Consider the following 56,917-nt stretch of genomic DNA (forward strand, 5'->3'; position numbering starts at 1 on the left):
GGTGCTCCTCCTGCCGGCCCTGTCCTGGCTGCTGTCCCGCACGCTCCCGTCCGAGGGCGCGCGCCTGAGAGCCGTACGCCTGGCCACCTTGGCGTACGTCGCGGTGGCCGCGCTGGTCTCCGGCCTGGCCGTGGCCGGGGTCGCGGTCGTGGGGCCGTCCACGGCGTCGGTGCTGTCCGCCGGCGCGGTCTCGGGTCTCGCCATCGTGGCGATCGGCCTGGGCCGGCTCAGACCCGGCCTCACGCAGGAGAAACTTTGAGGACGAGGTAATGGGTCAGCCGTTATGCCGTCGCCCCCTCCGCCACCACACGGGGGCACGCGGATATCCACCGTCGTCGAGGTCGGCCAGCCGCTCGAACACGTTGTACGACGCCTGATGCCCGCACACGACGACCGACACCAGCATGGCCAGCGTGTAGAGCGGGAGCATGGGCAGCCCGACGCAGCAGGCCCACTGGGTGGCGTGCCGTCCTTCGTGCCGGATGAGCCGGTCGTCCAGCCAGTCATGCCTGGTCAGGACGACGTTCCCCACCGTGAACGCGCCCGCGACGGGGAAGCGGTAACGGTAGCCGAAGGCGAGGATGAGCCCGTCCGGGCCGGGTTGGCGGGCCGCGCCGCCGATGATCGAGATCAGCAGGCCGAGCGGGGTGGCGAGGTTCAGATAGTTCACCGCCCGCCGGAACCGATAGCGCCTGTTCATGCGTCTCAGTCTTGACCAATCTTGACAAGTCGGAATAATGATCTGCGTCCTGAAATCTCCCACAAGAGCAGGATTATGAGATTTTCCATCCTGGGCGCGCTGCTCGGCACCGTTGCACTGGCAGGAGCCGGCGGAGTCGCGATCACCCAGACATCAGCCACCGATCCCCTACGTTCCACCGATTCTCCCTCCGGCGCGCAGGTGGCGTTACCCGTCGCCGCGACCCCGACGGCAACGCCCACGGCGACACCCACGGTCGGGGATTACACCGCCACGACGAAGGTGGTCAAGAAGAAGGGCGTCTCGTACTTGAATGTGTCCGTCAAGTACGACGGAGCCGCCCGCTTCACCGTGAAGCAGAAGGTGTGCAGGAGCAAGTCCTGCAAGAGCGCCACCGCCCAGGTCCCCGTCACCACCGGGGCCGGGCAGACCACGAAGAAGTTGGGCAAGGGCACGTACAAGGCGAGGGGCAAGCCGGCCGTCCAGGTCAAGCCGCTGCCCTGGCCGACCCGCACCGTGACGGTCTCGCCGACCGCCACGGCAGCGCCGGGCGCGACGGCGACCGTGACGTCCACGGTGACCGAGCAGGCGACGGTGACCGCCACGGTCACCCAGCCCGGTCCCACCGTGACCGTGCCCGGCCCGACGGTGACCGTGCCGGGGCCGACGGAGACGGTGACGTTCACCTGTCAGCCCGCTCCGCCGACGGACACCCTCCCGCCCCCCGAACCGCCGACCGCCACGCCGTCGACCTCGGTCTCGGACTCTCCAGAGCCTCCGGAGGCCCAGGACCAGGCCGCCCCACCGGCGTCCGACACCCCGACCCCGACGCCGACCCCTACGCCGGACGTCCCGACCGACAACCCCACGAACGGCCCGACCGACGTACCGACCGACGTCCCCACGGACGTGCCGACGGACATCCCGGCGTGCGCGCCGCCGACGGATCTCCCCTCCGAGACCCCGACCGCGACCTCGACGGACACCGGCTCGCCCACCGACACCGCCACACCGCCGGAGACCGCCGCCACCCCCACCCAGTAACCGACCAGCACCACGCTTCACCCCGGGCCAGGCGCCAACGCCTGGCCCGGTCCCATGCCCGGTCCCGCCCGTGACCAGCCGGCCGCGCCCCTGCTGGCGCACATGCCCCCGACCCGGCACGGCCGCCGCCCTCGCGACGGAGGCGTGACCGCACTGTCAGAGGTTCTTGTACTGGCCGTCGTGGTAAAGCAGCGGCGACCCGTCCGCCGGGGTGCCGAGCGCCGTCACCCGGCCGAGCACGATCGAGTGGTCCCCGCCGTCGTACACCGCCGTCGTGGCGACCTCCACCGTGGCCAGGGCGCCCGTGAAGAGGGCCACCCCCGAGTCCCCGCGATGGTGCTCCCACCGGGACAGTTGCCCGTTCAGCGGACGGCCGCGATGGGCGAAGAAGCGGGATGCGTCCTCCATCGAGGCGTGGAGCACCGACACCCCCCACACCCCGGCCTCGATCACGGCGTCGTGGAAGCGGGCCACCTTCTCGGCGCAGAACAGCACGAGCAGGGGGTCGAGGGACACGGAGGTGAAGGAGTTGACGGTCATCGCGTGGTCCACGCCGTCGAGCCGGGTCGTGACGATCGCGACTCCCGTGGCGAAGCGGCCGACGACCTTACGGTAGTTTCCCGGGTCCACATGCCGCTCTATGGAATGCACGACGTTACTTTATGCCTCTACGTCGGATTCTTTGGAGGTGGGTATCCCCTCAACAACCACGATCCCCCACCCGATGAGGGCGAGAACATGAACGCCACCACAAGAGCCAGCAATCCGCCATACAGGTAGACATACCCCGCAGCGCCCTGAGAGATCACCAGATCCCCTGCGCTGAGCTGGAGCGTGAACGGCATCGTGACCAGCAGCCAGCCGAGCCCGGTCGCGAACGCCGCGAGCTTCGTCCGCATGAGCCTGCCCGCTCCCAGCGGGACCAGGAACAGCGCCAGCACCCAGCCGATCGCCGCCCACGGCACCGCGCCCTGCTGGTCCTGCGCGTGCGTGAACCCGCCCACGACCCCGAGCACGACACCCAGCACGAACAGCATGCCGTACGCCGCCCCGCCCAGCGCCGACTCCGTCTGGCTGCGATGCTCCATGGGCAACGAGGTTAGTGGATGCCCGCGAAGAGATCGTTCTCGCGGTTGTGCGGCTCGCCGAGCCCTCCGGCGTCGACGGGCGGCCCGGGCACCGGCTGTCCGGGCACGCCCATGGACAGGACGAAGTGCTCCACGCCGAGCACCTCCTGCCCGATGTTGTTGGACAGGGCGTACCAGGGACCGGCCACGGTGATCTGGGTGGCGTGGGCGCGCATGGCCTCCCGCTTGTTGCCGACCCAGGGGCGGGCGTCGATCTCGGTGGTGATGTCCTCGTCGGGGCTGCCGAAGGGGACGTCGTCCACGTCCTCGACGAGGAAGCCGCTGCCGGAGTCGCGCATCGCCTCGGCCGTGCGCCGCATGACGGACCTGGGCACGGCCGTGTGGTAGAACTTCGCGATCTGCCACGGCTCGTCCTGGCGCGGGGCGGGACGGCCGCCGGGGACGTAGTCGGGCTTGGCGGCCAGCTCGAAGGCGCGGCGGGCCACCCGGTGGGCCTGGATGTGGTCGGGATGGCCGTAGAAGCCGTTGGCGTCGTACGTCACCAGCACCTGCGGGCGCACCTCGCGGATGACCTTGACCAGCTCGCCGGCCGCCTCGTCGAGGTCGGCCTGCCAGAAGGCGTTCGGCCGGTCGTTGGAGGCGACGCCCATCATGCCGGAGTCGCGCCAGCGGCCCGGCGTGCCGAGGAAGCGGTGGTCCTCGACGCCGAGCGCCTGGCAGGCGGCCGCCAGCTCGCCGATCCGGTACGGCCCGAGCAGGTCGTCACGGTCGGCCGCCAGGTGGGCGAGGTCGGCGGGGATGACCTCCCCCTCCTCCCCGAGGGTGCAGGTCACCAGGGTGACGTGGGCGCCTTCCGCGACGTATTTGGCCATGGTCGCGCCGGTGCCGATCGACTCGTCATCCGGATGGGCGTGCACGAGCAGGAGGCGGCGATCAGTCATAGTCATGAGCGTAACAATGGCTGGATACTGGCAGGATTGAGCCCATGAGTGAGAGCTTCCCGCGACTGTCGGCAAGGACCCGCAGGTTCACCCTGGGAGTGCCCAGGGGGTTCACGATCTCCCCCGACGGCGGACGAGTGGTCTTCCTGCGCACGCGATCCGGCACCGACCCGGTCACCTGCCTGTGGGAGCTCGACACCGAAACCCACGTCGAACGCCTGGTGGTCGATCCCCGTACCCTCCACGCCGACGACGAGGACCTGCCGCCGGAGGAGCGCGCGCGGCGCGAGCGCAGCCGTGAGGCCGCGGGCGGCGTGGTGGCCTACGGCGCGGACGCGGCGCTGACCAGGGCGGCCTTCGCCCTGTCCGGCGGGCTCTACGTCGTCGAGCTGGCGAGCGGCGAGACCCGCAGGCTGGAGACGCCGGGCGCGGTCATCGACCCCCGGCTGTCCCCCGACGGGCGGCAGGTCGCCTACGTCACCGGCGGCGCGCTGTACGTCCAGGACCTCGCCTCGGGGCGCGGCGAGGTGCTCGCCACGCCGGAGTCGCCGACCGTCACCTACGGCCTGGCCGAGTTCATCGCCGCCGAGGAGATGGACCGGATGCGCGGCTACTGGTGGTCGCCGTCGGGCGACGCGCTGCTGGTCGAGCGGGCCGACGAGGAGCCGGTCGACACCTGGTACATCGCCGACCCGGCCAACCCCTCCCGCCCGGCCACCGCCCAGCGTTACCCGGCGGCCGGCACGCCCAACGCCCGCACCGAGCTGTTCGTGCTCGGGCTCGACGGGTCGCGGGTGGCGGTGCCGTACGAGGAGGAGTATCTGACGACGGCCGCCTGGGACGACCACGCGCTGTCGATCGTGACGATGACGCGCGACCAGAAGACGCTGCGGCTGTTCTCCGTCGACCCGGCGACCGGCCTGTCCACGCTGGTCCGCGAGGACACCGACCCGGCCTGGGTCGACATCGTGACCGGCGTGCCCGCCCACCTCGACGACGGCTCGCTGGTCTGGGTGGCCACGTCCGAGGGCGGGCACCGGCTGTTCGTCGGCGACCGCGCGGTCACGCCGCCCACCCTCCAGGTCCGGTCGGTGCTCGACGTCGACCACGACAGCGTGCTGTTCAGCGCGAGCGGCGGCGACCCGACCGACGTCCACCTGTGGACCTGGGACGGCCACTCGCTGCTGCCGGTCTCGACCCGGTCCGGGGTGTTCTCGGGGCGGATGTCCGGCGGCGTCGGCGTGTTGTCGGAGCAGAGCCTCGACGCCGAGGGCGTCTCGACCACGGTGGTGCGGCGCGACGGCATGGCGGTCCCGATCCCGTCGTACGCCGAGCGTCCCGGCCTCGACCTGCGGGTGTCGCTGGGGCGTTCGGGCCGCCGGGAGCTGGCCACGGCCGTGGTGCTGCCGTCCTGGTACGAGCAGGGCTCGGGCAGGCTGCCGGTCCTGATGGACCCGTACGGCGGCCCGCACGCCCAGCGGGTGCTCAACCGGCGCGGCGCGTTCCTGGAGAGCCAGTGGTTCGCCGAGCAGGGCTTCGCCGTGATCGTGGCCGACGGACGCGGCACGCCGGGCCGCGGTCCCGCGTTCGAGCGGGCGGTGCTGGGCGACCTGGCGACCCCGGCACTTGACGACCAGATCGACGCTCTTCAGGGCGTGGCCGAGCAGTACCCCGACGACCTCGACCTGTCGAGGGTGGCCATCCGCGGCTGGTCGTTCGGCGGCTTCCTGGCCGCGCTCGCCGTGCTGCGTCGTCCGGACGTCTTCCACGCGGCGGTGGCCGGCGCGCCGGTGACCGACTGGCGGCTCTACGACACCTGCTACACCGAGCGCTACCTGGGCCACCCGGACGAGCAGCCCGAGGTCTACGACAACTCCTCGCTGTTCGCCGACGCGCCCAAGCTCGAACGCCCCCTGCTGCTGGTCCACGGCCTGGCCGACGACAACGTGGTGGCCGCCCACACGCTGCGCCTGTCCTCGGCCCTGCTGGCGGCCGGCCGTCAGCACAGCGTGCTGCCGCTCTCGGGCGTGACGCACATGACGCCGCAGGAGGTCGTCGCCGAGAACCTGCTCCTGCTCCAGGTCGACTTCCTGAAGAAGGCGCTGGGCTAGGCGGTCCGCAGGGCGTCGAGCAGCCTCGACGCCCCCAGGCCGGCCAGCACGACCATCCCCATGACCAGCATGAACACCCACACGGGGGCGCCGAGGTAGGCGAGCAGGCCCTGCGCGACGGCCAGGATGAGCACGCCGAGCACGGTGCCCGCGACGCCGGCGCGCTCGCCGTACGGGCTGGTGCCTCCGAGGAGGACGGCGGCGAGCGCGAACACGGTGCTGTAGAGCCCCTGGCTGCCCGGGGTCGCCGCGCCGAGGCGCAGGAGCAGCGCGATGCCGCCCGCGGCGGCGAGCATGCTCGACCCGGCGAGCCCGAGCACCGCGCCGGGCCAGCCGGCGCCCAGGTCCTTGCGCACCTCCTGCCGGGTCCACAGCAGGCCGCCGGCGATCGAGACGACCGCGAACACGGCGAACCCGAGCGGGCCGGGATAGAGCGCGGCGGTCTCCAGGGGGATCGTCCCGTCGCCGAGCAGCGCGACGACCAGGGCCTCGCACACGACGGCGGCCCCGAGCGTGACGGCCCAGGCCGGGGCCGACAGCGCCATCGTGAACACGCTCATGGCGACCCCCGCGAGCCCGGCGAGCACGAGCGCGAGCAACATCGCCAGCGGCAGCGGCACCCCGGCGGTCGCCGTGAACGCCACGAAGGCGGCGCTCGCGGCGGCGACCGCGCCCACGGCGAGGTTGGGCGTGCCGGTGCGCAGCGACAGGCCGAACCCCATGACGATCAGCCCGAGCTGCCCGGTCTGGGAGAGGATGTCGAGAAGGTGGTCACCGCGCGTGGTGATCAGGACCAGCGCCACGCCCAGCAGGGCGAGGAGTCCGAGCGCGCCTTCCCAGGCGCGCTGCCAGGTGCTCACTCCGACGATGCTGACAGCGCCGGACGATCATCGCAACCCCCCGGGCGTCGCCTGTGGGGCCGCGGGGGCGCCGTGCCAGCTCGCCCACAGGGCCGCGTACGAGCCGCCCTCGGCGACCAGCTCGTCGTGCGGGCCCAGCTCGATGATCCGGCCGTCCTCCACGACGGCCACCCGGTCGGCGTCGTGGGCGGTGTACAACCGGTGGGCGATGGCGATCACCGTACGGCCCTCCAGGACGGCCGCCAGCGAACGTTCCAGATTGCGCGCCGCCCGCGGGTCGATCAGCGAGGTGGCCTCGTCGAGCACCAGCGTGTGCGGGTCGGCCAGGACCAGCCGCGCCAGGGCGAGCTGCTGGGCCTGCGCGGGTGGCACGGCCGTGCCACCTGACCCGACCTCGGTCTCCAGCCCGTCGGGCAGGCCGTCCACCCAGTCGAGCGCGTCGACCGCGGCCAGCGCAGCGCGCACCGCCGCGTCGTCCGCGCCGGGGCGGGCGATCAGCAGGTTGTCGCGCAGGGTGCCCTTGAAGACGTGGTGCTCCTGGGTGACCAGCGCGACGTGCCCGCGCAGGTCGTCGAGCGGCAGGTCGACCAGCGGCACGCCGCCCACGCTGACCTCGCCGGTACGCGGCCCGTGGATGCCGGCCAGCAGCCGTCCGAGCGTGGACTTCCCCGCCCCGGACGGGCCGACCATGGCCAGCCGCTCGCCCTGTTCGACGGTCAGCGACACGCCGTGCAGCACGTCGCGGCCCTCGCGGTAGGCGTACCGGACGTCGTCGGCCTTCAGCAGCTCGCCGGCCGGGCGGGCGGCGGAGGGCTCGCGGTCGTCGGGCACGTTGGCCACGCCGAGCAGCCGGGCCATGGCCGCGCCGCCCACCTGGAGCTCGTCGATCCACATGAGGAACCGGTCGAGCGGGTCGATGAGCTGCTGGGCGTAGACGACGGCGGCGGTGACCTGCTGGACCGTCACCCAGCCGTTGGTGTAGAACAGGCCGCCGACCAGGAGCGTCGAGACCACCGGGATCACGTAGCCCAGCTCGACGGCGGGGAACCAGATCGTCCGCAGGCCGAGGGTGTACCGCTCGGCGGCGTAGGAGCGGCCGATGTCGCCGTCGGTGCGCCGGCGCCGGCGTTCCTCCAGGCGCAGCGCCTCCACGGCCCTGGCGCCCTCGACGGTCTCGGCCAGCCCTTCGGTCATGTCGGCGTACGCGGCGTTCTCGCGCAGGTAGCCGTCGCGCGCCCGCTTCAGGTACCAGCGGGTCGCGAACCAGATCAGCGGGCCCGCGACGAGCATCGGCAGCATGAGCTGCGGGCTGACCAGCACGAGCGCGCCCATGGTGATCACGAAGGTGACCAGCGCGATGAGCGTCTCGGGCACGGCGTGCCGGACGGTCCTGGACAGGGAGTCGACGTCGCGGGACGTACGGGTGATCAGGTCGCCCGCGCCGGCCCGTTCGACCGTGGACAGCGGCAGGCCGAGCACCCGGTCGACGAACTCCTCGCGCAGCTCGGCCAGCACCTTCTCGCCCAGCCTGGCCGAGGCCAGCACGGCGAAGCGGACCAGCAGGCCCTGGAGGAAGAGGAACGCGCCGATGACGACGGCCACGAGCAGCCCGTTGACCTCGCCGCCGTCCTGGACGGTCTGGACCAGGCTGCCGAGCTGCCACGGCACGACGAGCCCGGCGACGGCGGCCAGGCCGTGCAGGGCCAGCGCGACGGTGAGCTGCCGCGGGTACTTCAGCGTCAGCCTGCGCGCGTAGGCGCGTACCTGTTTCCGGTCGGCGACCGGCAGGATCTCGCGGGCCATGGGTCAGCCCTCCCCTCGGGTCACGGTCGCGGCGTATTCGGGAGAGGCGTCCAGCAGGTGCCGGTGCGTCCCCTCGGCCAGCACCCGGCCGTCGGCCACGTAGATCACGTGGTCGGCGCGGTCGAGCACCAGCGGGCTGGTCGTGCAGATCATGGTGGTGCGGCCCGCGCGCGCCTTGGCCAGCCGCTCGGCGATGCGGGCCTCGCTGTGGGCGTCGACGGCGCTGGTGGGCTCGACCAGGATGAGCACCTCGGGATCGGCGACCAGGGCGCGCGCCAGGCGCAGCCGCTGCTGCTGGCCGCCGGAGAACTCGCGCCCGGCCTCGGACACCAGGGCGTCGAGGCCATCGGGCAGCGCCTCGACGATGTCCTCGGCGCAGGCGGCGTACAGGGCCTGGCGCACGTCCTCGTCGGAGGCGGCGTCGCGGACGTCGAGCTCGTCCCTGAGCCTGCCGGTGAACAGGCGGGCGTCGTTGCCGGCGACCAGGATGCGCGAGCGGATCTCGGCCATGGGCAGCGTGGCCAGCTCGACGGCGCCGAAGGTGACGTCGCCGGGCGTGTACCGGCCGAGCCGGTCGGCGATGGCGGCGGCCTCGTCGGGGGCGTCGGCCGCGACGGCGGTGAGCATGCCCGGCTGGAGGGTGACGCCGCTGTAGGAGTCGCGCAGCACGCCACCGCCGCTGGTCTCGGTGCCGCCGGCGACCTCGGGCTCGATCGCCAGGATGCGGATGACGCGGCGGGCCGCGACGTGGCCCTTGGTGAGCTTGTCAGCGGCCTCGGTCAAGGTGCGCAGCGGGCCGATCAGGAACGCGGCGTAGCCGTAGAGCGCGACCAGGTCGCCGGTGCTGATCTCGCCGCCGACCGCGAACGTGGCGCCGATGCCGGTGACGACCGCGATGAGCAGGCCGGGCAGCAGGATCTGGGCGCCTTCGAGCAGCGACTCGACCCGGGCCACGCCCACCCCGGCGTGGCGCACGCGCTGGGACTCCTCGCCGTAGCGGCCGGCGAACACCTGCTCGCCGCCGATGCCGCGGAGCACCCGCAGGCCGGCCACGATGTCGGCGGCCCGGGTGGACAGGTCGCCGGTCAGCTCGCGCTGCTGCTTCTGCCGCCGGTGCAGGGGCTTGAGCAGCGGCGAGACGGCGACCGCCATGAGCGGCACGCCGAACAGCACCAGCAGCCCGAGCGGGACCGAGGTCGTCAGCAGGATCACGGTGACCGCGACGATGGCCACGACGGAGCCGGTACCGCGCAGCAGGATGTCCATGGAGCTGCCGATGTGGGCGATGTCGGAGTTGCCGACGCTGACGACCTCGCCGGTCGAGACCTTCTTGGGCAGCGTCGCCCCGAGCCTGGCGGCCTGCCGCGCGGTCACCTGGACGGTGCGGTAGGCCGCCGACAACCAGTTGAACACCGCCATCCGGTGCCGCATGATCCCGGTGAAGGACTGCAGCAGCCCCAGCGCGAGCAGGATCGACACCCAGGTCAGCAGCGCCCCCGTGTCCTTGGCCGTGACCGCGTCGATGCCCTTGCCGAGCACCGCGGGCACGAGCGCCTGCACCAGCCACCACAGCGTGGCGAAGCCGATGCCCGCCAGCAGGGAGCGCGCCTGGCGACGCGCGTTCCACCACAGGTAGCGGAGCGGGCTGCGGATGTCGGGCAGGCCGGGATCGGCCTCAGGAAGGGAGCGCATAGCCTGACAAGGTTGACAAGCCATCGCCCGGCCCGGCAAACGGTTTTTCGCCAGGCCGACGATCGGACACGTCCTTGCGCCGGGCCGATGACCGGGCACGTGCCTGCGCCGGGCTAACGATCGGGCACGTGCCTGAAGGTGCGCACGGTGTAGAGCAACGTGACCAGGGCGGTCAGCGCGAGCAGCAGGTACCCGACCGTGTACGACCCGGACGCGCCGTAGACGGCCCCCATCACCAGCGGCGGGAAGTACCCGCCGAGCCCGCCGGCCGCGCCCACGAGCCCCGTCACCGTCCCCACCTTCGACGCCTCGACGAGCTTGGCCACGAGGGCGAAGACGCCGCCCGTGCCGAGCCCGAGGAAGAAGGCGATGAGCACGAAGCACGCCCCGGCGGGCACCTCGGCGGGCGGCCTGAACGACAGCGCGACCGCCATCACGACGGTCCCGGCCAGCGAGATGAGCAGCACCTTGACCGGCCCGATCCGGTCGGACAGCGTGCCGCCGAGGGGCCGGGCGGCGACGGCGGCGATCGAGAACCCGGCCGTCCGCAGCCCGGCGCCGGTCTGGGCGAAGTGGTAGACGTTCTGGAGCAGGGTCGGCAGGTAGGTCGAGAACGCCACGAAGCCGCCGAAGGTGACGGCGTACAGGAAGGCGCACTGCCAGGTGGCCCTGATCTTCGTGGCCTCGCGCATCCGGGGCAGGGCCGGGGCGGTGGCGGGCGACCACGCGGGCGAGTCGCGGCTGCCGCCGATCATGATGACGCCCATCAGGGCGAGCACCGCGGCCATGAGCAGGTGCGCCGGGAACCGGCCGAAGCCCTCCACCAGGCGCGGGGTGAAGAACGCCGACAGCGCGGTCCCGCCCATGCCGGCGCCGAACACGCCGGTGGCGAACCCTCTGCGTGCGGGTTCGTACCAGGCGTTGACGAACGGGATGCCGATGGCGAACGACGTGCCGGGGATGCCCAGGAGGAACCCCCAGAACAGCAGCCACCCGTACGAACTGGACAGGCCCACGAACAGGACGGGCACGATCGACACGAAGCAGACGACCGCGAACATGCGCCGCCCGCCGAGCCGGTCGGCCAGCACGCCCACGGGGATGCGGCCGAGCGAGCCGACCAGCACCGGGATCGCGACCAGCAGCGAGGTCTGTGTCGGGGACAGGCGCAGTTGCCTGCTGTAGCTGCCGGACAGGGGACCGATGAGGTTCCAGGCCCAGAACGTCACGGCGAAGGCCGCCGTGGCCAGCACCAGGTTCCGCACCTGACCTTTACGGAGCACAGACATACACCCTGTGTAACAGAGGGTCACCTTCTGTGATGAAGTGGGGGTATGAGCGCCGAGGATCTCCTGCTGAAGACCGGCCGGTTCCTCCGCAGATCGGCTACCAGCGGCGACCTGCGGACCCTCTACCTGAAAGGCGGCACGGAAGGCGACACCTTCTACCGCGACCGCTGGAGCCACGACAAGGTGGTCCGCTCGACGCACGGCGTGAACTGCACGGGTTCGTGCTCGTGGAAGGTGTTCGTCAAGGACGGCATCATCACCTGGGAGACGCAGGAGACCGACTACCCCGGCGTGGGGCCCGACCGGCCGGAGTACGAGCCGCGCGGCTGCCCGCGCGGGGCGGCCTTCTCCTGGTACACCTACTCGCCGACCCGGATCCGCTACCCGTACGCGCGGGGCGTGCTGGTCCAGCTCTACCTGGAGGCGAGGGAGCGGCTGGGCGACCCGGTGGCCGCCTGGGCCGAGATCACCACCGATCCGGGGAAGCGGGCGAGCTACCAGGGCGCGCGCGGCCGGGGCGGGCTCGTCCGGGTGACCTGGGACCTGGCCGCCGAGATGGTCGCGGCGGCGCACGTGCACACCATCCAGGCGTACGGGCCGGACCGGGTGGCGGGGTTCTCCCCCATCCCGGCGATGTCGATGGTCTCGCACGCCGTCGGGTCCCGGTTCGTGTCGCTGATCGGCGGCACGATGCTCTCCTTCTACGACTGGTACGCCGACCTGCCCGTGGCCTCGCCGCAGGTGTTCGGCGACCAGACCGACGTCCCGGAGTCGGCCGACTGGTGGGACGCCGCGTACCTGATGATGTGGGGCTCCAACGTCCCGGTCACCCGCACGCCGGACGCCCACTGGATGGCCGAGGCACGCTACCGGGGCCAGAAGGTCGTGGTGGTCTCCCCCGACTACAGCGACGCGGCCAAGTTCGCCGACGAGTTCCTGAGCGTGCGTCCCGGCACGGACGGCGCCCTGGCCATGGCCATGGGGCACGTGCTGCTGAAGGAGTTCTTCGTCGACCGCCAGGTGCCCTACTTCACCGACTACGTCAAGCGCTTCACCGACCTGCCCTTCCTCGTCACCCTGCGCGAGCACGAGGACGCGTACATGCCGGACAAGTTCCTCACGGCCAAGGACCTGGGCTCGGCGGAGGAGGCGGCCGAGTGGAAGACCGTGCTCATGGCCGGGTCCGGCGAGCCGGTGGTCCCGAACGGCTCGGTCGGCTTCCGCTGGACCGACTCCGGCGAGGGCCGCTGGAACCTCGACCTGGACACCGACCCGAAGCTCACCCTGTACGGCGGCGAGTCGGCCCAGCTCCTGCTGCCGCGCTTCGACGGCGAGGGCGCCCTGCGCAGGGGCGTGCCGGTCGCCCGGGTCGCCGGCCGGCTGGTGACGACGGTGTTCGACCTGCTCCTGGCCCAGTACGGCGTCCCCAGGCCCGGCCTGCCCGGCCTCTGGCCCGGCGGGTACGACGACGCGGCCCAGCCGTGCACGCCCGGCTGGCAGGAGCCGGTCACCGGCGTCCCGGCCGAGCGGGTGGTCAAGATCACCCGCGAGTTCGCCGGGACGGCCGAGACCACGCGCGGCCGCTGCATGATCATCATGGGCGCGGGCGCCACCCAGTGGTTCCACGGCGACACCATCTACCGGGCGTTCCTGTCGCTGCTGCTGCTGACCGGCTGCCAGGGGCGCAACGGCGGCGGCTGGGCCCACTACGTCGGCCAGGAGAAGTGCCGCCCGCAGAGCGGCTGGGCCGTGCTGGCCGGCGCGCTCGACTGGTCGCGCCCGCCCCGGCAGGCGCCCGGCACGCCGTACTGGTACCTGCACACCGACCAGTGGCGTTACGACCGGTTCGACGCGGGCGCGCTGACCTCGCCGCTCGGGCCCGGCGCGTTCCGCGGCAGGCACACGGCCGACCTGGTGGCCGAGGCCGTGCGCAACGGCTGGATGCCCATGTCGCCCGCTTTCGACCGCAACCCGCTGGAGCTGGGCGAGCACGAGGACCCCGTGGCGTACACGCTGGAGGAGCTGCGGCAGGGCAGGCTCCGGCACGCCGCCGAGGACCCCGACGACCCGGCCAACTGGCCGCGCGTGCTGACCCTGTGGCGGTCGAACCTGATCGGCTCGTCGGCCAAGGGCAACGAGTACTTCCTGCACCACCTGCTGGGCGCCACGTCCAATCTGGAGCACCCCGACGAGCAGGCGCCGAGGGGCAAGCTGGACCTGCTGCTCACGCTCGACTTCCGGATGACCTCCTCGACGGTCTACTCCGACATCGTGCTGCCCGCCGCCACCTGGTACGAGAAGTACGACCTGTCCTCCACGGACATGCACCCGTTCGTGCACGCCTTCAACCCGGCCATCTCGCCCCCCTGGGAGACCAGGACGGACTTCGCGGCCTTCCACACCATCGCCAGGGCCTTCAGCGCGCTGGCCAAGGAGCGGCTGGGGGTGCGCAAGGACGTCGTGGTGGTCCCGTACCAGCACGACACGCCGGGCGAGACCGGGCAGCCCGGCGGGCGCGCGTCCGGCTCGCCGGAGCCGACGCTGAAGGTGGTCGAGCGCGACTACGGCGCGGTCGCGGAGAAGCTGGCCGCGCTCGGCCCGCTCACCGAGAAGCTGGGCCTCCAGGTCAAGGGCGTGACCTTCATGCCGGACGAGGAGGTCGCCTGGCTCGGCCAGCGCTGCGGCCTGGTGCCGCGGGGCGTGGCCAAGGGCCGGCCGGAGCTCGACACCGACGCCAAGGCGTGCGAGACGATCCTCGCGCTGTCGGGCGTGAGTAACGGCAGGCTGGCCGCCCAGGGCTTCCGCCAGCTCGCCCGGCGCACCGGCGGCGACTTCGACGACCTCGTGGACGAGGGCCACCGCATCGTCTTCGCCGACACCCAGGCCCGGCCCACGCACGTCGCGGCCAGCCCGGAGTGGTCCGGCAAGGAGGCGCACGACCGCCGCTACTCGCCGTTCACGATCAACGTCGAGAACGGCAAGCCCTGGCACACGCTCACCGGCCGCATGCACTTCTTCCTCGACCACGACTGGATGCACGAGTACGGCGAGGCCCTGCCGATCTACCGCCCGCCGCTGGACATGGCCGAGCTCTTCGGCGAGAGCGCCACCCTGCGCTACCTGACCCCGCACTCCAAATGGTCGATCCACTCCGAATACCAGGACAACCTGCTCATGTTGTCGCTGTCGCGCGGCGGCCCGACCATCTGGATGTCCACCGAGGACGCGGCCCGGCTCGGCATCGCCGACAACGACTGGATCGAGGCGGTCAACCGCAACGGCGTCGTCGTGGCCAGGGCCATCGTGTCCCACCGGATGCCGAAGGGCACGGTCTACATGTTCCACGCCCAGGACCGCCTGATCGACGTGCCGAAGTCGGAGGAGACCGGCCGCCGCGGCGGCATCCACAACGCGCTGACCAGGGTCCTGATCAAGCCCACGCACATGATCGGCGGCTACGCCCAGCTCTCGTACGCCTTCAACTACTTCGGCCCCACGGGCAACCAGCGGGACGAGGTCACCACCATTCGCCGCAGGTCGCAGGAGGTGCGCTACTGATGAAGATCATGGCTCAGATCGCCATGGTGATGAACCTGGACAAGTGCATCGGCTGTCATACCTGTTCCGTCACCTGCAAACAGACCTGGACCAACCGTCCCGGCGTCGAGTACGTCTGGTTCAACAACGTCGAGACCCGCCCAGGCCAGGGCTACCCCCGCCGGTACGAGGACCAGGAACGCTGGCGGGGCGGCTGGAAGCTCGACCGCAGGGGCCGGCTGACGCCCCGCGCCGGAGGCCGGTTCCGCAAGCTGGCGAACATCTTCGCCAACCCGCTCATGCCCTCCATCCAGGACTACTACGAGCCCTGGACCTACGACTACGAGAACCTGACCCGCGCCCCGCTCTCCGACGACGTCCCGGTCGCGCCGCCGAGGTCGTTGATCAGCAACGAGCCCATGAAGATCCGCTGGAGCGCGAACTGGGACGACAACCTGGGCGGCGACCCGTCCCCCGACCCGGTGCTGGGGAAGGTGTCGGAGCAGGTCAAGCTGGAGTTCGAGCAGGCGTACATGTTCTACCTGCCGCGTATCTGCGAGCACTGCCTGAACCCGTCGTGCGTGGCCTCCTGCCCGTCGGGGGCGATGTACAAGCGGGCCGAGGACGGGATCGTCCTGGTGGACCAGGACAGCTGCCGGGGCTGGCGGATGTGCGTGACGGGGTGCCCGTACAAGAAGGTGTACTTCAACCACCGGACCGGCAAGGCCGAGAAGTGCACGTTCTGCTACCCGCGGGTGGAGGTGGGGCTGCCGACGGTGTGCTCGGAGACGTGCGTGGGCCGCCTGCGCTACCTCGGGGTGCTGCTCTACGACGCCGACCGGGTGAGCGAGGCCGCCTCGGTGGCGGACGAGCGCGATCTGTACGAGGCCCAGCTCGGCGTCTTCGTCGACCCCGACGACCCGGCCGTGGCCACCGCGGGGCTGCCCGCCGACTGGATCGAGGCGGCCCGCAGATCCCCCGTCTACGACCTGATCATGAAATATCGCATCGCGCTCCCCCTGCACCCGGAGTACCGGACGCTGCCGATGGTCTGGTACGTCCCGCCGCTCTCCCCCGTCGTGGACGCCCTGGCGAACACCGGCCACGACGGCGAGGACGCCGGCAACATGTTCGCCGCCATCGAGTCGTTGCGCATCCCCGTGGAGTACCTGGCCGAGCTGTTCACGGCGGGCGATCCCGTACCGGTGACGGCCGCGCTGCGCCGCCTGGCCGCGATGCGCTCGTACATGCGGGGGGTCAACCTGGGCCAGGAGCCGGTCCTGCCGGACACCGGCCTGACCGAGGACGACATCAAGGCCATGTACCGCCTGCTGGCCCTGGCCAAGTACGAAGAGCGGTACGTCATCCCGACCGCGTACGGCAACGTGCCCGGCGTGGTCGAGGAGGCCGGATGCAGCCTCGACTACTACGGCGGCCCCGGCATGCAGGCCCCCTTCGGGGAGGCGTCGGGCAAGCCGCTGCCGGTCTCCGTCGAGTCCTTCCACGGGCTCAAGGAGCGCCAGACCAGCGACGAGATCACCCACGACCGGGTGAACCTCCTCAACTGGGACGGCAGGGGCATCCCAGCAGGGCTCTTCCCGCCGAAAAAGGGAAAATCATGAACAAGGCCGTGATCTGGCAGGCCGCCGCGCACCTGCTCGCCTATCCCGACGAACGTTTCCACCGCCGCCTCCCGCTGATCAGGCAGGCCGCCGAGCCGCACTTCGCGGCGTTCCTGACCCGGATCGCGGACATGGACGCGGGCGACCTGGCCGCGCACTACGTCGAGACGTTCGACCTGCACCGGCGCTGCTGCCTCTACCTGACCTACTACACCGACGGCGACACCCGCCGCCGCGGCGCGTCGCTGGCCGCGCTCAAGCAGCGTTACCGCGTGGCCGGCTGGGAGGTGATGGAGGACGAGCTGCCCGACTACCTGCCGGTCGTGCTGGAGTTCGCGGCGCTCGACCCGTCCGGCGTGGCGCTGCTGCGGGAGCATCGGATCGGGCTCGATCTGCTGCTGTCCGCCCTGACCGGGCTCGGCTCGCCGTACGCGGAGGTGATCGGGGTGGTGTGCGCGGCCCTGCCGCCGCTCACGGCCGCCGAACGCGCCGCCGCGCAGCGCCTGGCCGCCGGGGGGCCGCCGGCCGAGACCGTGGGGGGCTACCGGTGAGCTGGGGCGAGAGCATGCTGTGGGTGGTCGCGCCGTACGTCACCCTGGCGATCTTCATCGGCGGGCTGATCTGGCGGTACAAGTACGACAAGTTCGGCTGGACCACCCGGTCGTCACAGCTCTACGAGAGCCCGCTGCTCCGCGTGGCCAGCCCGGTGTTCCACTACGGCCTGATCTTCGTGATCATCGGGCACGTCACCGGCCTGCTCGTCCCGCTCTCCTGGACCGACGCGATCGGCGTGTCCAACGAGGCGTACCACGCCAACGCCCTGATCTGGGGCGGTCTGGCCGGGCTGGCCACGCTGGTGGCGCTGGTCCTGCTGGTCTACCGCCGCCGTACGAACGGGCCCGTCTTCCTGGCCACGACCAAGAACGACAAGACCATGTACGTGGTGCTCGCCGCGGCGATCATCGCGGGCGTGGTGACGACGGTGGCGGGGTTCGTCCCGAGCGAGGTGAGCTACCGGACGACGGTCGCCCCCTGGTTCCGCGGCATCTTCGTCCTCAACCCGGACGCCGCCGCGATGGGGCACGCGAGCATCCTTTACAAGGTGCACACCGTGATCGGGATGGCGTTGTTCGTGCTTTTCCCGTTCAGCCGCCTCGTGCACGCCCTTTCGGCCCCGATAACCTATTTGTTCCGCCCTTACATCGTGTATCGGGCCCGGTCCCGATAGCGCGCCGCGACGCCCGGAACGGGGGCCGGTGCGCCAGAATCGTTGGCTGTGGAGCACGGGTACACCAACAGCACGGTCGGCGACGGCGCTCTGGTCGTCAAGTGTTACCAGGGCCCGGAGGCCGCCTTCAGGCTGAGCACGGAGAGCAGATACCTGCGCCGCCTGCGCGGCCGGCTGCCGGTCCCGCGCGTCCACCAGATCACCGCCACGAGCCTGACCACCCGCTTCGTGGCCGGCGCCCACGGCCAGGACCTGCTGGACGAGGGCCGCGCCGCCGAGGTGCTGGCCGAGTGCGGCCGGGTCCTGGCCCGCATCCACCGCCTGGGCATCGTGCACGGCGACTACGGGCCCCAGAACCTGCTGTTCGACCCCGCCACGTTCGAGACCACCGCGATCCTCGACTGGGAGTGGGCCCACCCCGGCCGGCCGGTGGAGGACCTCGCGTGGTGCGAGTGGATCGTCCGCAGCCACCACCCCGAGCACGCGTCCCTGCTGCCGCACTTCTTCGACGCCTACGGCGGCGCGGTGCCGTCGTGGGCCGAGCGGCAGGCGTCGATGGTGGCGCGCTGCCGCGACCTGCTGGAGTTCTGCGGGCGGTGGGAGCCGGGCGGGGGCGGCGAGAAGCTGTGGCGGGAACGCCTCGACCGCACGGCCGCCTGGAGCGCCTGACGCGTCCCCCAGGGCCCGGGTCACCCCAGCAGCTCGCCGATCTCCATCCGGGCCGCCTCCTTGTGGTGACAGAGAAGTCTCGCGCGACATGCGCCCTGCTTCGGGGCAGGATCTCACCATGGTGTCGGTATTGCAGAATGTCGCGATCGACTGCGCGGATCCGTACGAGCTGGCCAGGTTCTGGAGCGAGGTGACCGGCTGTCCCGTTCACCCGGAGGACCGTCCGGGTGACGAGGAGACGCGGGTGATGCTGCGGGAGGGCCCGATCCTGCACTTCAACAAGGTGCCGGAGCCGAAGGCGGTCAAGAACCGGCTGCACCTGTGCCTGCACCCCGACTCCACGCGTGACGCGGAGGTGGAGCGCCTGCTGCACCGGGGAGCCACCCTGATCGCCGACCTCCGCGAGCCGGACGGCACGGGCTGGGCGGTGCTCGCCGACCCGGAGGGCAACGAGTTCTGCGTCCTGCGCAGCACCGCGGACCGCGCCGCCGCCGCCCACCCGTAGGCGATCCTCCCGGCGGGCGCGGTCGCGCCCGCCGGGAGGAGACGTGCCGTCAGCCCTTGACGCAGATGAGCTGCCGCAGGTGCGCCACGACCTCCACCAGGTCCCGCTGCGCCGCCATCACCGACTCCAGGTCCTTGTAGGCCCCCGGGATCTCGTCGATCACCCCGGGATCCTTACGGCACTCGACCCCGGACGTCTGCTCCTCCAGGTCCTTGACCGTGAACGTCTTCTTGGCCTTGGTCCTGCTCATCTTCCGCCCGGCCCCGTGCGAGGCCGAGTTGAACGCCCGCGGGTTCCCCAGCCCCTTCACGATGTACGTGCCGGTCGCCATCGACCCGGGGATGATCCCCAGATCCCCGCTCCCCGCCCGGATCGCCCCCTTACGGGTGACGAGCACGTCCACCCCGTCGTACCGCTCCTCGGCCACGTAGTTGTGATGGCAGGAGATGGGCTGCTCGAAGGCGATGCCGGGGAGGTGGCGGCGCAGGACGTCGCAGACCAGGCCCATCATCAGCGCCCGGTTGCGGCGCGCGTAGTCCTGGGCCCAGTACAGGTCGCGGCGGTAGGCGTCCATCTCCGAGGTGTGGCCGAGGAACACCGCCAGGTCCCGGTCCACCAGGCCCTGGTTGTGGGAGAGGCCGCGGGCCACCCCGATGTGGTGCTCGGCCAGTTCCTTGCCGATGTTGCGCGAACCCGAGTGCAGGACCACCCACACCCAGCCCTCGTCGTCGGCGCACACCTCCAGGAAGTGGTTGCCGCCGCCGAGCGTGCCCATCTGCGCCTCGGCCCGTTCGCGGCGGGCGCGTACGGCGGGAGCCAGGTCGTCGAACTCGCGCCAGAACTCCGCCCACCCGGCCGTCCGCATCCCGTGCACCTTGCCGGGGTCGACGGGCCGCTTGTGGTGATGGAAGCCGACGGGGACCGCCTGCTCCAGCTTCCCCCGCAGGTAGGCCAGGTTGTCGGGAAGCTGCGACGCCCTGTACGACGTCTTCACCGCGGTCATCCCGCACCCGATGTCCACCCCGACGGCCGCCGGCGACACCGCGTCCTTCATCGCGATGACCGACCCGACCGTCGCCCCCTTGCCGTGGTGCACGTCGGGCATGACGGCGACGCCATGGACCCAGGGCAGGTTGGCCACGTTCCGCAACTGCTGCATCGCCTGCGGTTCGACCGTCTCCGGCTCCGCCCACATCCGCAGCGGATGCCTGGTCCCGCTCACCTCTGTGTACGCCATGTCGTATCGCCTCCTCCCGGCTGCCTTCACGAACACGATCTATCTGGCCAGACACGACATACCCACTGCAACCGAATTAGTACGACCCCCCCCCCCGAAGATCTCGGCGAGCCCGGGCCGGGTCCGCTCTCCATTGGCTAGGGTGACCCTGGTGTGCCGACATACACCCTGTATGCGCGCACCCGGGAGATATACCGTTGAGAACGGCCCGACCCCTCCGACTGCTTGTGGCGGCGGCTTCGTGCGGCAGGCCGAAGACGTGTCCATGAGCGGTCCCGTCGCCGAGAAAACGGGGCGCACATGATCGCCGTAGCCGACCAGCCGGACGAGCACCCGCTGGTCCACCAAGCGCTGGTCTACTCCAGTGACGCCGGATTCCTGGCCGTGGCCGTCCCCTTCTGCCGCGACGGGCTGGCCGCGCGGGAGAAGGTGCTCGCGGTGACCACCGCCGCCAACATCGCCCTGCTCACGCGGGCCCTCGGCGACGACGCGGGCGAGGTCGAGTTCGTCGAGGCCGGCGGCTGGTACGACGCCCCGGGCCGCACCCTGGCCGCATACGGCCGCTATCTCGACGCGTACCGGAGTGCCCATCCCCGCGTCAGGGTCATCGGCGAGCCCGTCTGGCACGGCCGCACGCCGCTGGAGGAGGCCGAGTGGACCCGGTACGAGTCCGTGGTCAACGCCGCCTTCGCCGCCCGGCCCGCCTGGATGCTCTGCGCCTTCGACGAGCGCGCGGTGCCGGACCGGGTCGTCGCCGGCGCCCGCCGTACCCATCCGGGGCTGCTGGCCGGCGACGGCCCCCGTGCCAGCGCCGACTACGTCGAGCCCGAGTCCTACACCGGCGCCGCCGACCACGACCCGCTTCCGCCCCCGCCGCCCGGGGCCGCCGCGCTGCGGTTCGACGGCGACCTGCACCGCGTGCGCCGGCACGTACGGACGACCGCCGAACGGCTCGGCCTGTCCCGCGCCCTGACCGATCGCCTGCTGCTGACCGTCAACGAGGTCGCCGCCAACGCCGTCGAGCACGGCGGTGGACATGGCGACCTCGCGATCTGGGCCGACGGGCGCGCCGTCGTGTGCGACGTGAGCGACCCGGGGAAGCTGACGGCCGTCCTGCCCGGCTACCTGCCGCCCGGTCCGACCGCCCTGCGCGGGCACGGCCTGTGGGTGGTGCGCCAGCTCTGCGACCTGCTGGAGGTGCGTTCCGACCTCGCCGGGACCAGGTTCCGCCTGCACCTGATCCGCGACTGACGGCTACCGGCCCGGGAGCGCGTCCGGTGTGAGCGCGCGGGCCTTCCTCAGCGCTTGGGGCCGACGTCCGTCCAGCCGGCCTCCAGGACGGCCTCGGAGCTCGACACCGTGCCCGGCTCCAGGGCCGCCTGCGGGCCGCGCGGCTCGACCACGACGCTCTCGGTGCCCAGTGCCCGCCCGGTGGCCTCGTCGAAGATCAGGCGGCTCTCCCGCACGCCGGTCCGCTCGTCGCTCTGCCGGAGGGCCGCGGCCGTGCCGGTACGGCCCTCGGCGTCGGTGACGTTCTCGATCACCTTCACCGAGTCGAGCCCGGCCAGCATGCGGAAGGCGGCGCCGCGCACCTGCGGCGTCACCGGCATGTCGACGATCAGCCCGACGCTCACCGTGAACAGCCAGTCGTCGGAGTCCATCTTCACGCTGGACGACTCGGTCGAGTGCCCGTCATAGGAGTCGAGCAGCCACTTCTTCAGCTTCTCCGGCTCGTCCGGCAGGCCGCGCAGGTCCTTCATCGTGACGTTGCGGCCGAGCCAGAACACCTTGTCGCCGTCCACCAGGGGGCTGTGCGAGGTCGTGGCCTTCCCGGAGGCGGTCGGCAGGCTCAGCGGGGCCACCTTCTTCATCGGCACGACCACGTCGATCTCGCCGGGCGAGCCCGCCCGCTCCCAGGCCAGCCGGTCGGCCTCGCCGGCGGGCTCCGCGCCGAGCCGCTGCTCGCGGCTCCACTGCTCGCCGCCGGTCGCGCGCGGCGTCCACTCCTCGTTGCGCTGCCGGTCCACGACCAGGTATCCGCCCTCGCGCGCGGGGTAGACGTGCCTGCTCACCGACGAGGAGTACCACCACTCGCCGGTACGGTCGGGCTGCCGGTCGGCCTTCTCCGCGGCGGCCAGCAGCACCGCCCTGGCCGACAGCGTGACCTTCCGCGGCGTCGCCGACGCGCTCTGCCCGGCCTGCGGAGCCTGCTTGCCGGGCTGCGGCGCCGCGTTCCCCGCCACCACGACGGCCACCGCGGCCACCGCGGCCACCGCCGCCGCGAGGCCCGCGAGCCCCCACACCGGGCGTACGGCCGCGCGCCGGCGCCGGGTCCGACGGGGGACCGACATGGCGTGCGCGAGCTCGGCGGCCCTGGTGCGCTCGTCCACCGGCCGGTCGCCGAGGTGCGCGGGCCGGGCGGCCCGGAGTTCGTCCATCGGGTTCATGACCACTCCTCGCTGAGGTTGCGCACATAGGGACGGGACGGTTCGGACGACTCCATGGCCCGCGCGAGCCGTTTGCGGGCCCGGTGCAGCCGTACGCGGAAGGCCGCCGAGGAGCAGCCGACGACCCGGGCGCCCTGCTTGGGCGACAGCCCGTGCCAGGCGACCAGCATGAGCACCTCCCGGTCGTCCTCGTGCAGCTCGGCCAGCGCCCGCAGCACGCCCATGCGCTCGGTGACCTGCTCGGCCACGTCCGGGCGGCCGTCCTCGGTCCACGAGCTCAGCTCGGCGGCCAGCGCGTCCCTGCGTGCCTGCGAGCGGGCGTCGTCGCGCAGGAGGTTGCGCGCCACGCCGAGCAGCCACGGCAGCGGCGGCTCGGGCACGTCGTCCAGCCGTCGCCAGGCGATGGCGAACGTCTCGCTCACCACCTCGTCGGCCACCTGCCGGCCGGCACGACTGACCACGTAGGCCCACACCCGTTGTCGGCATTCGTCGTACATGCCGGTGAAACGGTGGGAATCATCCGTCACCGCGCAGCCCCTTCGTCCCTGGTGCGTTCTTCTGACACCGGGAAGTGGTGCGAGCACTCCTGTTGTTACAGCTCGTCCAGAATTCTTTGGACACAAGCCGTCTGTACGCAAAAGCCCCGTCCCGGTTCGGTTCTTCCCGGGACGGGGCCTGCTCGACGACCTGGTCTACTTGGCGTTGGCCTTGAGGTAGTCGCTGTTCATCTGGGCGATCGTGTCCAGCGGGATGCCCTTGGGGCACACCGCCGTGCACTCGCCGGTGTTCGTGCAGCCGCCGAAGCCCTCGGTGTCCATCTGGTCCACCATGGCCTTGGCGCGGATCAGGCGCTCGGGCTGGCCCTGGGGCAGCAGGCTGAGGTGGGTGATCTTGGCGGCGGTGAACAGGGAGGCCGAGCCGTTCGGGCAGGCGGCCACGCAGGCGCCGCAGCCGATGCAGGTCGCGGCGTCGAACGCGGCGTCGGCGTCCTCCTTGCGCACCGGGACGCTGTGCGCGTCCGGGGCCGAGCCGGCCGGGACCGAGACGAAGCCGCCCGCCTGGATGATGCGGTCGAACGCGCTGCGGTCCACGACCAGGTCCTTCACCACCGGGAACGGCGCGGCGCGCCACGGCTCGATGGTGATCTCGGCGCCGTCCTCGAAGTGGCGCATGTGGAGCTGGCACGTCGTCGTGGCGCGCTGCTCGCCGTGCGCCACGCCGTTGATGACCATGCCGCACATGCCGCAGATGCCCTCGCGGCAGTCGTGGTCGAAGGCGACCGGGTCGTCGCCCTCCAGGATCAGCCGCTCGTTCAGGACGTCCAGCATCTCCAGGAACGACATGTCCGGGGACACGTCCTCCACCCGGTACGTCACCATGCGTCCGGCGTCGGAAGGGCCGCTCTGACGCCAGACCTTGAGGGTCAGGTTCACTTGTAGCTCCGCTGGGTCATCTTGACGTACTCGTACTCGAGCGGTTCCTTGTGCAGCACCGTCTCGCCGGAGGGCGTGCGCTCCCAGGCCGAGACGTGCGCGAAGCGCTCGTCGTCGCGCAGGGCCTCGCCGTCGGGGTCCTGCGACTCGGCGCGGAAGTGGCCGCCGCAGGACTCGGTGCGGACGAGGGCGTCCAGGCACATGAGCTCGGCCAGGTCGAAGAAGTCGGCGACGCGGCCGGCCTTCTCCAGAACCTGGTTCAGCTCCTCGGCGGTGCCGGACACCTTGACGTTCTTCCAGAACTCCTCGCGCAGCTCGGGGATGCGCTCCAGGGCCTTGCGCAGCGACTCCTCGGTGCGCTCCATGCCGCAGTAGTCCCACATGAGCTTGCCCAGCTCGCGGTGGAAGGAGTCGGGGGTGCGGGTGCCGTTCGCCGACATCAGGCGGTCGATCCTGGTACGGACCTTGATCTCCGCCTCGGCCACGGCCTCCTCGTCCACCTCGCCGTACGGGCCGTTGGCCAGGTAGTCGCCGATCGTGGTCGGGAGCACGAAGTACCCGTCGGCCAGGCCCTGCATCAGCGCCGAGGCGCCGAGCCGGTTCGCGCCGTGGTCGGAGAAGTTGGCCTCGCCGATCACGAACAGGCCGGGGATCGTGGACTGCAGGTCGTAGTCCACCCACAGGCCGCCCATCGTGTAGTGGACGGCGGGGTAGATGCGCATCGGCACGTCGTACGGGTTCTCGCCGGTGATGCGCTCGTACATCTCGAAGAGGTTGCCGTACTTCTTCTCCACCGCGTCGCGGCCGAGCCGGTTGATGGCGTCGCGGAAGTCGAGGTAGACGCCGAGCCCGCCGGGGCCGACGCCACGGCCCTCGTCGCAGACGTTCTTGGCGGCGCGGGAGGCGATGTCACGCGGGACGAGGTTGCCGAAGGCGGGGTAGATGCGCTCCAGGTAGTAGTCGCGCTCCTCCTCCGGGATGTCGCCGGGGGCCCGGTCGTCGTCCTTGCGCAGCGGCACCCACACGCGGCCGTCGTTGCGCAGCGACTCCGACATCAGCGTCAGCTTCGACTGGTACTCGCCGGAGACCGGGATGCAGGTCGGGTGGATCTGCGTGTAGCACGGGTTCGCGAAGTACGCGCCGCGCTCGTGCGCCCGCCAGATGGCCGTCGTGTTGCAGCCCTTGGCATTGGTGGACAGGAAGAACACGTTGCCGTAACCGCCGGTGGCCAGCACCACGGCGTCGGCCAGGTGCCGCTCGATCTCGCCGGTCACCATGTCGCGCACGATGACGCCGCGCGCCCGGCCGTCGGAGACGATCAGGTCGAGCATCTCGTGGCGGGTGTGCATCTCCACGGTCCCGGCCGCGATCTGCCGCTCCAGCGCCTGGTACGCGCCCAGCAGGAGCTGCTGGCCCGTCTGGCCGCGGGCGTAGAACGTACGGGAGACCTGGGCGCCACCGAACGAGCGGGTGTCCAGCAGGCCGCCGTACTCGCGGGCGAACGGCACGCCCTGGGCCACGGCCTGGTCGATGATGTTCACCGAGACCTGGGCCAGGCGGTAGACGTTCGACTCGCGGGCGCGGAAGTCGCCGCCCTTGACCGTGTCGTAGAAGAGCCGGTAGATCGAGTCGCCGTCGCCGCGGTAGTTCTTGGCGGCGTTGATGCCGCCTTGGGCGGCGATGGAGTGGGCGCGCCGGGGCGTGTCCTGGTAGCAGAACGACTTGACGTTGTAGCCCAGCTCGCCCAGGGTCGCCGCGGCCGAGCCGCCCGCCAGTCCGGTGCCGACGACGATCACGTTGAGCTTGCGCTTGTTGGCCGGGTTGACCAGCTTGGCGCTGAACTTCCGCTTCTCCCACCGCTCCTCGATGGGACCGGCGGGAGCCTTGGCGTCCCGGATCTCCGAGCCTTCGGTGTACTTCACTTCACAACTCCGAACGTGATGGCGAGGGGCGGGGCCAGGAAGCCGACCACCAGGACCGCCGAGACGAGGGCGGCCGTCAGGCGCAGGCCGCGGTAGCGGTTGCGGTTGGCCCAGCCCAGCGTCTGGAAGGCGCTCCAGATGCCGTGCCGCAGGTGCAGGCCGACCATGACGACGGCCACGAGGTAGATGAGGGTCACCCACCAGCGGGAGGGGTCGAAGCCGGCGACCATGCGGTCGGCGGGCGCGGAGTCGAAGCCCTTGGGGTTCACGACGCCGAAGGTGAGGTCGAGCAGGTGCCAGATCACGAACAGCAGGATCGTCAGGCCGCCGAACCGCATGATGTGCGTGGCGTAGCCGTTGGCCTGCGACTTCTTGGCCACGTACTTGACCGGCCGGGCCTTGGCCGCCTTGCGCGACAGCGAGATCGCGGCCCACATGTGCAGCACGACCGAGACGACGAGCCCGATCTCCAGGATCGTCAGCACCGTCCGGTACGGCGCGATGGGCTCAAGGAGCGTGCGCAACGCGTCGGCGTACTCGTTGAACGAGTCCTTGCCGAGGAAGATCTTGAGGTTGCCGAGCATGTGCAGGACGAGGAAGGACACCATCACGGCGCCCGTGACGGCCATGACGACTTTCTTGCCGTTCGACGAGCTCAGGAACCGGCTCGGCTTCTTGGACGTCGGTGCGGGCGAGGCACCCTTGGGGGCGTTAACAGGCGCGGTGGCGGCGCCGCGCTCTATCGTGGCAGTCACGTTTGAACGCTAGGTATCCAGCAATGATCCGTCCAAGTCATGATGGGTCTGGTTTCCATAGCTTCCGGCTATGATGCTTGGTTTATACGGTCGTCATAAGGAAAAATGCTCGGCCGGTGCGAGGAAAATCACATGCAGTTGCAGCAGCTCGCCTACTTCGTCGCGGTCGCGGAGACCAGGCACTTCACCCAGGCGGCCGAACGCATGCGGGTCGCCCAGCCCTCGCTCAGCAAGCAGATCAAGGCTCTGGAGAGCGACCTCGGCGCCCCGCTCTTCTCCCGCGCGCGCGGCAACGTCACGCTGACGGCCGCGGGCGAGGCCCTGCTGCCCCTGGCCCGCCGGATGCTGGCCGACGCCGACACCGCCCGGCAGGAGGTGGCCGAGCTGGCCGGGCTGCGCCGGGGCCGGGTGCGGCTGGGCGCCACGCCGTCATTGTGCGCGGGCCTGCTGGCCGACGCGCTGGCGCGCTTCCACCAGGCGTACCCGGGGGTGGAGCTGCTGGTGGAGGAGGGCGGCTCGCGTGACCTGGTCAGGGCGCTGGCCAGGGGGCAGCTCGACCTGTCGCTGATCATCATGCCGCTGCAGAGCGACGACCCCTCGCTGGTGACCGAGGACATCCTGCGGGAGAACCTGGTCGTGGTCGCGCCCTCCCACGAGCGGGCGCGGGGGCCGTACCTGCGGATAGAGGACCTGCGCGGCCGGCAGATGGTGATGTTCAGGCGCGGCTACGACCTGCGCGAGGCCACCCTCACCGCCTGCCGCCAGGCCGGGTTCGACCCCAGGTTCTCGGTGCAGGGCGGCGAGATGGACGCGGTGCTGCGGTTCGTGGAGGCCGGGCTCGGCGTGGCCGTGGTGCCGTCGATGGTGCTCGACGGGCGGCCGGGGCTGTCCGGCACCCCGCTGGCGCCGCCCGGCCTGAGCCGTACGATCGCCCTGGCCCACCGCAAGGACGTCGAACCGACCAGGGCCGCGCAGGCGTTCCGGGAGACCCTGCTCGCCTTCGTGGTCGAGGCCGGCCAGGAAGGCACGCTTCCGCAAGGGGTCGAACTCATCGCAGAATGAGCAGCAACAGCCCGACTCCCCCGGGAAGGCGTGTGTGACGGCAAACCTCGACGAGCCGCTGACACTGCTCCTCATCGAAGACGACGACGGCGACGCCTTCCTGGTCGAAGAGCTGCTCAACCAGGCCGATGCGCCACCGACGATCTTCCGGGCGCGCACCCTCCAGGAGGCCAGGGCCAAGCTCGATCCGACGATCCAGTGCGTGCTCGTCGACCTCACGCTGCCCGACGCCAGCAGGCTCGAAGCGCTGGAGGAGGTGCTCGCGCTGGCCCCGCACGCGGCCGTGCTGGTCCTCACCGGTCTCAGGGACGTGCACGTCGGCGTGACCGCCGTCCAGGCGGGCGCCCAGGACTACCTGGTCAAGCAGGACGTCGACGCCCGCCTGCTGGCCAGGGCGATCAGGTACGCCATGGAGCGCAGGCGGGCCGACCTGGCCCAGCTCAAGCTGTTCGAGGCCGAGCTGACCGCCAAGGAGAACGCCCGCCTGGAGAGCGGCCTGCTGCCCGTGCCCCTGCTGCGCACCGACGCGATCACCCACCAGATCCGCTACCTGCCGGGCGACCAGGGAACGCTGCTGGCCGGCGACTTCCTCGACATGGTCCAGACCCCCGACGGCGCGGTGCACGTCGTGGTGGGCGACGTCTGCGGCCACGGGCCCGACGAGGCCGCGCTCGGCGTGGCGCTGCGCATCGCCTGGCGCACGCTGGTGCTGGCCGGCCAGACCGACGACACGCTGTTGCGCACGATGGACGCCCTCCTGCGCGCCGAACGCAAGGCGCCCGAGATCTTCACCACGCTGTGCATGGCGACGCTCACGCCCGACCTGCGCAACGCCCGGATGCGCGTGGTCGGGCACCCGCCGCCGGTGCTGGTCCGCCAGGGCGTGCCCACGGTGGTGGGCGACACGCCCTCGGGGCCGCCGCTCGGCATCTTCCCCGACGCCGAGTGGGCGGTCATCGACGTGCCGCTGGGCGAGGAGTGGTCGATGATGCTCTACACCGACGGCCTGATCGAGGCGGCCGTCGGCGAGCGGAGGGGGATGCTCGGCGTCGAGGGCCTGGTCGGGCTGGTGCGCGAGCACGGCGTGATCGACCTCGACCGGCTGATCAGGCACGTGGGGAAGCTGAGCGACGACCTCGCGGTCGTCCTGGTGTCGAGGAGATCGGGATGAGCCTCCATCCGCTGCCTCCCCCGAAGCCGCCGACCGGGCTCGGCAGGCTGCCGGTGGCCCGCTGGTTCCTGGCCATCGGCGCGGTGGCCGGGTTCGTGTTCGCGGCCGGCGTGGTGGTCACCATGGCGATGATCGCGGACGCGCGGGCCCTGAACCCGAGGCCCGAGATGGCCGCCCAGCTCGACCGGCTCGACGTGGCGCTGATCCTGATGTTCGGGGTGCTGGTGGCGTGCGGGGCGGGCCTGGCGTTCGTCGTCCGGTACGCCGTGCTCAAGCCCATCGACCAGCTCACCGAGCAGGTCCGTACGGTCGCCGCCGGCGACTTCGACCACCGGCTCGGCGTCGACCGGCCGGCCGAGCTGAGCGAGCTGTCCAGCCACGTCGACTCCATGCGCCGCCGCGTCGTCTCGGCCTGGCGCGAGGCCGCCGACCAGGCCGACGAGCTGCGCAGGTCCAACGGCGACCTGGAGCAGTTCGCCTACGTCGCCAGCCACGACCTCCAGGAGCCGCTGCGCAAGGTCGCCAGCTTCACCCAGATGCTGGAGCAGCGGTACGGCCCGCAGCTCGACGACCGCGCCCGGCAGTACATCCACTACGCGGTCGACGGCGCCAAGCGCATGCAGCTCCTGATCAACGACCTCCTCGACTTCTCCCGGGTGGGCCGGACGAGCGGCGGTCGCGCGCCGACCGACTCGGGCGAGGCCCTGGACCGGGCCCTGGAGAACCTGTCGGCCATGATCGAGGACACCGGCGCCACCGTCACCCGGGACCACCTGCCCACGGTCGAGGGCAGCCGGCGGCAGCTCATCCAGCTCTTCCAGAACCTCGTCGAGAACGCGATCAAGTTCCGCTCCGAGGACCCGCCGCGCGTGCGCGTCACGGCCGAGCGGAAGGGCGACGTGTGGGAGTTCTGCTGCTCCGACAACGGCATCGGGGTGGACCCCAAGTACGCCGACCGCGTCTTCCTGATCTTCCAGCGGCTCCACCCCCGGGACGTGTACCCGGGGACCGGCATCGGCCTGGCGCTCTGCCGGAAGATCGTCGAGTACCACGGCGGGCAGCTCTGGCTCGACGACACACCGGCGGACCAGGGGGCGACGTTCCGCTGGACGCTCCCCGCGGCGGGAGGCGACGCATGACGGACTGGCACCCCATCGACGTGCTGCTCGTGGAGGACGACCAGGGGGACATCCTGCTCACCAGGGAGGCGTTCGCCCTCAACAAGGTGCGGAACCGGCTCGACGTGGTCAACGACGGCGAGCAGGCGATGGCGTACCTGCGGCGGGAGGGCGCCTACGCCGGCGCGCCGCGGCCCGACCTGATCCTGCTCGACCTCAACCTGCCCCGGATGAACGGCCTGGAGGTGCTGCGCGAGGTCAAGGCCGACGCCACGCTGCGGACGATCCCGGTGGTGATCCTGACGACCTCGGAGGCGGAGGAGGACATCCTGCACAGCTACCGGCTGCACGCCAACGCCTATGTCGCAAAGCCGGTGGATTTCGAGCAATTTATCCGTGTTGTCCGGCAAATAGATGATTTTTTCGTAACCGTGGCGAAGCTCCCGACACCCGGTCAGCGGCCCTGACGCGCATACGTGACAGGAATCACAGTGGGTCATCGAAAAAGTGAGTGACCCCGCTCACAAAATCCTATGCGGTCGTCGTAACGTATCCCCCACCAACGCGCGCCCAGAGCGGTACCGCACCCGCCGTACGCGCGCCCAGCGAAACGACCCGGACCCCCTTGTGTGCAGGTCCGCGGGAGGTGGAGAGGTCCGCGATGACCCAGACGACGCCCGAAGCCCCGGTCAGAAGGCAGCGTGCCCAGGTCAAGGTGCGCACGCTGCGCACCGACAGGTGGTGGCTGGTCCCGCTGCTGACGTTCCTCGGGCTCAGCTCGTTCCTTGTCTACGGCGTATGGGCGATCATCGACGGCAGTTATTTCGTCGATCCGTACATCGCCCCGTTCGCCTCGCCCTGCCTGACCACGGCGTGCCCCGAGGGCGCGCGGCTGTTCGGGTGGGCACCGATCGGCGACTGGTTCACCCTGCCGCCGGGGCTGCTCATCCTCGGCCTGCCGGGCGGGTTCCGGCTGACGTGCTACTACTACCGCAAGTCGTACTACCGCTCGTTCTGGCTGTCGCCGGCCGCCTGCGCCGTCCAGGAGCCGCACGGCAAGTACACCGGTGAGACCCGGTTCCCGCTCATCCTGCAGAACATCCACCGGTACTTCTTCTACGCCGCCATCGTGATCGGCCTCGTCCTGGCCTACGACGCCGTCCTGGCGCTCGTCCACAAGCCGCAGGGGCTCGGCACCTGGGTCCTGGTCGTCAACGCCGTGCTGATCAACACGTACACGCTGTCGTGCCACTCGTGCCGGCACATCACCGCGGGCAGGCTCAACCACTTCTCCCGTCACCCGCTGCGCTACCGGGCCTGGACGTTCGTCTCCAAGCTCAACGCCAAGCACCAGCAGCTCGCCTGGGCCTCGATGTTCTCGGTCATGATCGCCGACTTCTACGTCCGCATGGTCGCCAAGGGCGTCATCGCCTTCCCGTTCGCATAAAGGACTTCTTCAAGTGGAAATCGAGCGTCACGAATACGACGTCGTCGTCATCGGTGCGGGCGGCGCCGGGCTGCGGGCCGCCATCGAGGCCCGCCAGCAGGGCAAGCGCACGGCGATCGTCTGCAAGTCGCTGTTCGGCAAGGCCCACACCGTCATGGCCGAAGGCGGCGCGGCCGCCGCCATGGGGAACGTCAACCCCGACGACAACTGGATGGTGCACTTCCGTGACACCATGCGGGGCGGCAAGTTCCTCAACAACTGGCGCATGGCCGAGCTGCACGCCAAGGAGGCCCCCGACCGCGTCTGGGAGCTGGAGGCGTGGGGCGCGCTGTTCGACCGCACCAAGGACGGCAAGATCAGCCAGCGGAACTTCGGCGGTCACGAGTACCCGCGGCTCGCACACGTGGGCGACCGTACCGGCCTGGAGCTGATCCGCACCCTCCAGCAGCGGGTCGTCGCGCTGCAGCAGGAGGACTTCGAGACGCACGGCGACCACGAGGCCTACATCAAGGTCTTCGCCGAGTGCACGGTCACCCGCCTGCTCAAGGACGGCGACCGCATCTCCGGCGCGTTCGGCTACTGGCGTGAGACCGGCAACTTCCTGCTCTTCGACGCCCCCGCCGTGGTCCTGGCCACCGGCGGCATCGGCAAGTCGTACGTCGTCACCTCCAACTCCTGGGAGTACACCGGCGACGGCCACGCCCTGGCGCTGCTCGCCGGCGCCAACCTGATCAACATGGAGTTCATCCAGTTCCACCCCACCGGAATGGTCTGGCCTCCGTCCGTGCGCGGCATCCTCGTCACCGAGTCCGTCCGGGGCGACGGCGGCGTGCTGCGCAACTCCGAGGGCAGGCGCTTCATGTTCGACTACATCCCCGAGGTGTTCAAGGACAAGTACGCCACCACCGAGGAGGAGGGCGACCGCTGGTACAACGACCAGGCCAACAACCGGCGCCCGCCGGAGCTGCTGCCGCGTGACGAGGTGGCCCGCGCGATCAACTCCGAGGTCAAGGCCGGCCGCGGATCCCCCCAGGGCGGCGTCTTCCTCGACGTCTCGACCCGCCTACCGGCCGAGGAGATCAAGAAGCGGCTGCCGTCGATGCACCACCAGTTCAAGGAGCTGGCCGACGTCGACATCACCGCCGAGCCCATGCAGGTGGGCCCGACCTGCCACTACATCATGGGCGGCGTCGAGGTGGACGCCGACACCGGCGCGGCGGCCGTACCCGGGCTGTTCGCGGCGGGCGAGGTGTCCGGCGGCATGCACGGCTCCAACCGGCTGGGCGGCAACTCGCTGTCCGACCTGCTGGTGTTCGGGCGGCGCGCGGGCGCGGGCGCGGCGGCCTACGTCGACGGCCTCAAGGGCCGCCCCAAGATCGTCCAGGAGCTCGTGGACGCGGCCCGCGAGGAGGCCCTGGCGCCCCTCCAGCGCGACGGCGAGAACCCGTACGAGGTGCACCACGAGCTCCAGCGGACCATGAACGAGCTGGTCGGCATCATCCGCAAGGCCGAAGAGGTCTCCGAGGCCATGGAGGTCGTGGAGAAGCTCAAGGAGCGTGTGCGCCAGGTCGGCGCGGCCGGCTCGCGGATCTACAACCCCGGCTGGCACCTGGCGATCGACCTGCGGAACATGGTGCTGGTCTCCGAGTGCGTGGCCCGCGCCGCCCTCCTGCGCGAGGAGAGCCGCGGCGGCCACACGCGCGACGACTTCCCCGGGATGAATCCGGAATGGCGCCGCAAGCTGCTCGTCTGCTCCACCGCGGACGGCAGCAGCGTCCAGGTCGCGGAGAAGACCCAGCCGTCCATGCGCGGCGACCTGATCACCCTGTTCGACAGGGACGAGCTGAAGAAGTACCTCACCGACGAAGAGATGGCCGAGTTCGACGGGATTGCCGAATGAGTTACAAGGCGAAGTTCAAGGTCTGGCGTGGTGAGGGCGGCGAGGGCAAGCTTGAGGACTTCACCGTCGAGGTGAACGAGGGCGAGGTCGTCCTCGACATCATCCACAGGCTCCAGGCGACGCAGGCCCCCGACCTGGCGGTGCGCTGGAACTGCAAGGCCGGCAAGTGCGGCTCGTGCAGCATGGAGATCAACGGCAAGCCGCGCCTGGGCTGCATGACCCGGATGTCCACCTTCTCCGAGGACGAGACCATCACGGTCACCCCGATGCGGACCTTCCCCGTCATCAAGGACCTGGTCACCGACGTGTCCTTCAACTACCAGAAGGCCCGCGAGATCCCCTCGTTCACCCCGCCGGCGGGCGTGCGGCCGGGCGAGTACCGCATGCAGCAGGTGGACGTCGAGCGCTCGCAGGAGTTCCGCAAGTGCATCGAGTGCTTCATGTGCAACAACGTCTGCCACGTGATCCGCGACCACGAGGAGAACAAGCCGGCCTTCGCCGGTCCGCGCTTCCTCATGCGGATCGCCGAGCTGGACATGCACCCCTACGACGTGGCCGACCGGCAGGAGTCCGCCCAGGAGGAGCACGGGCTCGGCTACTGCAACATCACCAAGTGCTGCACCGAGGTCTGCCCCGAGCACATCAAGATCACTGACAACGCGCTGATCCCGATGAAGGAGCGCGTGGCCGACCGGAAGTACGACCCGCTGGTCTGGCTGGGCAACAAGATCTTCAAGCGCGCCAAGTAGGCGGCGACACGGAAGCGGGGGCCGGATCGGATCCGGCCCCCGCTTCCGTTCTGTGCTACTTGCGGCCCCAGCGCTTCTTCTTGTGCTTCGGGTCCGGCATCTCCTTGGTGGCGCCCTCCGGCGGCTGCGGCGGCAACGGCTGGACGACCGTCGCGGCGTCCCCCTCCGGCGGCAGGTACGGCGGCGGCAGGTACCCCTCGGGCGGCCCCGGCTGCCGGGGTTGCGCGGGCTGCTTCGGCTCGAACAGCGACGGGCCCTGCTGCCAGGGCTCGGAGTCGCCGCTCTCGGCAGCCGCGGCCGGGGCGAGCGGGAACTCGCGCTCGTCCTCGTACGGCTTCCCGCCGCCCGGCGGGATGTCGGCCGGCGGCTGCTCGGCCGGGATCAGCGGCTCGAACGGGTCACGGTAGTCCTGGGTGGACTGCGGGGGCTCGCTGTAGGAGTCGAACTCGTCGGGGTGCAGCACGACGGGCTCGGGCGCGGTCGCGGGCATGTTCGCGGGCACGGTCGGCGCCGGCTCGGGCGCGTAGCCGCCCTGGTGCCCGTACGGGTCGTGGTAGGCCGGGTCGTGGTAGGCCGGGCCGTAGCCGGGCTGGCCGGTCGGGTAGGTCTGGACCGGGACGAAGCTGATGATCGGCGCGTACGCCGTGCCGCCCGGGTAACCGGGGGCGGGGAAGGACGCCGTGGCGTAACCGGGGCCCGCGGGGTAGCCGGGCGGCGGCACGTCCGGGCGGCCCATCGGGGAGCCCATCGGGGGGCCCGCCTTGCGCACGGCCGCCGCGTGGGCCATGCGGCGCAGCCGTCCCTCGAAGATGAGCACCGCGAACAGCGCGAGCAGGACCAGCACCAGCGCCGGGATGCTGAGCTTCTGCGTCAGCGACTTCTGGTCGAACTCCGGCGCGGCATTGCGCACCTCGAGCTGGACCGAGTCCGTGGTCGGGGCGGTGTCGCTCGGCTGCGTGGCGGCCGTGGTGGGCGAGTCCGTCGGCGCGACGGACGGCATCTCGACGGAGGTCTCCGTCGCCTCCTCCGTGGGCAGCGGCCCCGCCGTGGTCTGTGCGGTGGGCAGGGGCGCCAGCGGCTGCTGCGTCGTCTCCTGGACGGGCGGGGGCGTGGGTGCGGTGGTGGTCTTGGGTGGCTTCGGTGCCTTCGTGGTCTTCGACGGGCCCGCCGTGACGGTGTGGGTGATCGTCGTCTCCGGCGCCTCCTCCGGCGTCGGCGTGCCTAACGTCGTCGTGACCGTGACCGTGGTCTGCGGATCGCAGGTCTCGCCCGCGTCGCACGGCTCCACCGCCGGGTCGAAGGCCGCGCGGCTGACAGAGGCGCTCGCGCTCTGACCGACGAACGGAGCCACGCCGACACCCGTCAGCCCGAGCGCCAGGACGATCGCGGACACGGCCGTCGCTCGCGTGCGTGCCACCGGAGCCCTCCGCATAGTCCCGGAACCTTGGTCAAGGGAATACTAGTCGGGTCAAAGCAACAGTAAAGACGGAATTACCATACGTTTCGCGGCTTATGCCTGCGTTGGGCTTTCGTGACCAGCCACAAGGCGCCCAGCAGCACGCCGATGGCCCCGATGACCAGCGGGAAACCGCGCGGCCCGTCCAGCGGGCTGGCGTACGCGACGGGACGTACGGGTTTCCGCGCCGCCACGACCTGCACCGGCCAAGGTGCCCCGCCCGACTCCGGCGCCAGACTCACCACCCCCGGGCTCCCACCCGCGACCGCCCCCGTCTGCTGACCACCCGGCCCCCCACCGGCAGCCACCCCCCAAGGCGCCACCCCACCGGCCCCGCTCCCAGGCACCACACCACCGGCCACACCACCCGGCGCCACCCCACCGGGTGCCACGCCCCCAGGCACACCACCCGCCACACCCCCCGGCATCACGCCACCGGGCACACCACCGGGCACACCACCGGCCACGCCACCGGGCAGGCTCTGATGCAGCGCCCCCGGCACCCCACCCGGCACGCTCCCGGGGAGACTCCCCACCGCACCGCCGGGCAAGCTCCCCGCCGCACCGCTGTGCGCGCGGCCGGTCGCCCCGGGCACAAGGCCCTGCCCCACGCCTCCAGCCTGCGGGAACGCCCCCAGAGTCCCGCCCTTACCTCCCGCCTGCGGGAGCGCCCCCAGACCTCCCACCCGCGGGAGCGCCCCTTGGGCACCGCCCGAGCCCCCCGTTCGCGGGAGCGCCCCTCGGACGCCGCCCGAGCCCCCCGTTCGCGGGATCTGCGCTCCGCCTCCCACTCGGGGCACCGCCTCTTGCGCTCCGCCGATGGTTCCCAAGCCCGCGGCTGCTCCGGGCAGGGCGGGCCGTCCCGCCGTCGCACCACCCGCCCCCAGGAGGCCGCCTCGCGTCTTCCCTCCGGCCCCCGGAACCAGCCCGGCGACACCGCCGGCCCCCTGCTGCCCTCGTACGCCCGCCCACGGCCCACCCTGTACGCCGCCCGGCCGCCTCCGGTTGTGCGGAGCCTCAGCCGGAACGGGCACCGCCTGGCCGCTCATCGTGGCGGCCTCGCGCGGCATCTCCTCGGCGACCTGCATGGACGCGGACCTGTTCATGGTGGTCAGTCCACCGGAGGGCGTCCGCATCCTGGCCACCGCCGCGAGCACCACCTCCTTGGCCCCGGCAGGCGCCTGGAAGATCACGTCCAACGTCAGCTCCCCGGAGACCCTCCCAAGGGTGCAGACCCGCGCGCCGGGCAGCGTACCGCTACCGGCGGCCGAGCCCTCCGTACCGACGAGGGCCCGCGCGGCCAGCATCCCAGCCGCCTCCCGCCCACCACCGGCCTGCGCCCCGCCCTGACCACCCTCAGCCCGAGCCACACCCTGCCCGCCACCGACCTGCGGCTCGCCCTGAGCCCCCGGCGCCCCCGGCGCTCCCGGCGCTCCCGGCGCTCCCGGCGGTTCCGGCGGTTCCAGGCCCAACTGCGCCGCTTCCCGGTCGGCCCCCACCGGCGGCACGCTTTGACCGGCCTCCGCCCGCGTCAGGCGGCGCCCCGGCGAGGGCCGCCACGCCTCCCGCTCGTCCGCCAACGCACCGGCCTCCGGGCCCACCGCGTCTCCGGCACTCCACGGCCCCGGCGCGGGATCCCCTCCCGGAGCCGGAACCGAGAACGGAACCGCCCCTCCCCCGTCAAAAGCCTCGGAACCGTCAACCCCATCGACCGACAGCCGGTAAGCGCCCGAGGACGTCGGGCAGGCCACCCCCGCCAGCGCCTCCGCCGGACTGGTGGCCACCGCGACCTTGGCCCCCTTGCCCATCCCGTTGAGCCGGACCCTGAAACGCTGGACGTCACCCGTCCTGATCCACTTCCCCACACCCTCGGGGCCGCTCACGCGTTCGAGCACGAGCGTCACCCCCGCCGCCGCCACGGGCACAGAGGGCAGCGCCACCAGGATCAACGCTCCAGAAAGGATCCAGCCACGCCGCATCACTCCACTCCCCCACTGCGACAAATCACGTGTAGTAATCGTTATGTCACAGAGAGAGACGGTCTAATCCTGCTGCAGCAGACTCTCCACAGTCTTCATGATCGGCAGGTCGGCTCCCAGCCACTCCACGTCGTAGTACTCCCCCGGCCCCAGCCAGCGCAGCGCCAGGTGCTCACGGGCCTCGGGCGTGCCGGAGGTGAGCGTGGCCAGCCAGACGCGCAGGACGTACCCGTCCGACAACGCCCAGTCCTCGCCCACGCGCGCGCCCACCGTGATCTCCACGCCGAGCTCCTCGCGGCACTCCCGGACCAGCGCGGCGACCTCGCTCTCACCCGGGTCCACCTTGCCGCCGGGGAACTCCCAGCCGCCGGCCAGCGCGGCGGGCGCGGCCCGCTGTGCGGCCAGCACCTTGCCGCCCGGCGCGACGATCACCGCCGCGACCACGATCGTGCTCATGCGTTCGTCATCCTCACAGTGCTGGATTCTGCAGCTTCTTGAGCTGGTCGAGCACATCGGGGTTCTGCAGGGGACGGGTGAAGCCCACCTTGTTGTCACGTGCCTGGTAGCTCGTGACCTTGATCGGCCCGCACAGCGTGCACCGGGCCTCCACCATCTTGCCCTTGGAGACGACCAGCCCGACATGGCCCGGATTGTCGGCCGACGTGCCCGGACCGGCGTTGAAGAACACCAGGTCCCCGGGCTGCTCCTGCCCCGCCGACACCTTCACCCCGAACGGCCACTGCGTGAACGTCGTGCGCGGGATGCTCAGCCCGGCGGCCCGGTAGGCCGCGTAGATGATGCCCGAGCAGTCGAACGCGTCCGGCCCGGTGCCGCCCCACAGGTACGGCTTGCCGCGCTGCGCCAGCGCGAACTGGAGGATCTTGGCCACGACCTCGCTGGGCGCGGCCGCCACCAGGGGGTCGTCGCACTCCTCGGAAGCCTGCGGCGGCACCTCCACCGCACCCGACTTGGCGTACTTCCTGGCGATCTCCTCGACCTGGTCGACGTACCACCAGGCGCGGTTGTAGGTGAACAGGGCCCGCCGGACGTTCTCGGGCGCGCCGTTGCGCTTGAGCATCTTGGCGGCCCCGAGGATGGCGTCGGCGGGGTTGTAGATGTCGCCCACACCGTCGCCGTCGCCGTCGGAGGCGTACCCGTTGAACGTCGAGGACATCGGGACCTGCGCCTTGCCGCCCCACGTCGAGATCAGGAACTGCATCGGGCCGGCCGCGCCCGCGTAGTTGGTGCCGCTCTTGACACCGGGCAGGTCGGAGCGTCCGTGGTCGGTCTCGCGCTTGCCCACGGCGGCCAGGATCGTCCACTGGACGCCGATCTTCTTGCCCCACTTCTTGTACAGGTCGAGGTAGTCGCCCGGGATGTCGGCGGCGCCCGAGTCGGACACCTCCTGCACCTGGGAGCCGCCCTCGCAGTCGACCGAGCCCTCGCCGCCGCCGTTCAGGAAGGACGGCATCGTGACCAGCAGCATCGGCGAGATGATGACGGCGGCCAGGAGCAAGGTCCCGGCGAGACCGAGGAGCAGCGCCAGGCGGGTTCGGGAGGACTTCACCGCTAGCTGTCCCCGTCCTGGCCCTCGGTGGCGGGCAGCACGTCGAAGATCCGCCAGTCGGCGCCGAGCTGGCTCACCGTGACCGCAAGGTCTACGACGTCCTGCCGGCTGCCGCTCTTCGCGGTGACCTGCCTGGTCTCGGTCACGACGAAGACGATGGAGGTCTTCTCGATCTGCCTGATCTCCTTCAGCCTTGCCGTGGCCTGGGAGACGACCTGGTCGTCGCGGTTCTGCTGGACGGTGCCCGCCGAGGTGAGCGTCCGGGCGAGGATGTTGCCCAGCTCGGCGGTGGTGAACGTCTTGACCCTCGTCGCGTACGCGGCCGGGTCCTCGTCGTACCTGAAGGTGCCGTAGACGGCGGTGAAGCGCTCGGCGAGGTCCGCCGCGGCGGCGAGCTGCTCCTTCTTCATCGGCAGGTACGAGTAGACGTCGAACGGCGCGGCACTGGCCGTGGCCAGCGGCTTGCTCGTCGCCGAGGGCGCGGACGCGGACGTCGTGCCCGTGGCCGGGGCCTGCTCGGGCGGATCGTCCGAGCTCGGCCACATCGTCAGGTAGACGCCGACCGCGGCGATGACCACCACGATGGCGGCGAAGGCCAGCCCGCGCTTGTCACCGGACTGCGCCATGGTCAGTCCTTGCCTCGGTTGGGCTTGAGCCAGAACGGCACCGACGGATCGTCACCCGAGCCGCCGTTGCCGCTGCTGCTCAGCCACAGCGGCGGCGCCTCGGACGAACGGGACGACGGCTCGTCCGACCCGAAGATCCTGGGCCCCGACGACGCGCCGGACGGCCGGGACGCCGACCCCCCGGACCTGGACCCGCCACCGGACCCACCACCGTTCCTGGGCCCGCCGCCGCCGAAGAACCCGCCACCGGACCCGCCGGAGCCGGCGCCCGAACCGCCGCCGAACAGCCCGCCACCGGAACCACCCGCACGCGACCCCGAAGACCGCGAGCCGCCGGACCCGCCGCCGGACCCGCCGAACCGGGAGCCGCGCGAGCCGCCCGAGGAGCCGTTACGCGAACCGCCGGAAGCACCGCCCCGCGAGGCCCATCCGCCACCCGACCGGCCGCCGAACCAACCACCGCCACCGCCGCCGGAACCGCCGCCCGAGGCCGTGGCACCCGCGGCCATGCCCCCGGACGGCGTGCCGCCCGAGGCCGCCGCGCCGGAGCCGGCGCGGGCGCCGCCCGTCGCCGGGCCGCGCGTCCTGCCGGGCTGGCCGCCGAGGTTGAGCGGGGGCGCGGTGCCCCTGCGGGGTTCGAGCGGGGGCCGGGCCCCCGCCTTGCCGCCCTGCTGGTCGGTGTCCAGCGGCGCGGCCGCCACCGGCATCCGGGTGCCCGCCGAGACGCCCTCGCCCTCCTCGCCGCGCATCCGCGCCTGGGCGACCGCGGCGCCGGCCGCCGCACCCGCGCCGCTGCCGGCGGCCGCCGCCCTGATGAGCGGCTCGGCCTTGCGCAGGCCCCACCGTCCGAGCTTGGCCCCGGCGACCGGTGGCAGCACGTTCGCGGCCCGCTCCAGCACGGGCGAGCTCGCGGCGTCGCCGAGCATGCGGGTGGTGACCGTGTGGCCGCTCAGGGACGCGAACAGGTGCTGGAACGGACGCCGGTAGAAGAACACCGCGATCGTCAGCAGCGCCATGAACAGCACCTGGAGACCCCAGGGCATGGCCGTGGAGATGATCAGCGCGTACCCGTAGACCAGGACGCTGAGGACGAGCGTCAGCACCGCCTGCCTGAGCAGCGTGCCGACGAGCATCTCCACCCAGCGCATGGCGATGATGCGCCCACTGCCCGGATGGACGCCGACCAGCAGGAACACCGGCCCGAGTATCAGCAGCAGCAGGAAGCCCACCTTGAGCACCAGCAGCGAGACCGCCACCAGGAAGATCAGCAACCCGGCCACCACCGCCGCGATGAGCGCGCCGACGGCCACGCCGAGCCTGCTCGACCAGTCGCGGCCGGAGAAGACGGTGTAGCGGGAGTCGTTCTTGAGCAGCTCGGCGACCTTGGCGTACTCGGCCTGGTGGGCGGCGATGTCGGGAGCGGGCTGACCGGCCACGGCCGGGGCGATCGACTGGGTCTCCAGCATCTTGCGCCCGAAGTCGCGCACGATCGGCTGCTGCGGGTCGGCGGTGCCGAACATGCCCACCAGCCACGGTTTGCAGACCAGCGTGGACCACAGCGCGTCGGCGTTCTGGTCGACGCCCGCGGTGCCCGTCTGGCCGTAGCCGCCCGGTTTGACCTGCGGGTTCGTCTGGCCGGGCGGTGGCAGGCAGGACGCGCCGCCCGCGCCCGGCAGGCCGGAGAAGGCGGAGTTGACCACTTCGCCCGTCTTGTCGGTCACGACCTTGCCGAGCCCGGTGAAGTCGCCCGGCCGGCTGAAGAACCACACGGCCACGGTGACCGCGAGGACCATCCAGATCACGCCTTCGGCGGTGGTGGTGGCCCGTTTGCGGATCAGGCCGTACCAGGCGAGCCAGATCGCGCCGAGGATCACGATCGGCCGCAGGAACGGCCAGTACATGGCCTCGGACAGGTTCTGGACGATGTCGTCGACGACGTCCTTGATCGACTGGAGCGGTCCTTCCGTCGCCGCCGCCTGGTACGTCGTGATCGTCAGCCGGTCGATGGCCTTGGCCGCGGTGAAGACGCCGTTGGCCCACATGTTGCCGAGCACGGCGACGTAGTCGGAGCAGCCCAGCCCGTGGGTCTGCCAGAACTGGCCGGCCATGCCGAACTGGCCGTAGTTCGTCGTCGGGGCCTGGACGCCGCCCGCGGGAGGCGGCGGCTGGATCATGCCGTCGGTGCCGCCGCCGATCATCTCGGGGTTGAGCGACCCCGACAGGTCACAGGGCGCCGCGGCGACGGGCGTGGAGAAACCGCCCACCACCAGCGGAACCACGAGGACGGCACTGACCAGCGCCAGTGCCAGCGCCAGTCGTCGGGATAGTCGGATCTTCATGACCGCACCTCCTGCGCCCTGCCCACGCCCCCTCGAAGATCATCATGCCCGCCACCGTCCGGTTTGTCGTGTGTCGGGTTCGTGTCGAGCCAGCGGAGCAGTTCTTCGGAGATCAGGTCTACTCCGATGCGCCCGGCTCTGCCATCCAGATCGCGGAATACGCATTCGCCGTTGCCGAGCGAGCGGAGCACGGCCTTGTGCTCCTCCGACGGCTCCACGCCGAGCAGCGACATGACGTGGTCCACCTCCACCCTTTCGGTGGAACGGAACGCGAACACCGAGGACAGACAGTTGGTCACCTGCTCGTTCAGCAGGTCTCCGGCGTTCTGGGAGACCAGGACGAGCGCGGTGTTCCGGGACCGGCCCATACGGCTGACCTCGGGCACGAGCTTGGCGCCCTCGGGCGTGGAGGTGATCGCCCACGCCTCGTCCAGGAAGATGGCTTTGGGGGCGCGCCGGTCGAGGCCGTTCATCAGCCTGCGGGCGAACTGCGAGACCAGGTAGAGCAGCGCCACCGAGAGCCGCTGCTCATAGGAGTAGTCGTCCCTGGTCGTCGCCACGTCGGGCAGCGTCAGCCCGCCCAGGGTGAACACGGTCGTCCAGCCCTCGCTGTCGATCTGGTCGCCGCCCGAGGGGTCGAAGCAGAGCCGGGCCAGGTGCATCTCCGACATGGAACGCAGTACCGCGCCCAGGTTCTTGGAGGCCGGGTCGTCGGCCTGCTCCAGGTAGTCGACCACCTTGCCCAGCGACGGGTCGGACCCGTTGGAGACCGCGGCCACCGCCTGGATCATCGCCGACTCGCGCTCCTCCGACATGCGCGGGAGCAGCAGCCGCAGCGTCTCGGTCGCCATGGTCTTCTTCGCCGCGATGTCGTCGCCGAACGAGAACGGGTCGAGCAGCCCCGGCGCCGCCGAGCCCAGCGGGATCACCCTGGCCTTGCGCCCGCGCTTCTCCAGGAGCTGGACCAGCGACTCGGCGTCGCCCTTCGGGTCGATCACCGCGACCGTGACCCCGCGCAGCGCCATCTGGTAGATCATCAGCAGCGCGAGCGTCGTCTTGCCGCCGCCCGGCTCGCCGGTGATCGCGATGGCGGTCGGCCGGTTGCGGCTCGCGGCCAGCAGCGGGTCGAAGTGCACGATGCTGCGCGCCCTGCCGACCGTCTCCCCGATGTACGGCCCGAGCCAGCCCTCGCTGCCGTCGTCGAGCCGGTCGCCGAGGTCGACGGTGGCCGTGGCCATGCCGCCCGCGATCGTCCGCAGCGGCTGGCGCTGGGCGTAGGCGTTGACGCGCACCTTCTCGCCCGGCAGCGCCTCGCAGAACAGCGAGAACTGGTCGCCGGTCGAGTTCACCACGTCGATGCCCATGTCGCGGTAGTGCTCGACGACCGCCTCGACCCGCTGCACGCAGATGTCCTCGGTGGGGGCCGAGACGATCAGGCGGTGCCAGCCGTACACGAAGGGCAGTCGTTCCTTGGTGATGCCGTGTTCGAGCATGCGGGCCGCGTCGATCTGCTCGGCCAGCGCGATCGGCGCCTCCGCGCCCGCCTCGCGGATGTGGTGGTCCATGTCGCGGGCGTGGGCCAGCTTGCGCGCGACGTCCTTCGACGCCTTGACCGGCGGGATCAGCCGCATCCTGGACGAGATCTCCACCGGGAAGGGAAGCTGGTCGGCGAAGTGCATCCACGGCTCGCCGTCGGGGAACGGCATGAGGTCGGGGAAGCGGGCGAAGGACAGGTGGGCCACGTACGAGTCGCCCTGCGGCTGCACGATCCGCAGCAGCGACCTGCCGTTGTGGATCTCGCCCTCGACCAGCGACTCGATCTCGCCCTTGCCCCAGCGCCGCTTTGGGCTGGCCGAGGGCGCAGGGTCGCCGAGCGCTCCGGCGGCGGCGTGCTGGAACAGCCAGGCCACCTCGACGGACGTGGCGTGCCTGGCGTACAGCGCGCTGGAGGCCAGCGCCCTGCCCAGCCGTTCGGCCGACTCCGTCCAGCGGCCGATCTCGCTGTCCGGGACGTGGTCGTCCTCCACGCCGAGCGCCTTCTCGGTCTTCTGGTAGAAGCCGAGGAGCTGGGCGAGCACGCCGCTGCCGAGCTGCTTGCCGCGCGGCCCGAGGCGGACGCCCAGGTAGACCTCCTTCGACCAGAAGTCCTTCGCCCAGACGTGCCGGTACATCTCCTCCAGGTAGTCGCGCCAGCCCGACCCCTCGTCGGACGTGGCGTTGAGCGCCATCGCCCACTCGGCCGCCGGGTAGGTGCGGTGCGCGACCCGCAGGTGGACCTCGGCGTCGGGCATCCTGATCGCGGCCAGCGCGATCGTGACGTTGGTGGCCAGCGCCTCGCGCTCCTCCGGCGTGACGAACTCGTAGCTGACCGTCGGAAGCCGGAAGTACGCCCACGCGCAGGTGTCCGTGAGCAGGATGCGGTCGTCGAAGTACCGGACCGCGAGGCGCTGGTGCCCTCGGGACGCCCTGCTCATGCCGCCCCCTCGGCGCATGAACGGGCCAGACCTGCTCGCATGTTCACTTAACGCTCACCGATTCTCGTGCCCGGGGGGTCACTCGCCAACTCCTCTTCGCTCGGTCGGACGGTCTGTCCGTGTGCCTGTACCGCGAAGCCTGCAACCACGACGCCGGCGAGGGCGAGGTAGGCCCGCCGTCCGGCCGCGCGCAACTGACCGGGATCGACGATCTCCGCGCCGCCGGGCGCCAGCCCGTCCTCCCACGGGACCCTGACGATGGCCCGGCACCTGCCTCTGGCCACCGCCTCCGCCTGCTCGACGTCGGCCATCGAACGCCTGCTCACGCCGTTGACGACCATCACCGCACGCCTGCGCAGCTCGCCGCACCCGTGCCCGTCCAGCCATTCGTACGTCATCGCGACCGCCTCCGCCGCCTCCTCGCTCGCCGGGACCACCAGCACGAGCTGGTCGGCGTACGGCAGGATGCGGGCCGCGAGCGCGGCGGCCGGGTCGATGACCGACAGCTTGTAGTGGCGGTCGAGCAGGCGCATCGACTCGCCGAGGCGGTGGTCGGAGAAGAAGCTGCGGTCGGCGAGCCGCTGCTCGGCGCCCGCGTCGGTGTCGGCCGAGACGACCTCCAGGCCGGAGGCGGTGCGGGTGGTGAAGCCCCGCATCGTCAGGTAGCCGCTGACCTGGTCGAGCCCGGACAGCAGCGACGTCAGGGTCTCGGGCGTCTCCGGCTCGATCCTGCTGGTCAGGGTCGTGCCGCCGGTGTTGGCGTCGACGGCGACGATCCGGTCGTCACGGTAGGTGGCGAAGGTGTGGCCGAGCATGAGCGCCGTCGTGGACTGGCCCGCGCCGCCGGTGCAGCCGAGCACCACGATCCGCCGGCTCCCGCCGAACACGGCCCTGGCCCTGGCCTCGTCGATCTCGGACCCGTCGGTTCGTACGCCGCCTCCGCCCACCACGACCTGGGCGATCCTGCGCCATCCGCCGGAGTCGCGGCCCACGACGGACTCGACCCTGCGCACCCGCCCCTCGGCGGGCCTGCCCTCGCCTGGCCTGGGAACCGGCACGGGCGCCACGAACCCCCCGGCCCTGTCCCCGGCTCTCCCGCCGACGGACCGCTGCCGCGCCGCCACTTCCCGCACCGGCTCATCCCGGACAGGCTCTTCCCGGACGGGTTCGTCCCGGAGAGGCTCCTTGCGGACAGGTTCCTTGCGGGCAGGCTCGTCCCGGGTCTCGCCGGGAGCGCCATGCGCCAGGGAGGCCGCCTCCTCCTCGGCACCAGCCTGCCTCTCGGAAGCGGCCGTGCCGGCGGGAGTGTCCCGCTCAGCGCCGGCGTCGTCCGGGGCGGGGGCGTCCGCCTGGGCGGTGCCGGGCTCCTCGTAGGACGCGTCCACTTCGGCGGCGGCCTGCCCGACAGCAGTGTCGCCGCTGACAGCGGTGCCGCGATCAGCGGGAGCGCCGCCTTCGTCGCCGGGAGACCGTTCAGCGGGGGGAGCGTCGTCCCCTGTGACGTCCGTGTGGGCGGTGGGCTTGGGGATCTGGTCCTCAAGGCGGAGGGTCGGCCCGGAGAGGGGCTTGGCGTCGGGGTCGACCGGGGGCCAGGAACGCTGCGCGCCCAGGATCACCGTCCCGGGGCCGCCTCGCGGCGGCTGCCCCTTCCTGTGCTGGTCGCGCGCGATCGCGTTCTCGTCCTCGCGGCCTTCGCCTTCGGGACGGTCGCCGGCACCCTGGCGACGCTCGTCCGCGCCCGCACGGCGTTCGCCCTCCGAGCGCCCGGACGCCTCCGGAGGGGCGTCGGCGCTGGCGGCGAGCCTGCGCAGCCGCCGCAGGGCCTCGGTGTCGATCGGCTTGCCGGACACGGGCCTGCGCCCCTCCACCGGCCGGATCGGCACGACCGCCCCGCGATCGCCCCGCGCCTCACCCGGCGCCCGGTCCGCCCCGGAGTCCGCCGGGAGGGCGCCGCCGGTGAGCTCGCGGCTGGCCAGCTCTCCGGCGGCGACGTCGTGCTCGACCGGCGGCAGCGCCGGTCCGTTCTCATCCCCGGGGACCAGGACCAGCGGCACGTCCCGCCCGAAGGCCTGGGCGGCACGGCGGGCCTGCGGCCCCAGCGCGGGAGCCGTGCCCCGCCTGGTACGCGACCCCCACCCGGTACGGGCCTCGGCCACCGGCGCCTGCTGGGCGGCCGCCGCCGCGGCGGCCACGGCGGGACGCACCTGGCGCGGCCCGGTGATCCGCTGCCCCTCGCGCCTGCGCTGCGGCTGGCCGGACTTGCGCGCCGCCTTCGCCTTGACCCGGACCGGAGTGGTACGCCACACGCGCCCGGAGAACGTGACCGCCTCGGGCTCGGAGGTGGGCGCGAGCCGGTACCAGGCCTTGGGCTGGCCCAGGTAGCGGAGCTGGGATTCAAGAAGCTCGGTGAGCCGCTTCCCCTCGATGACGGGACGCGTGGACAACCACGTCACGATCCCCGGCGGGACCAGGAACAACACGTGCCACGGCATGGCCACCGGCACGCCCACCAGGATCAGCAGGAGGGACCACGGCACGAACACCCCGACGAACACGCCGATCCAGACGATGGGGAGCGGCATCGGGAGGCGAAGGTCGTAGAGCTTGTAGAGCCGCTTCTCGATGCGCCAGATGTTCGTATACGTGGGCAGGTCCACGCAGTCCTCCTCTCCACCCGCTCGTACATGACCGCCCTGGAGCGGTCTCAACCCTTTACTTGATGCCCAGAGCGCCCGCGATCGCCTTCGCCGTCACCTCGATGATGTTGGGAACGTAGAAGATCACTCCGATGGCCACCGCCAGGATGAGGAACTGGACGAAACGCGTGATCTCGCGGGTGAAGAGGAAGAAGAGCGCGACCACGGAGACGACGACCAGGAACAACGGGGCGAAGAAGGCACGCAGGAAGTTGGCGAGCCCTCCGGTGTCAATGCCGGTCGGCGGCGGCGACGGCGTCATTTCGATCAAGGTGAGCACTACGGTCTTCAACGTCACTTCTTGTCCTCCCGGGGGGTACCGAACAACAGCGCGGCCGTGCGTCTATCCAACGGCCCGACCAGCGCCGCGGATGTCGGCGACGTACCACTTGTCGCCCTGCTTCTCCACGGCGAGGCGGTAGGCCTGCTCCAGCCGCCCGCCGACGGCGGCCGGGTCGGTGGCACTGGGCGTGGCAGGAGCGTCGCCGTTGGGCACGATCCACACCACGACCGCCTGGATCTCTCGGGTGGCACCCCCCACAGGCACCACGATGTCCTTCAACTCCGCGAAGGTGAATGCGCTGCCGAAGCTCGGCAGGGTCTTCCCGGCGGCCACATAGCGCTGCAGCCCGGCGGTGTCGCCGGAGGCGTAGTCCTTGAAGAAGCCCTCCAGTTGCGGCTTGAGCTCGGCCGCCGCCGCGTCGTCGGTCTCCGGCCTGGCGAGCTGCGGGAGGTCGGCCGGAGCCGGCGCGGGCAGGATCGCCGGGCGGCCCGAGATGACGAACCGCCTGCCGTTGTCGTCGCCGGAGCAGTAGATCGGGACCGACAGCATGAGCCGGCGCGGCCCGGACTGGAAAGCCACGCTCACCACGGCGTTCTGGGCGTCGGTCGCCTCGATGTCGTACGGCTGGATCGCGACGGCGGCCATCTTGCCGAAGCCGTCCCACCACATCTGCGCGTCCATGCCCTCGGCCAGGAACGCCGCCAGTTTCCTGGTCCTGCTGGCCGCGTCTTCCGGGCTGAAATTCAGATAGACCCCCGCGAACTGGGCGGCGAAAGCCATGCCCTGGTCAGCGGGGAATCCCTTGTGCGCCACGGCGGCGCCATTCGTCGTCGTGGGCTCTTGCTGGGCAAACCGCTCAAATGGGGCACGAATCCCATTCACCACGATAACCACAATAAGCGCCCAAAGAATGATGCGGCCGGCCCAAACCAGCCACCGTCCGCCGCCGCCGGACCAGCCGCCCCGACGTGGCCTGCGCGAGGGCGGCGCGTCGAAGTCAGCCATGTCCGGGCGCGCGGAAAGCTCGGGCTCGCCCGCGATCCGAGGATCGTGCTGGACGGTAGACCTACGAGCCATCATGCCTCCGCTCGCGCCGATCCCCCCGGTTGGCGCGGTGTCGTCCGTTGCCGATCCCCATCATCCGCGGTGAAGTAGTCACCCTATCCGGTCCCGCCATTCTTCCAGGAAAGCCACGCCCATGCTGCAGGCATGACCGCCCTGACGGCAAACCGGATCCGTATGGCAGGCCTCAGTGCCGCTTCCTGTCACTTACCGGTGGAATCACCATTTGACCAGGCCAGACGCCTAATTCCGCCTAGCGCGGCAGACATGGATACCTGTCCAAAACGGGCATAGATGCTCCCGACCTGCGCATTTGGCATGAGAGGGGGACAGAGGGTGTTATGCACCACTTCTGGGGTACGACAACCTCGGCTCAGGCGGGCTCGGGGTCCTGGCCCGCGTGCGCCCGGCGACGGCTGTGCAGGTCGACGACCGTGGGCGAGACCGCGCGCTCCAGCGACCCCCGGAGGTCGGCGAGCATTGAGGCGGCGTCCCGCTCCCGCATGCGGCTGGCCAGCTCGTTGCGCTCGTCGACCTTCCTTCGCAGGTAGGCCTCACGGTTGACGCGCAGCCCGTACATGAGCTCGACCCTGATCAGGGCCAGCTCCTCCTCCAGGCTGATGCCCGCGAGTGTGGGCGCCGGACGTCGCTTCCGGATGATGCGTCGGATCATGAGGGCCTCCCGAGTCAGCGTGAACGCCGTGACGATTCGACGCGTAGGGCCCCAAAGTGGTTGACGCCTCAGTTGTCCCGGAATCACATAATCCCGGAAGGGCCTGCGCGTTCGTCGTCCGGACGATGGGCTTTCGACGGCGATCCGCCGGTAACCTAGCGTAGCGAAAGTTAGCCCACCGTGATTGGACTGATGTGATGCGTCGCCTCGCCGCCGCCCTCCTGCCCGCCGCTGCGCTCGCCGCGTTCGCCCTCACCGCCCCCTCCCCGGCCGCCGCCGCGCCCTCCTGGGTCACCGACAGCGAGTGCACCGGCGCGGGCGGCAAGGTCACCCCCGTCGGCCGCGGCAAGGCCGTGTGCCAGGGGGGCACGTACGCGAACGAGCTCATCCACTTCGACAAGAAGCCCGCCGGCAACAGCGGCGGCGGCGGAGGTGGCCTCCCGCTCAGCGGCGGCCCCGCGGCCCTGCTCGGCGGGCTGCTCGGATAGCGCGGATCAGACGTTGAAGCGGAACTCCACCACGTCGCCGTCGCGCATGACGTAGTCCTTGCCCTCGATCCGGGCCTTGCCCGCGGATCGGGCAGCGGCGATGGAGCCCACCTCGACCAGGTCGTCGAAGGAGACCACCTCGGCCTTGATGAAGCCGCGCTGGAAGTCGGTGTGGATCACGCCGGCCGCCTCGGGCGCCGTGGCGCCCTTGCGGATCGTCCAGGCCCTGGTCTCCTTCGGGCCTGCGGTCAGGTAGGTCTGCAGGCCCAGCGTCTCGAAGCCGACCCGGGCGAGCTGGCGCAGGCCCGACTCCTCCTGGCCGACCGACTGGAGCAGCTCCAGGGCCTCCTCCTCGTCGAGCTCGACCAGCTCGGACTCGATCTTGGCGTCGAGGAAGACGGCCTCGGCGGGGGCGACGATGGCCGACAGCTGCTCCTTGAGCGCGGTGTCGGTCAGCTCGTCGGCGTCGAGGTTGAAGACGTAGAGGAAGGGCTTGGCGGTGAGCAGGTGGAGCTCGCGCAGCTCCTCCCGGTCGAGACCGCTCTCGAAGATGGTCCTGCCGGTCTCCAGGACGGCCAGCGCGGCCTCGGCGGCCTCCAGCGCGGCCTTCTTGTCCTTGTTGTTGCGCGCCTCCTTCTGCAGGCGCGGAACGGCCTTCTCGACCGTCTGCAGGTCGGCCATGATCAGCTCGGTGTTGATGGTCTCGATGTCCCGCTTGGGGGAGATCTCGCCGTCGACGTGCGTGACGTCGGGGTCGCCGAAGACGCGGATGACCTGGCAGATCGCGTCGGTGTCGCGGATGTTGGCGAGGAACTGGTTGCCCCTCCCCTGCCCCTCGGAGGCCCCCTTGACCAGGCCCGCGATGTCGACGAACTCGACCTTGGCGGGCAGGATGCGGGCCGAGCCGAAGATCTCGGCCAGCTTGGGCAGGCGGTCGTCGGGCACGCCCACGATCCCCACGTTGGGCTCGATGGTGGCGAACGGGTAGTTCGCGGCGAGTGCGTTGCCGGTCTTGGTCAGCGCGTTGAAGAGCGTGGACTTACCGACGTTGGGCAGGCCGACGATGCCGATGGAAAGGCTCACGGACAGCGAGTTTACTTGCTGAGCAGGTGCAGGCAGGTCACCGGACGGTACGTCCCGGGCGCCGCGCGCAGGTAGCGCTGGGCGTCGGACGGGCAGGCCGAGGGCGTGGCCTCGAAGGAGACGACGCGGGCCCAGGCGGCGGACGAGCCGCAGGCGGCCCTGGTCACCGCCGACCTGGCGACCACGTCGGCGGCCGGTCTGGCCACGCACGCGCCCACGGCGAGCACCTGACCGCCGACGCCCAGGCAGACGACGTCCGCTCCGCTTTCGAGCGTGTCGAGGGTGGTCGAGGGGCATTCGTGCGCGGACGAGGTGATCGCGATGGATCTGCCGTACCAGCCGGAGCCCGCGCACGGACGTTCCCGGCCGTCGAGCGCCACGCAGTCGCCGGGTCCGAGCACGCCGCCGCCACCACCGGGCGCGCCGGCGTGCGGGGCCAGGAAGGACCGTACGCAGGCCGTGCGGCCCAGGCCGATGCGGAGCACGTCGTCGGTGTCGTCGGGGCAGTCGGCGGGCAGCGGCGGGTCGTGGGCGATGGCCAGCACCTCGGAGTCGCCGCCGTTGCAGGCGATCAGCGCGTAGCGGTCGGTCACGCAGGCGCCGGGCGTCCAGCGCAGCGTCGGACGGGTGGCCGCGGGCGCCTCGGCGCCGCCGGGAGCGCCGCCGGGACCGGTGATCACAGCTCCGGCCAGGGCGATCAGGGCCACCGACACCGCGGACACGGCGGCGGCGAGCCGCGGATCGGTAGCCATGTCAATACTGTGCGTGACGGATCAGTCGGCGCACAAGCGGAATCCGCAAGCGTGTCGGGAAGATCCAGACGCGATGTGCTGCAATCATCGTTGGAGTGGATGTCGTCTCGCTGCTCATCGGGCTCGCCCTCGGACTCCTCGTCGGCTTCCTGGTCGCCAGGACCCGCGCGGCGGTGCGGGTCGCCGAGGCCGACGCGCGGGCCAGGTCGGCCGCCGAGAAGCTGGTCTACGTCGAGGAGCAGCTCGCCGAGCGTTTCCAGGCCCTGTCCACGCGCGCCCTCGACGTCAACAACGTGCGTTTCCTCGAACTGGCCGAGACCCGGCTCTCGGCCAGCCGCGCCGAGGCCGCCGGCGATCTCGACCAGCGCAGGCAGGCCGTCGAGCACCTGGTCGAGCCGCTGAGGGAGGCGCTCGCGCGGGTCGAGTCGCAGCTTCGCGACACCGAGGCAGGGCAGCGGGCGGCGCGGGCGGAGCTGGCCAAGCAGATGGAGTTCGTGCAGCAGAGCAACGAGCAGCTGCGCTCGCAGACGACCGCGCTGGTCCGGGCCCTGCAGCGGCCCGAGGCCCGCGGGCGGTGGGGCGAGCTGCAACTGCGCCGGGTGGCCGAGATCGCCGGGATGCAGCGCCACTGCGACTTCGAGGAGCAGGTCGTCGAGGGCGCGATGCGTCCCGACATGGTGGTCAGGCTGGCGGGCGGCAAGAACATTGTGGTCGACTCCAAGGTCTCGCTGGCGGCCTACCTGGAGGCGGCCGAGGCGGGTGACGAGTCGCTGGCGACCGTCCGGCTCGACGCGCACGCCAGGCATGTGCGCGAGCACGTCGACCGGCTGGCGGCCAAGGCGTACTGGCAGGGGTTCAACCCGTCGCCGGAGTTCGTGGTGCTGTTCATCCCGGGCGAGGCGTTCCTCGCGCCCGCGCTCGAACGCGACCCCGCGCTGCTGGAGTACGCCATGACGCGGCGGGTGCACATCGCCACGCCGACCACGCTGATCACGATGTTGCGCACCGCCCACTACGCCTGGCAGCAGGCCGCGCTGAGCGAGAACGCCCGGGCGGTGTTCGAGCTGGGCAAGGAGCTGTACGAGCGGCTGGCGTCCCTCGGCAGGAACGTGGAGTCGCTGGGCAAGGCGCTGACCCGGGCGGTGGAGGCGTACAACAAGTCGGTCGGTTCGCTCGAAAGCCGCGTCCTGGTCACCGCACGCAAACTCCACGATCTCGGCGTCGTGGACGGCGATCTGGACGCCCCCGACATGCTCGAAGGGCTGCCGCGCCCCCTGGCCTCGCCCGAACTGCTCGAAACCACGTCTCTCATTTCGCACTCGAACGGTAAGTTGGCAGGCGGGTCGCCGTAAACGGGGGTGGGACAGTGGCAGAGAAGGGCAGGCGCTCCGGCGTCAGGCTGACCGCTCGCGGCGCCATCGCGCTCATCCTGGTCGCCACCCTGGCGGGCTATGTCCTGACCGCGGTGCTCGGCCTGTCCTACCTGGTGGGGGCCGCGTTCGTGGTGTCGTGCCTGCTCGGCGCGCTCCTGGTCAACAAACGCGAGCTGCTGTCTCTGGTGGTCACGCCGCCGCTGGTGTTCTTCTGCGCGACGCTCTTCGTCGAGCTCGGGCGCGCCTTCGGCTCGGTGTCGATCGTGCAGTCGCTGGCCCTCGGCCTGTACGGCTCGCTGACCCGCGGCGCGCCCTGGCTGTTCGCCGGGTCGGCGATCGTGCTGGCCGTGGCCTGGCGGCGCGGCCTGCGCGACAACGTGCGGGAGCTGCGCGAGGAGCTGAAGGCGGGCGCGGAGATGCCGCGCCCGCGACAGCCGTTCGTGCCCGAGCCGGAGGGCTACTTCGAGCCCAAGGTCTACGGCACCCCGCGCGGCGACGACTAGGACACGCGAAGGTCCTTGCGCAGCTCGTGCGGCAGCGCGAAGCGCATGCTCTCCTGCACCGACTCGACCTCGCGCACGTCGCCGAAGCCGTGGCCGGCCAGCCGCTCGAGCACCTCGTCGACCAGTTCCTCCGGCACCGACGCGCCGCTGGTCACGCCGACCGTGGTGACGCCTTCGAGCCATTCGTCCTGGATGAAGCCGGCGTTGTCCACCAGGTAGGCGGCCTCGGCGCCGTAGTCCTTGGCCACCTCGACCAGGCGCTTGGAGTTGGAGGAGTTCTCCGACCCGACCACGATCACGAGCTGGGCCTCGGCGGCGATCTCCTTCACCGCGACCTGCCGGTTCTGGGTGGCGTAGCAGATGTCGTCGCTCGGCGGGTCGAGCAGGGTGGGGAAGCGCTCCTTGAGGCGGGCGACCGTCTCGGTGGTCTCGTCGACCGACAGGGTGGTCTGCGAGAGCCACACGAGCTTGTCGGGGTCCTTCACCTGGACCTTCCCGACCGAGTCGAGGCCGTCGACGAGCTGGATGTGATCGGGGGCCTCACCCGAGGTGCCCTCGACCTCTTCGTGGCCTTCGTGCCCGATGAGCAGGATGTCGTAGTCCTGGGCGGCGAACCGCTTGGCCTCGTTGTGCACCTTCGTGACCAGCGGGCAGGTGGCGTCGATGGTGCGCAGGCCGCGCTGCCTGGCCTCCTCGTGCACGGTCGGCGAGACGCCGTGGGCCGAGAACACCACGATCTCGCCCTCGGGCACCTCATCGGTCTCCTCGACGAAGATGGCGCCCCTGGCCTCCAGCGTCTTGACGACGTGGGTGTTGTGCACGATCTGCTTGCGGACGTAGACCGGCGCGCCGTACTGCTCCAGGGCCTTCTCGACCGCTACCACGGCTCGATCGACTCCGGCACAGTAGCCGCGCGGCTTGGCTACGAGTACTCGGCGGGAAGTGGGGGTCTGGGGCTCCATACTTCTTATGCTACGTGGAGCGGCCATCAGGGCTGCGCGTGCGTGGTCGCCCGCCGTTTGCCAGACTGGCCGTCCAATACAGACCTCCCAGGGAGACGTCATGTCCCTCAGCGACGTGATACGCAACATCGCCAGAACCGTTACCAACAAGGACGAACTCAAGGAGAAGGCCAAGGACCTGCCACTGCTCGTCGTCCAGACCACGCTCAGCGCCGCCGGGCAGGCGTTGCTGGTGGTGGACCGGGTGAAGAACTCCATCAAGGGGCTGGGCTCGAAGGAGGAGCGCGAGGAGGAGCAGGAGTCACGTCCCTCCATCGCCGAGCAGGTCGCCGCTCCCCCGGCCGAGGACGAGAAGCCGGCGCGCAAGGAGCCGGTGATCTTCACGCCGCGTCCGGAGGCCGCGCCCAACGGGTCGGCCAAGCGCAAGCCGGACCCGGTCATCTTCGCCCCCGCCGGCAAGACCGCCACCAAGCCGGAGACCGCGCCGGAGACCGCCCCGGAGACCGCGCCCAAGACGGAGGCCACCGCCAAGACGGAGGCTCCGGCCAAGACGGAGGCCGAGCCCAAGGCGGAAACCCCGACGGAGACCCCGGCGGAGGCCGAGGTCAAGCCCGCCGTCGAGCCCAAGCCCGCCGTCGAGCCCAAGCCCGCCGTCGAGCCCGCGCCCGCCGTCGAGGCGGAGGTCGCGCCTGAGGCCGCCGCCGCCGAGGCTGCTCCCGAGGTCGTCGAGCCCGCCGACAAGAGCGCCGCGAAGCCCGCCAGGAGCACCAAGGGCACGAAGACCGCCAAGAGCACGAAGGCCACCACGACCGCCAAGCCCGCGAAGGCGACGAAGGCCGCCAAGCCCGCCGTCGAGCCCAGCGCCGAGCCCGCCGCCGTCACCGAGCAGCCCGAACCCGCCGCCGCGCCCCAGGACGGCGTCCTCAAGGCCGCCGCGGAGGCCGTCACCGAGCCGGCCGCCCCCTTGGACGAGCCCAAGGCCGTCCCGGACGACCTGGCCGAGCCGCTGCCCGGCTACTCCGAGCTGACCGTGGCCTCCCTGCGGGCCAGGATGCGCGGAAAGTCCGCCGAGCAGATCGGCGACTACCTGGCCTACGAGCGCGCCACCCAGGCCCGCGACGAGGTCGTGCGCATGTTCGAGAAGCGGCTGACCAAGCTGCGGACCGGGGAGTAGTCGCGGCGAACCCGTAGTCTTCCGCCATGACCTCGAAGACCACACCCGAGTCTCCGCTGCCGATCCGCACGGTCCTGCAGATGGTGGGCGGCTGGATCGGCAGGCTCGGCACGGTGTGGGTCGAGGGCCAGATCACCGATCTGAGCGCACGCGGCGGCACGGTGTTCCTGACCCTGCGTGACCCGGTGGCCAACGTCTCGGCCCGGGTCACGGCTCCGCGCGGCGTCTATGAGGCGGCCGAGCCGCGCCCGTCCGACGGGGCGAGGGTCGTGGTGCACGTCAAGCCGGACTTCTGGGTCAACAAGGGCTCGTTCGCCTTCACGGCGATGGAGATCCGGCCCGTCGGCGTGGGCGAGCTGCTGGCCAGGCTGGAGCGGTTGCGCCGGTTGCTGGCCACCGAGGGGCTGTTCAACGCCGACAGGAAACGGCGGCTGCCGTTCCTGCCGGGCACGATCGGGCTCGTCTGCGGGCGCGACTCGGCCGCCGAGCGCGACGTGCTGGAGAACGCCCGCCGCCGCTGGCCGGCCGTGCGGTTCAAGGTGGAGGAGGTGGCCGTCCAGGGGCCGTACGCGGTCGGGGAGGTCACCGAGGCGCTGCGCAAGCTCGACGCCGACCCCGAGGTCGAGGTGATCGTCGTGGCCCGCGGCGGCGGCTCGCTGGAGGACCTGCTGCCGTTCTCCGACGAGACGCTCGTGCGCGCGGTGGCCGCCTGCCGCACCCCCGTGGTCAGCGCGATCGGCCACGAGCAGGACAGCCCGCTGCTCGACCTGGTGGCCGACGTACGCGCCTCCACGCCCACCGACGCCGCCAAGAAGGTCGTGCCCGACGTGGGCGAGCAGCTCGCGCTGATCCGTCAGCTCCGCGACCGCGGGCGCCGGGTGCTCAACGGCTGGCTCGACCGCGAGATGTCGTGGCTGACGTCGGTGCGCTCGCGGCCGTCGCTGGCCGATCCGGTACGCGAGCTCGAACGCCGGGCCGAGCAGGTCGACGCGCTGCGGGAGCGGGCCAGGCGCTCGCTGACCGGCTCGCTCGACCGGGCCGCCGACGACCTCACGCACCTGCGGGCCCGCCTGGTCGCGCTGTCCCCGGCGGCCACG

General features: G+C 71.3%; 51 protein-coding genes (2 of these 51 only partly in view). 24 read left to right on the top strand and 27 right to left on the bottom strand.

Annotated elements, in window-relative coordinates:
• Positions 1-259, top strand: the end of a protein-coding gene (locus tag ACIHAD_RS27700; RefSeq protein ID WP_397357548.1) for a hypothetical protein. 593 nt of this gene lie to the left of the window's left edge; only the last 259 of its 852 coding nucleotides appear in the window; its start codon lies off the left edge, out of view; its stop codon occupies positions 257-259.
• A gap of 15 nt (positions 260-274) precedes the next feature.
• Here ACIHAD_RS27700 and ACIHAD_RS27705 read toward each other — a convergent pair whose 3' ends face one another.
• On the bottom strand, positions 275-700 hold the full coding sequence (locus ACIHAD_RS27705; protein ID WP_397357549.1) for a hypothetical protein: 426 nt from the start codon (positions 698-700) through the stop codon (positions 275-277).
• 75 nt (positions 701-775) lie between these two features.
• Here ACIHAD_RS27705 and ACIHAD_RS27710 point away from each other — a divergent pair, with 75 nt between their 5' ends.
• The gene (locus ACIHAD_RS27710) at positions 776-1,744 is read left to right on the top strand and encodes a hypothetical protein (RefSeq protein WP_397357550.1); all 969 of its coding nucleotides are present in this window, start codon (positions 776-778) and stop codon (positions 1,742-1,744) included.
• Positions 1,745-1,900: 156 nt separating this feature from the next.
• Here the strand turns inward: ACIHAD_RS27710 and ACIHAD_RS27715 are convergent, their stop codons facing one another.
• From ACIHAD_RS27715 to mshB, 3 genes are read right to left on the bottom strand one after another with little or no spacing between them, the layout of a single operon-like run.
• A complete protein-coding gene (locus tag ACIHAD_RS27715; protein ID WP_397357551.1) occupies positions 1,901-2,395 on the bottom strand; it encodes a flavin reductase family protein in 495 nt (164 codons plus the stop codon).
• 17 nt (positions 2,396-2,412) lie between these two features.
• Positions 2,413-2,832, bottom strand: coding sequence for a DUF6113 family protein (locus tag ACIHAD_RS27720; RefSeq protein WP_397357552.1), 420 nt, complete (start codon positions 2,830-2,832; stop codon positions 2,413-2,415).
• Between the two features lie 11 nt (positions 2,833-2,843).
• On the bottom strand, positions 2,844-3,773 hold the full coding sequence (gene mshB, locus ACIHAD_RS27725) for an N-acetyl-1-D-myo-inositol-2-amino-2-deoxy-alpha-D-glucopyranoside deacetylase (protein ID WP_397357553.1): 930 nt from the start codon (positions 3,771-3,773) through the stop codon (positions 2,844-2,846).
• A 44-nt stretch (positions 3,774-3,817) separates the two neighbouring features.
• Between mshB and ACIHAD_RS27730 the strand changes: the two genes are divergently transcribed.
• Positions 3,818-5,884: a DPP IV N-terminal domain-containing protein gene (locus tag ACIHAD_RS27730; protein ID WP_397357554.1), complete on the top strand. Its 2,067-nt coding sequence runs from the start codon at positions 3,818-3,820 to the stop codon at positions 5,882-5,884.
• Here ACIHAD_RS27730 and ACIHAD_RS27735 read toward each other — a convergent pair.
• From ACIHAD_RS27735 to ACIHAD_RS27750, 4 genes are all read right to left on the bottom strand, one after another.
• On the bottom strand, positions 5,881-6,744 hold the full coding sequence (locus ACIHAD_RS27735) for a hypothetical protein (protein ID WP_397357555.1): 864 nt from the start codon (positions 6,742-6,744) through the stop codon (positions 5,881-5,883). The two genes, ACIHAD_RS27730 and ACIHAD_RS27735, sit on opposite strands and share 4 nt — an antisense overlap.
• Before the next feature lie 27 nt (positions 6,745-6,771).
• Positions 6,772-8,547: an ABC transporter ATP-binding protein gene (locus tag ACIHAD_RS27740; protein ID WP_397357556.1), complete on the bottom strand. Its 1,776-nt coding sequence runs from the start codon at positions 8,545-8,547 to the stop codon at positions 6,772-6,774.
• Positions 8,548-8,550: 3 nt separating this feature from the next.
• Entirely contained in the window at positions 8,551-10,239 is a 1,689-nt protein-coding gene (locus ACIHAD_RS27745) for an ABC transporter ATP-binding protein (protein WP_397357557.1), read from the bottom strand.
• A gap of 113 nt (positions 10,240-10,352) precedes the next feature.
• Positions 10,353-11,528 (bottom strand): nitrate/nitrite transporter, encoded by a 1,176-nt coding sequence (locus tag ACIHAD_RS27750; RefSeq protein WP_397357558.1) that lies wholly within the window; start codon positions 11,526-11,528, stop codon positions 10,353-10,355.
• A 45-nt stretch (positions 11,529-11,573) separates the two neighbouring features.
• On the opposite strand from ACIHAD_RS27750, the gene ACIHAD_RS27755 reads away from it, so the two are divergent.
• From ACIHAD_RS27755 to ACIHAD_RS27780, 6 genes are all read left to right on the top strand, one after another.
• The gene (locus ACIHAD_RS27755) at positions 11,574-15,086 is read left to right on the top strand and encodes a nitrate reductase subunit alpha (RefSeq protein WP_397357559.1); all 3,513 of its coding nucleotides are present in this window, start codon (positions 11,574-11,576) and stop codon (positions 15,084-15,086) included.
• Positions 15,086-16,687, top strand: coding sequence for a nitrate reductase subunit beta (narH, locus tag ACIHAD_RS27760; RefSeq protein WP_397357560.1), 1,602 nt, complete (start codon positions 15,086-15,088; stop codon positions 16,685-16,687). The genes ACIHAD_RS27755 and narH overlap by 1 nt, the downstream gene beginning before the upstream one ends.
• The gene (gene narJ / locus ACIHAD_RS27765) at positions 16,684-17,238 is read left to right on the top strand and encodes a nitrate reductase molybdenum cofactor assembly chaperone (RefSeq protein WP_397357561.1); all 555 of its coding nucleotides are present in this window, start codon (positions 16,684-16,686) and stop codon (positions 17,236-17,238) included. The genes narH and narJ overlap by 4 nt, the downstream gene beginning before the upstream one ends.
• The gene (gene narI / locus ACIHAD_RS27770) at positions 17,235-17,915 is read left to right on the top strand and encodes a respiratory nitrate reductase subunit gamma (RefSeq protein ID WP_397357562.1); all 681 of its coding nucleotides are present in this window, start codon (positions 17,235-17,237) and stop codon (positions 17,913-17,915) included. Before narJ ends, narI begins: the two co-directional genes overlap by 4 nt.
• 48 nt (positions 17,916-17,963) lie before the next feature.
• Positions 17,964-18,584, top strand: a complete 621-nt coding sequence (locus ACIHAD_RS27775) for a phosphotransferase (protein ID WP_397357563.1) — start codon at positions 17,964-17,966, stop codon at positions 18,582-18,584.
• Positions 18,585-18,702: 118 nt separating this feature from the next.
• Positions 18,703-19,089 carry a VOC family protein gene (locus tag ACIHAD_RS27780; RefSeq protein ID WP_397357564.1) on the top strand — a complete coding sequence of 129 codons (387 nt, stop codon included), beginning with the start codon at positions 18,703-18,705 and terminating at the stop codon, positions 19,087-19,089.
• 49 nt (positions 19,090-19,138) lie between these two features.
• On the opposite strand, the gene ACIHAD_RS27785 is transcribed toward ACIHAD_RS27780, so the two are convergent.
• The gene (locus tag ACIHAD_RS27785) at positions 19,139-20,326 is read right to left on the bottom strand and encodes an RtcB family protein (RefSeq protein WP_397357565.1); all 1,188 of its coding nucleotides are present in this window, start codon (positions 20,324-20,326) and stop codon (positions 19,139-19,141) included.
• Between the two features lie 300 nt (positions 20,327-20,626).
• Here ACIHAD_RS27785 and ACIHAD_RS27790 point away from each other — a divergent pair, with 300 nt between their 5' ends.
• Entirely contained in the window at positions 20,627-21,577 is a 951-nt protein-coding gene (locus tag ACIHAD_RS27790; protein ID WP_397357566.1) for an anti-sigma factor RsbA family regulatory protein, read from the top strand.
• 47 nt (positions 21,578-21,624) lie between these two features.
• Here the strand turns inward: ACIHAD_RS27790 and ACIHAD_RS27795 are convergent, their stop codons facing one another.
• The 5 genes from ACIHAD_RS27795 to ACIHAD_RS27815 form a co-directional block, all read right to left on the bottom strand.
• A complete protein-coding gene (locus ACIHAD_RS27795; RefSeq protein WP_397357567.1) occupies positions 21,625-22,773 on the bottom strand; it encodes a CU044_5270 family protein in 1,149 nt (382 codons plus the stop codon).
• On the bottom strand, positions 22,770-23,300 hold the full coding sequence (locus ACIHAD_RS27800; protein WP_397357568.1) for an RNA polymerase sigma factor: 531 nt from the start codon (positions 23,298-23,300) through the stop codon (positions 22,770-22,772). The genes ACIHAD_RS27795 and ACIHAD_RS27800 overlap by 4 nt, the downstream gene beginning before the upstream one ends.
• 165 nt (positions 23,301-23,465) lie before the next feature.
• Positions 23,466-24,206, bottom strand: a complete 741-nt coding sequence (locus tag ACIHAD_RS27805; protein ID WP_397357569.1) for a succinate dehydrogenase/fumarate reductase iron-sulfur subunit — start codon at positions 24,204-24,206, stop codon at positions 23,466-23,468.
• Positions 24,203-26,128, bottom strand: coding sequence for a fumarate reductase/succinate dehydrogenase flavoprotein subunit (locus ACIHAD_RS27810; RefSeq protein WP_397357570.1), 1,926 nt, complete (start codon positions 26,126-26,128; stop codon positions 24,203-24,205). The genes ACIHAD_RS27805 and ACIHAD_RS27810 overlap by 4 nt, the downstream gene beginning before the upstream one ends.
• Positions 26,125-26,883: a succinate dehydrogenase cytochrome b subunit gene (locus tag ACIHAD_RS27815; protein ID WP_397357571.1), complete on the bottom strand. Its 759-nt coding sequence runs from the start codon at positions 26,881-26,883 to the stop codon at positions 26,125-26,127. Before ACIHAD_RS27815 ends, ACIHAD_RS27810 begins: the two co-directional genes overlap by 4 nt.
• Before the next feature lie 132 nt (positions 26,884-27,015).
• On the opposite strand from ACIHAD_RS27815, the gene ACIHAD_RS27820 reads away from it, so the two are divergent.
• The 7 genes from ACIHAD_RS27820 (at position 27,016) to ACIHAD_RS27850 (ending at position 34,330) form a co-directional block, all read left to right on the top strand.
• A complete protein-coding gene (locus ACIHAD_RS27820) occupies positions 27,016-27,945 on the top strand; it encodes a LysR family transcriptional regulator (RefSeq protein ID WP_397357572.1) in 930 nt (309 codons plus the stop codon).
• A gap of 34 nt (positions 27,946-27,979) precedes the next feature.
• The gene (locus ACIHAD_RS27825) at positions 27,980-29,116 is read left to right on the top strand and encodes a PP2C family protein-serine/threonine phosphatase (protein ID WP_397357573.1); all 1,137 of its coding nucleotides are present in this window, start codon (positions 27,980-27,982) and stop codon (positions 29,114-29,116) included.
• Complete coding sequence (locus ACIHAD_RS27830; protein WP_397357574.1) at positions 29,113-30,255, top strand: ATP-binding protein; 1,143 nt, start codon at positions 29,113-29,115, stop codon at positions 30,253-30,255. Before ACIHAD_RS27825 ends, ACIHAD_RS27830 begins: the two co-directional genes overlap by 4 nt.
• A complete protein-coding gene (locus ACIHAD_RS27835; RefSeq protein ID WP_397357575.1) occupies positions 30,252-30,701 on the top strand; it encodes a response regulator in 450 nt (149 codons plus the stop codon). Before ACIHAD_RS27830 ends, ACIHAD_RS27835 begins: the two co-directional genes overlap by 4 nt.
• A 194-nt stretch (positions 30,702-30,895) precedes the next feature.
• Positions 30,896-31,681, top strand: coding sequence for a hypothetical protein (locus tag ACIHAD_RS27840; RefSeq protein WP_397357576.1), 786 nt, complete (start codon positions 30,896-30,898; stop codon positions 31,679-31,681).
• A 13-nt stretch (positions 31,682-31,694) separates the two neighbouring features.
• Positions 31,695-33,581: a fumarate reductase/succinate dehydrogenase flavoprotein subunit gene (locus ACIHAD_RS27845; RefSeq protein WP_397357577.1), complete on the top strand. Its 1,887-nt coding sequence runs from the start codon at positions 31,695-31,697 to the stop codon at positions 33,579-33,581.
• Entirely contained in the window at positions 33,578-34,330 is a 753-nt protein-coding gene (locus tag ACIHAD_RS27850) for a succinate dehydrogenase/fumarate reductase iron-sulfur subunit (protein WP_352324162.1), read from the top strand. The genes ACIHAD_RS27845 and ACIHAD_RS27850 overlap by 4 nt, the downstream gene beginning before the upstream one ends.
• Positions 34,331-34,385: 55 nt before the next feature.
• On the opposite strand, the gene ACIHAD_RS27855 is transcribed toward ACIHAD_RS27850, so the two are convergent.
• Positions 34,386-35,747, bottom strand: a complete 1,362-nt coding sequence (locus tag ACIHAD_RS27855; protein ID WP_397357578.1) for a hypothetical protein — start codon at positions 35,745-35,747, stop codon at positions 34,386-34,388.
• A 114-nt stretch (positions 35,748-35,861) separates the two neighbouring features.
• Here ACIHAD_RS27855 and ACIHAD_RS27860 point away from each other — a divergent pair, with 114 nt between their 5' ends.
• Together ACIHAD_RS27860 and ACIHAD_RS27865 are read left to right on the top strand one after the other, a co-directional pair.
• Complete coding sequence (locus ACIHAD_RS27860; protein ID WP_397357579.1) at positions 35,862-36,068, top strand: hypothetical protein; 207 nt, start codon at positions 35,862-35,864, stop codon at positions 36,066-36,068.
• A gap of 768 nt (positions 36,069-36,836) precedes the next feature.
• The gene (locus tag ACIHAD_RS27865; RefSeq protein WP_397357580.1) at positions 36,837-37,136 is read left to right on the top strand and encodes a hypothetical protein; all 300 of its coding nucleotides are present in this window, start codon (positions 36,837-36,839) and stop codon (positions 37,134-37,136) included.
• 692 nt (positions 37,137-37,828) lie between these two features.
• Here ACIHAD_RS27865 and ACIHAD_RS27870 read toward each other — a convergent pair.
• From ACIHAD_RS27870 to ACIHAD_RS27910, 9 genes are all read right to left on the bottom strand, one after another.
• A complete protein-coding gene (locus ACIHAD_RS27870; RefSeq protein ID WP_397357581.1) occupies positions 37,829-38,221 on the bottom strand; it encodes a (deoxy)nucleoside triphosphate pyrophosphohydrolase in 393 nt (130 codons plus the stop codon).
• A gap of 13 nt (positions 38,222-38,234) precedes the next feature.
• Positions 38,235-39,332, bottom strand: coding sequence for an NlpC/P60 family protein (locus tag ACIHAD_RS27875; protein WP_397357582.1), 1,098 nt, complete (start codon positions 39,330-39,332; stop codon positions 38,235-38,237).
• Between the two features lie 2 nt (positions 39,333-39,334).
• On the bottom strand, positions 39,335-39,958 hold the full coding sequence (locus ACIHAD_RS27880) for a hypothetical protein (protein ID WP_397357583.1): 624 nt from the start codon (positions 39,956-39,958) through the stop codon (positions 39,335-39,337).
• A gap of 2 nt (positions 39,959-39,960) precedes the next feature.
• On the bottom strand, positions 39,961-42,297 hold the full coding sequence (locus ACIHAD_RS27885; RefSeq protein ID WP_397357584.1) for a type IV secretion system protein: 2,337 nt from the start codon (positions 42,295-42,297) through the stop codon (positions 39,961-39,963).
• Complete coding sequence (locus tag ACIHAD_RS27890; protein ID WP_397357585.1) at positions 42,294-44,771, bottom strand: ATP-binding protein; 2,478 nt, start codon at positions 44,769-44,771, stop codon at positions 42,294-42,296. Before ACIHAD_RS27890 ends, ACIHAD_RS27885 begins: the two co-directional genes overlap by 4 nt.
• A 47-nt stretch (positions 44,772-44,818) precedes the next feature.
• Positions 44,819-47,428: a TcpE family conjugal transfer membrane protein gene (locus tag ACIHAD_RS27895; protein WP_397357586.1), complete on the bottom strand. Its 2,610-nt coding sequence runs from the start codon at positions 47,426-47,428 to the stop codon at positions 44,819-44,821.
• Between the two features lie 55 nt (positions 47,429-47,483).
• The gene (locus tag ACIHAD_RS27900; protein ID WP_397357718.1) at positions 47,484-47,729 is read right to left on the bottom strand and encodes a hypothetical protein; all 246 of its coding nucleotides are present in this window, start codon (positions 47,727-47,729) and stop codon (positions 47,484-47,486) included.
• A gap of 81 nt (positions 47,730-47,810) precedes the next feature.
• Complete coding sequence (locus ACIHAD_RS27905; RefSeq protein WP_397357587.1) at positions 47,811-48,755, bottom strand: conjugal transfer protein; 945 nt, start codon at positions 48,753-48,755, stop codon at positions 47,811-47,813.
• 430 nt (positions 48,756-49,185) lie between these two features.
• Positions 49,186-49,485 (bottom strand): hypothetical protein, encoded by a 300-nt coding sequence (locus ACIHAD_RS27910; RefSeq protein ID WP_397357588.1) that lies wholly within the window; start codon positions 49,483-49,485, stop codon positions 49,186-49,188.
• 197 nt (positions 49,486-49,682) lie between these two features.
• On the opposite strand from ACIHAD_RS27910, the gene ACIHAD_RS27915 reads away from it, so the two are divergent.
• Positions 49,683-49,973, top strand: a complete 291-nt coding sequence (locus tag ACIHAD_RS27915; RefSeq protein ID WP_397357589.1) for a hypothetical protein — start codon at positions 49,683-49,685, stop codon at positions 49,971-49,973.
• Positions 49,974-49,979: 6 nt separating this feature from the next.
• Here ACIHAD_RS27915 and ychF read toward each other — a convergent pair whose 3' ends face one another.
• Both ychF and ACIHAD_RS27925 read right to left on the bottom strand, forming a co-directional pair.
• On the bottom strand, positions 49,980-51,056 hold the full coding sequence (gene ychF, locus ACIHAD_RS27920; RefSeq protein WP_397357590.1) for a redox-regulated ATPase YchF: 1,077 nt from the start codon (positions 51,054-51,056) through the stop codon (positions 49,980-49,982).
• A gap of 11 nt (positions 51,057-51,067) precedes the next feature.
• The gene (locus tag ACIHAD_RS27925; protein WP_397357591.1) at positions 51,068-51,808 is read right to left on the bottom strand and encodes a hypothetical protein; all 741 of its coding nucleotides are present in this window, start codon (positions 51,806-51,808) and stop codon (positions 51,068-51,070) included.
• A 95-nt stretch (positions 51,809-51,903) separates the two neighbouring features.
• Between ACIHAD_RS27925 and ACIHAD_RS27930 the strand changes: the two genes are divergently transcribed.
• Complete coding sequence (locus ACIHAD_RS27930) at positions 51,904-53,160, top strand: DNA recombination protein RmuC (protein WP_397357592.1); 1,257 nt, start codon at positions 51,904-51,906, stop codon at positions 53,158-53,160.
• Positions 53,161-53,174: 14 nt separating this feature from the next.
• Positions 53,175-53,684, top strand: coding sequence for a DUF6542 domain-containing protein (locus ACIHAD_RS27935; RefSeq protein ID WP_397357593.1), 510 nt, complete (start codon positions 53,175-53,177; stop codon positions 53,682-53,684).
• Here ACIHAD_RS27935 and ACIHAD_RS27940 read toward each other — a convergent pair.
• The gene (locus ACIHAD_RS27940; protein ID WP_397357594.1) at positions 53,681-54,646 is read right to left on the bottom strand and encodes a 4-hydroxy-3-methylbut-2-enyl diphosphate reductase; all 966 of its coding nucleotides are present in this window, start codon (positions 54,644-54,646) and stop codon (positions 53,681-53,683) included. The two genes, ACIHAD_RS27935 and ACIHAD_RS27940, sit on opposite strands and share 4 nt — an antisense overlap.
• A gap of 100 nt (positions 54,647-54,746) precedes the next feature.
• Here ACIHAD_RS27940 and ACIHAD_RS27945 point away from each other — a divergent pair, with 100 nt between their 5' ends.
• On the top strand, positions 54,747-55,820 hold the full coding sequence (locus tag ACIHAD_RS27945; RefSeq protein ID WP_397357595.1) for a hypothetical protein: 1,074 nt from the start codon (positions 54,747-54,749) through the stop codon (positions 55,818-55,820).
• Positions 55,821-55,846: 26 nt separating this feature from the next.
• A protein-coding gene (gene xseA, locus ACIHAD_RS27950) for an exodeoxyribonuclease VII large subunit (protein ID WP_397357596.1) crosses the window boundary here: on the top strand, positions 55,847-56,917 show its 5' portion. Its footprint extends 132 nt past the window's final position; only the first 1,071 of its 1,203 coding nucleotides appear in the window; the start codon lies at positions 55,847-55,849; its stop codon lies off the right edge, out of view.

Origin of the sequence: Nonomuraea sp. NPDC052265 (assembly GCF_044547985.1) — a bacterium.
GTDB lineage: Bacteria > Actinomycetota > Actinomycetes > Streptosporangiales > Streptosporangiaceae > Nonomuraea.

Coding starts and splice junctions, on each gene's coding strand:
- ACIHAD_RS27820 (WP_397357572.1), top strand. CDS start 27,016: ATGCAGTTGCAGCAGCTCGCCTACTTCGTCGCGGTCGCGGAGACCAGG.
- mshB (WP_397357553.1), bottom strand. CDS start 3,773: ATGACTGATCGCCGCCTCCTGCTCGTGCACGCCCATCCGGATGACGAG.
- ACIHAD_RS27750 (WP_397357558.1), bottom strand. CDS start 11,528: ATGTCTGTGCTCCGTAAAGGTCAGGTGCGGAACCTGGTGCTGGCCACG.
- ACIHAD_RS27890 (WP_397357585.1), bottom strand. CDS start 44,771: ATGAGCAGGGCGTCCCGAGGGCACCAGCGCCTCGCGGTCCGGTACTTC.
- ACIHAD_RS27720 (WP_397357552.1), bottom strand. CDS start 2,832: ATGGAGCATCGCAGCCAGACGGAGTCGGCGCTGGGCGGGGCGGCGTAC.
- ACIHAD_RS27905 (WP_397357587.1), bottom strand. CDS start 48,755: ATGGCTGACTTCGACGCGCCGCCCTCGCGCAGGCCACGTCGGGGCGGC.
- ACIHAD_RS27835 (WP_397357575.1), top strand. CDS start 30,252: ATGACGGACTGGCACCCCATCGACGTGCTGCTCGTGGAGGACGACCAG.
- narH (WP_397357560.1), top strand. CDS start 15,086: ATGAAGATCATGGCTCAGATCGCCATGGTGATGAACCTGGACAAGTGC.
- ACIHAD_RS27915 (WP_397357589.1), top strand. CDS start 49,683: ATGCGTCGCCTCGCCGCCGCCCTCCTGCCCGCCGCTGCGCTCGCCGCG.
- ACIHAD_RS27945 (WP_397357595.1), top strand. CDS start 54,747: ATGTCCCTCAGCGACGTGATACGCAACATCGCCAGAACCGTTACCAAC.
- ACIHAD_RS27840 (WP_397357576.1), top strand. CDS start 30,896: ATGACCCAGACGACGCCCGAAGCCCCGGTCAGAAGGCAGCGTGCCCAG.
- ACIHAD_RS27710 (WP_397357550.1), top strand. CDS start 776: ATGAGATTTTCCATCCTGGGCGCGCTGCTCGGCACCGTTGCACTGGCA.
- ACIHAD_RS27885 (WP_397357584.1), bottom strand. CDS start 42,297: ATGAAGATCCGACTATCCCGACGACTGGCGCTGGCACTGGCGCTGGTC.
- ACIHAD_RS27795 (WP_397357567.1), bottom strand. CDS start 22,773: ATGAACCCGATGGACGAACTCCGGGCCGCCCGGCCCGCGCACCTCGGC.
- ACIHAD_RS27900 (WP_397357718.1), bottom strand. CDS start 47,729: ATGACGCCGTCGCCGCCGCCGACCGGCATTGACACCGGAGGGCTCGCC.
- ACIHAD_RS27705 (WP_397357549.1), bottom strand. CDS start 700: ATGAACAGGCGCTATCGGTTCCGGCGGGCGGTGAACTATCTGAACCTC.
- ACIHAD_RS27745 (WP_397357557.1), bottom strand. CDS start 10,239: ATGCGCTCCCTTCCTGAGGCCGATCCCGGCCTGCCCGACATCCGCAGC.
- ACIHAD_RS27925 (WP_397357591.1), bottom strand. CDS start 51,808: ATGGCTACCGATCCGCGGCTCGCCGCCGCCGTGTCCGCGGTGTCGGTG.
- ACIHAD_RS27740 (WP_397357556.1), bottom strand. CDS start 8,547: ATGGCCCGCGAGATCCTGCCGGTCGCCGACCGGAAACAGGTACGCGCC.
- ACIHAD_RS27780 (WP_397357564.1), top strand. CDS start 18,703: ATGGTGTCGGTATTGCAGAATGTCGCGATCGACTGCGCGGATCCGTAC.
- ACIHAD_RS27755 (WP_397357559.1), top strand. CDS start 11,574: ATGAGCGCCGAGGATCTCCTGCTGAAGACCGGCCGGTTCCTCCGCAGA.
- ACIHAD_RS27870 (WP_397357581.1), bottom strand. CDS start 38,221: ATGAGCACGATCGTGGTCGCGGCGGTGATCGTCGCGCCGGGCGGCAAG.
- ACIHAD_RS27730 (WP_397357554.1), top strand. CDS start 3,818: ATGAGTGAGAGCTTCCCGCGACTGTCGGCAAGGACCCGCAGGTTCACC.
- ACIHAD_RS27880 (WP_397357583.1), bottom strand. CDS start 39,958: ATGGCGCAGTCCGGTGACAAGCGCGGGCTGGCCTTCGCCGCCATCGTG.
- ACIHAD_RS27850 (WP_352324162.1), top strand. CDS start 33,578: ATGAGTTACAAGGCGAAGTTCAAGGTCTGGCGTGGTGAGGGCGGCGAG.
- ACIHAD_RS27790 (WP_397357566.1), top strand. CDS start 20,627: ATGATCGCCGTAGCCGACCAGCCGGACGAGCACCCGCTGGTCCACCAA.
- ACIHAD_RS27910 (WP_397357588.1), bottom strand. CDS start 49,485: ATGATCCGACGCATCATCCGGAAGCGACGTCCGGCGCCCACACTCGCG.
- narJ (WP_397357561.1), top strand. CDS start 16,684: ATGAACAAGGCCGTGATCTGGCAGGCCGCCGCGCACCTGCTCGCCTAT.
- ACIHAD_RS27940 (WP_397357594.1), bottom strand. CDS start 54,646: ATGGAGCCCCAGACCCCCACTTCCCGCCGAGTACTCGTAGCCAAGCCG.
- ACIHAD_RS27830 (WP_397357574.1), top strand. CDS start 29,113: ATGAGCCTCCATCCGCTGCCTCCCCCGAAGCCGCCGACCGGGCTCGGC.
- ACIHAD_RS27785 (WP_397357565.1), bottom strand. CDS start 20,326: ATGGCGTACACAGAGGTGAGCGGGACCAGGCATCCGCTGCGGATGTGG.